The sequence below is a fragment of the Corallococcus aberystwythensis genome (assembly GCF_003612165.1).
Taxonomy (GTDB): domain Bacteria; phylum Myxococcota; class Myxococcia; order Myxococcales; family Myxococcaceae; genus Corallococcus; species Corallococcus aberystwythensis.
In genome coordinates this window covers 1-42,670 of the sequence record NZ_RAWK01000053.1, presented here as the reverse complement: position 1 = coordinate 42,670, position 42,670 = coordinate 1, and the positions used below count along the sequence as shown (strand labels likewise).

Here is a 42,670-nt window from a genome sequence, read left to right as displayed (position 1 = left end):
CCCCTGGGACGCGTGGCGCGTCGAGGCCGCCATCCAGCAGCCGCCCCTCGCCTGGGATGACCCCTGGCTGGCCCCCCCCGAGACGCGGGCCCTCAAGGCGGACGACGTCCACGTCATCGACGACCGCACCCTGGAGGCCAACGTCCAGGTGGACGTCCCGGTGGCGGGCGGCGTGGCCACCCGGAAGGTCCCCGTCCGCGTCCTGCTGCGCTCGGAGACCCGAGGCTCCATCGCCGCCTGGCGGGACTTCATCGTGAAGGAGCTGGAGCGGGCCAGTCCGGCCAACCCCGTGCAGGCCTACCGGCTGCGGCTGCGCGAGGCCCTCGCCACCGCGGGCCGCGGCATCCGCACGCTCCAGGCCCACCGCAACCTCTGCGAGGACTTCAATGAGCCCACCGCCGCCCGCTTCGAGGAGATTGCCCTCTGCGCCGACGTGGACGTCACGCCGGATGCGGACCTGGAGGCCGTGCTGGCCCAGCTCCTGCTCGTCGCGACGCGCCTGCTGGCCCCGCCCGTGCGCTTCCACTCGCTCGCGGAGCTGCTCGCCCGGGGACTGCCGGTGGAGCGGCTTTTCGAAGGGCCCGCGCTGCGCCACGGCTTCCTGCTCGACGAGGATCTCGCCGCCTCTGAGCTGCGCACCGAGGTCCATGGCTCGGACCTGCTGAGCGCTTTCATGGAGGTGGAGGGCGTGGTGGCCGTCCGCTCCTTCACCCTGTCCGCGCATGACGAGGACGGGCGGGTGCTGGTCACGGGCGAGCCTTGGAGGATCGTGCTGGAGCCGGGTGCCTTGCCACGCCTCTCACCGGACCGTTGCCGGTTCGTCTTCTTCAAGCGTGGCATCCCCTTCTCCGCCAACCCGGAGGAGACGCGCCACAAGCTGACGTTCTTCGCCGAAAAGGAGGGCCTGCGCGACGTCACCCGCCCGCGGGGGACGCCGGTGGACCTCGCGCCGCCTCCGGGCACCTGGCAGGGCCTGGATGACTACCGGTCCGTCCAGCATGACCTGCCGCGCGTCTACGGCATCGGTCCCGAGGGCCTGCCGGACTCCGCGGGTTCCCTGCGCCACGCCCAGGCCCGGCAGCTCAAGACCTACCTGCTCTTCTTCGATCAGCTGCTGGCCAACTACCTGGCGCAGCTCGCGCACCTGCGGGAGCGCTTCTCCCTGGACGAAGGCGCGCAGCGCACCCTCTTCTCGGAGCCGCTGCACCTGCGCCCGGAGTTCTCCGAGCTGTTCCAGGAGGGCTACGCCGCCACCCAGGCGCCTCGCGACACGCTGGCGGAGGACGAGGAGGCGTACACGGCGCGCCGCAACCGGATGCTTGACCACCTGCTCGCGCGCTTCAACGAGCGCTTCGCCGAGTACGCGGCGGTGATGGCCACCCTGGACCGCGAGCTGGGGACGGAGCGCGACCTGGCGGCGGAGAAGGCGGCCTTCCTGCGCGCCTACCCCCGGGTGAGCGCCGAGCGCGGCAAGGGCTTCGACACCGGGGACGCCAACAACCTCTGGCCGAGCGACAACGTGTCCGGCCTGGAGCGGCGCCTGTGCGGCCTGCTGGGCATCCACCGCTGCGAGCGCAGGGACCTCGCCAGCCGCCTGGAGCTCCACCAGAAGCAGGACGCGGGCAACGTCACCGGGTACGGCATCCGGCTGCGCGACCCGAACGGGAAGATCCTCCTCAGCGGCAGCACCCGCTACACGGACCTCGCTGCCGCCCGGGCCGGACTGCTCCAGCTGGATGCGTACGCGTCCCAACCGGAGCGCTACGCCCTCCAGCAGGACGCCCAGGGCCGTCACTCCTTCAACCTGCACAACCCGTCCGGCGAGGTGATTGCCCGCCGCATCGAGTCCTTCGCCACGAGCGAGGCCGCCGAGGCCGCCATCGCGCACATCCTCGCGACCCTGGAGGACGTGCGGGAGCGCGAGGGCATGCACCTGGTGGAGCACCTCCTGCTGCGGCCGGTGTCCCCGGCGGCGAAGCTGCTCGCGGTGACGCTGGACCCGGACTGCGAGCCCTGTCCGGAGGACGCGGACCCGTACACCTTCCGCGCCACGCTCGTCCTCCCCGCGTGGCTGGGACGCTTCACCCGGCTCTCCTTCCGCGCCTTCCTGGAGCAGACGGCCCGGCTGGAGGCTCCCGCGCATGTCCACCTGAAGTTCTGCTGGGTCGACCTCGAGCAGATGCGCCGCTTCGAGACCGCGCTGCTGCCCTGGCTGCTGGAGCGGGCCCAGGCCCAGCCCGACCCGGAGCGCCTGGTGCAGCGCCACAACGCCCTGGTGGAAACGCTGGAGTCGCTACGCCCCGTCTACCCGACCGCCACGCTGCACAACTGCCAGGAGGACCTCGGGGAGAACCCCCTGCTCCTCGGACGCACCCAGCTTGGCACCATGCCCCTTGAAGAGGAGTGACCGATGGTCAAGTCCTATCCCCGGTTCTCGCCCAATCAGGTCCTCACGGACGCGCACCTCAATGAAGTCGTGGAGTACCTCGACCGCGAGGACCGCGTCTCGCGCACGCGGCTGCTGGGCGTGGGCATCGTCTGTGGCCTGGAGCCGCGCAGCGACCTGCGCGAGCGCGTGGTGGTGGGCCGGGGCTGTGGAGTGACGACGCAGGGCGAGCTGCTGGTGGTGGAGGAGGACACCGCCTTCACGCACCGCCGCGAGTACACCGACGCCGGCCAGTACTTCACCGGCGCGCGCAAGCTGGACTTCCCACTCTGGGAGCTGGTGGAGACGCCCCAGGCCCCCACTCCCGGCGTCACGCGCATCGGCGATGCGCCCGACTTCCTGCGTGAGCGCGTCGCGGTGCTCTACCTCGAGCGCCAGGAGAAGGACCTGCGCTCGTGCGTGGAGAACGACTGCAACGAGAAGGGGCGCCGACGCTACCTCACGCCCCGGCTGCTGGTGGTGGCACGGCAGGACGCGCTCAAGCTGGCCCTTTCCGAGGACGTCACCTTCACGCCGCCGGCGCCTCCCGTCACGCTCCGGGTGCCCCGGCCCGGCTTCTCCGATCGGGAATACCCCTTCGGCAAGCTGAACTACGCGGACGTGGTGAGCGCCTTCACCGCCAGCGTGGTGGAGGTGGTGAGGCCGTTGAGCGAGGCGCTGGAGAAGTCCATCGAGCGGCTCCAGCCCGCGCTCGGCACGGTGGCCCTCTCCGAGACGGTGGCCGGCCGTCTGAGGGCCGCCCAGCAGATGTTTCTCAAGGACGGCAGGGGTGTGCAGTACCTCTACGACTGGGTGAAGGAGCTATCGGCCGCGTACGCCGAGCTGGCCGAGGTGGCCGCGCGGATGGGCAGCCGCTGCTGCCCGGACGAGGACCTCTTCGCGCAGCACCTGTTGCTGGGCGAGCTGGAGGATAACCTCGCGGCCTCCTACCGGCCGGCCCGGGTGCCCCGGCCGCCTGGACGCCACCGCCACCCCTTCCTGCCCTCGCCCGCCGTGGGCAACCAGGCGGAGCTGCGGGAGCGGGCCGCGTGCCTCCTCCAGCGGCTCATCCTCCAGGTGGAGAAGTTCTCCTGGGCGCCCGGCTCGCGGATCGCCATCACCCCCGACGCGGGGCCCCGCGCGCCGCTCGGGGAGCGCACCCTGCCCCACCACTACTCCCTGGCCGGTGGCTCCCCGTCCCTGTTGGACCACTGGAGCTACGACCTCACCCGCTTCGGCTGGCAGGACACCATGCTCTCGTATTCGGCCGAGCACTACTCGCGCCGCGGCATGGTGGTGGATCCGCTGCGCTACGAGCATGACGGCGCGGCGTTCTTCCGCATCGAGGGCCACCTGGAGCAGCGGGTGGACGATGTCCTCGCGTACCTGGAGGAGCAGCGGCGCGCGTTCGGGCTCCCCTTCCAGGTGGTGGCCGTCGCCTTCGACGACGCCGTCACCCAAGGGGAGCTCGACAAGGACTGCCGCTCCGCCGACCTGGAGGCCGTCTACGACGGGCTGCGCGAGGAGTACCGCTGCCTGCTGGAGCGCGAGAAGCAGTACTTCGAGGAGCTCACACCGCCCCCTACCGAGCGCGGCAAGGTGAAGGGACGCATCACGAAGTCTGCCGATCTGCCCGAAATCCACGACCCGTTGCGCCTCACGGTGCTGGACACGGGGCAGACCGTCACCGCGGACAATGAGGGCCACTTCGAGCTGGAGTTGCCCGAGGGCGCCTACGTCCTCCAGTCCTCCGCCGGAAGCTGGGTCGGCGACCGCATCTTCGTGGAGGTCCAGGCCAACCTTGAGCTGGAACAGGATCTCAACATCCGCCAGGACGCCGCGTCCGGGCCGATGGCGCCCTCCCGGGCCTCGCCCGCCTCAAGGCCGCCCTACCGCTTCGACGTGCCGCGAAAGACCATCAAGGAGTACATCCAGGACTTCATTGGACAGGTCGACCCGAAGGAGGCCCCTGACCGGTTCGACCTGCTGAACCTCGCGAGCATCTGGACCGCGGCTGGCAAGGCCGAGTTCGTCCAGCACATTGGCCTGCCGGCCCGGCTGGCGCTGCTGCTCGGACAGGCGCTCACGATGCTGCCGACGGACCTCGCCGACCTGGACCTGGAGAAGCTGCGCAGGAACCTCACGGAGCTCAAGAAGACGGCCAGCACGCTGGAGTCCAAGCTCCTCTCCAATGAGCCGCTGACGCCCGGGCAGATTCAGCAACTCCAGCACCTGCAGGTGATTCAGGGCCTCTGCCGGGTGGAACTGCTGGCCACGCTGAAGCAGGGCTTCGACGCGCGGCGCGAGGCGCAGAAGCGACGGCTGTTTTTCAGCGCGTTCCTCGACGCGCACCCCTCCCTGGAGCACCTGGGCGGTGTGCCTAGGGGAGGCACCTTCGTCATCGCGTATGAGGACGGCCTGGTGAAGGCGGACTTCGCCCTGTCCTATACCTGCTGCGACCCCTGCGGCCCCATGCTGCTGCGCGTCCAGGACTCGCTGCCGCCCCCGGCGGACCTCTACGAGACGCTGTCCTTCGTGGAGCCGAACAAGACGCTCAGCATTCCCGAGGCCGTCGCGGGCAACGTCTTCGTCCGCGCCATCGTCACGGACCCGGGCGACCTGGCAACCCTCAAGGTGGAGGACCCCGGCGGCAAGCTGCGCATCGAGGCCAGACCCGCGCTCTTCGACCGGCAGGAATACACCTTCGAGTACCTCGTCCAGGCCAGGGGCTCGGAGAAGACGGCGCTCGGGAAGGTGTTCCTCGCGCTCATCAACGACAGCCCGCTCCCGAAGCCGGCGGACATCAGACGGCGGACCGCGGAGGCCAAGGCGGTGCTGATCATCGCTCCGCCCGCGGCCGTGCCCGTCAGCATGGTGGTGGTCTCCGCCGCCGTCACCGAAGAAGCCCTGGGCGTGGCGACGGTGGAGAAGACCGGCAAGGAGATCCGCTTCCAGGCTCGGGCGGGATTCGCCCAGAAGAAGCGCGCGGACATCAGCTACACCCTGCGCAACATCGAGAGCAACCGGACTGTCGACGGGACCATCGTCATCCTGCTCGAGGAGAAGCTCGCGCCCATCGAGCTTCGGGAGGTGACCGTGAAGATCAACCGGCTCCGGCTGGTCTCCACGGCCATCGAGCTCCCGCTCAAGGACATGCCAGACGTCATCGTCGAAACCATCGACCCCATGAGCCGGCCGGAACTCGGAACGCTGACCCTCAATGCCGACCGGGGCCCCATCTACTTCAAGCCGTCGCGCAGCAAATCGCCCAAGTCATCCAAGGAGGAGCACCGCGAAAAAGAGGTCGAGCTCGTCACCTACTCGGTGCGGGACACCGTGACGGGAGCGAAGGGCACGGGCCGCATCGTCCTCGATTTCAGCAGCATCCTCGTGGATCTCTAGCGGTGCTCATGGGCCACCTCATCCACCGCCAGATCGTGGAGCTGGAGCTCCACGGAGGAGGCGAACCCTTCTCCATGCAGAGCGAGGTGAGCCGCGTCTGCCGTGAGGAGCTTCCGCTCATTCTCGAGCGGGTGTTCGACGAACTGGTGCCCGGCGCCGCGCATCTGCGCTGGGAGCGGCTCGTGCTGGACCTGGGAGCACTGCGCGGGCTGGACGTGGAAACGCTCGCCACCCGGCTGCGCGAGGCCCTCCGGGAGGTGCTGCGGCGGGCCAGGACGTCCGTGCCGGCGGCCACTCCCGGAGGCACGGGGGCAACCGCCTCTGGAGCGCGGGACGCGGGACTGGAGGAGCTCTCTCCGGAGGCATCCGATGAGGAGCTGCTGCGGGTGTTCCTGGAGACAGGCATGGTGCCCTGGTGGGCCGAGGGCCTGGACGGCGCGGAGCTCAACGCTCGGCTCCTGGCCCTGCTGAAGCGCCCGTCCGGAGGTGTGGCCCCGTGGCTCCGAGGCCATGACGGGGCCGTGCGCATGGCCCAGCGGGTGTTGGGGCAGCTTCCCGCGTCCACGGCCCTGACGTTGCTGGAGGTGCTGGCGCGCGAGGAGGGGGTGGAGGCCGTCCTCGCCACGGTGCTGGGGACGGCTCCGCCTGGAGTGCCCGTCCTTTCCTGGCGGCGGTTGCTGGTGGAGACGCTGCTGCCGGTGGCGCTCGCGTCGCGGCCGGGCTCGCTGCATGCCGACGCCGTGCTGGAGGTCGCGCAGAGGACCGCCGTTGCGCAGGGCTCCGACCCGCGGACGGTCCGGGCACCCTGGCGCCAACAAGTGCCCTCCGCTCTTGCCCTCGCGGCTCCCGCGCGCGCATCGGAAGCTCCCAGGGAAGCGGACCCTGCCGGGGAGTCATTGGTGGCGGAGGCGCTGCCTCCTCCGAAGGAGTCCCCTGCGGCGCGGGAAGAGCGGGCATCGTCCCCGCCGGGCGCGCCAGCACGCGCGGCCGGGCACGCGGCACCTCACCGGGAGGTGTTGCTCCCGCAGGCCTCGGTGCATGAGGAGCCGAGGCCTCCGGTGACGTTTCAGCCGCCCCGCGTGGAGCGCGGGCAGCAGGCCCACTGGATGGAGCGGCCTCACCCCACCGAGGCCGTCGCGAGGGGCGTGGAGGCGACGCCAGGCCCCCCGGAGACGTCGAGCGAGCTCAGGGCCCCGCCTCCGCTCCCTGGCACCCGGCCGCTCCCGCCAGCGGGGCCGCGCGCCGGCTCGGTCCCCCGCGCGCCCTCCGTTCGCCCGGACCCCACGGCTCTGCCCCGAGCCCACGCGGGCCTCGCCGCGGAGGCACTCCTCCAGCAGGGCCTCCCGGTGGACAACGCCGGGCTCGTCCTGCTCCACCCGTTCCTCAAGACGTTCTTCGATGCCGTGGGCCTCCTCGAGGGCAAGGTGTTCCGCGACTTCGAGGCCCAATGCAGGGCGGTGTGCCTGTCGCAGTGGCTCGTCCACGAAGACGGCGCGGAGGACGAGCACCGCATGCCCCTGAGCAAGGTGCTGTGCGGCATCCCCCTGGAGGAGGTGGTGCCCCGGCTGGGGGGCCCTACCGAAGCAGAGCGCGCCGAGGGCGAGGCGCTGCTTCAGCACGTGGTGTCGCAGTGGACGGTCCTGAAGAACACCTCGACGCGGGGGCTCCGTGACGCCTTCCTCCAACGCAAGGGCCTGCTGCGGCGCGACGAGCGGGGCTGGGTGCTGCGCCTGGAGGCGAAGCCCTACGACATGCTGTTGGAGCGGTTGCCTTGGGGGATTTCCCACATCCGCCTGTCGTGGATGAGGGGGCTGCTTCAGGTGGAGCGATGAGCGAGGAACTCCGAGCCAACGCGGCGGCGCTGGAGGCGGAGCTGGACTGGCTCCAGCGCGTCGTCGACGCGCGCATCCGCCTGCACTGCGGCCAGGAATGCCTCGTCGACTCCCCCGCCGCGCTGCCGCCTCCCGATCCCCGGACGCCCGGATCAGCCTACGCCCGCCTCCTCCAGGAGCACCGCCTCACGCCCTCCGAGCGCATCCTCGTCGCGCTCGCGCTGGCGCCGCACGTCCGGCCCCAGGCCCTGGACGTCTTCCTGAGCCGCAACGCCGTGCTGGAGCGCCCCTTCACCGAGTTCGGCGGAGTGGTGGCCCCCCACGGCGGCTTCCTGCCTACCGCGGAAACGGCGCTCTTCCTCCTCGCGGGCGATGCGCTGCACGCGCGGCTGGTGGCCAGCACGCTGCTCGACAGCGGCCATCCCCTCTTCCAGTCGCACCTGCTGCGCCTGGAGCCCCAGCCCGGGTCCGACACCCTGGGCTCGGCCCGGCTGGCGGCCTCCGTGGAGCTCGTGGACCGGCTCACCCTCGGCCGCGCGCGGCGCCCCTCTTTTGGTCCCGCCTTCCCCGCCCGGCGGCTCACCTGCGAGCTGACCTGGGACGAACTCGTGCTGGAGCCCTACGTGCTCAACCAGGTCGCGGAGGTGCGCGCCTGGATGGACTCCGGGCACACGCTGCTCCACGCGTGGGGACTGGGGCGCAAGCTGGGCCCTGGCTACCGGTGCCTTTTCCACGGGCCGCCTGGGACGGGCAAGACGCTCACAGCGGCGCTGCTCGGCCGGCAGGCGCGGCGGGATGTCTTCCGGGTGGACCTCTCGCTGGTGGTGTCCAAATACATTGGCGAGACGGAGAAGAACCTGGAGAGCGTCTTCCAGCACGCCGAGAAGCAGGAGTGCATCCTCTTCTTCGACGAGGCGGACGCACTCTTCGGCAAGCGCACGGGGCTCTCCAGCGCGCATGACCGCTACGCGAACCAGGAGGTCGCCTACCTCCTCCAGCGCCTGGAGGCGTTCGAGGGGCTCGTCATCCTCGCTTCGAACCTCAAGGCCAACCTGGACGACGCCTTCCTCCGCCGCTTCCAGTCGGTGGTGCACTTCCCCATGCCCAAGCCCGCCGAGCGCCAGCGGCTGTGGCGCAACGCCTTCTCTCCTGTCTGCACCCTCGAGCCCGGCCTCAACCTCCACGAGGTGGCCGAGCGCTACGAGCTCGCGGGGGGCTCCATTCTCAACGTCGTGCGCTACTGCTCGCTCATGGCGCTCCAGCGCCAGAGCCGCGAAATTCTCCTGGCGGATCTCCACGAGGGCGTCCGCCGGGAGTACCAGAAAGAGGGCAAGACGCTATGAGCCGCCGCCCGACGTCACGCCACTTCTTGCTGTCCTGAGGACGCCATGGAGCCTCGCCGGACCCGCACCCTGGCCCGTTCCGCGGCGCAGCCCGCCCGGGCGGCGGCCCCTGCCACGAGGCGGGGCGCCGCGCTGACGCCGGTCCGCGGCACGGCCGCGCTCACCCAGATCATCCGCCACGCCGAGCGGCCCACCGTCCCGCCCACGGCCCGGGCGCTCGTATCCGAGGCGATATCTCCCCGTGGGGCGGAGCGCCCGTCCCGAGCGGCCATGCACCCTCCCGCCGTTTCCGTCTCACCCACGGCGGTGCCGGCAGCTGGCGCCGCCGCGCCTGCCTCTCCGCGCGTTTCGGCTGCTCCAGCGGTCTCCGCTGCGCCTGCCGCGTCGGCCGTCTCCGTAGCGCCTGCCACTCCGGCGGTTTCCGCTGCGCCTGCCGCGTCGGCCGTCTCCGTAGCGCCTGCCACTCCGGCGGTCTCCGCTGCGCCTGCCGCTGCGGTGGTCTCCGTCACTTCCGCCGCTCCGCCCGTCACCGCCCCCTCTGCCGAGAAGCCCGTCTCCGTCGCCCCTGCCAAGCCCTTCGTTTCGATCACGCCCGCCGCGATTCCCGTCACGGCCACGCCCGCCGCGGCTCCTGTCACGGCCACGCCAGCGGAACCCCGCATCCGCTCACCCCTCGTTTCGGCCATTCCTGCCGCTCCGTCCGGCTCCGCCACGCCTGCCGCTCCCCTCATCCCCGCGACTCCTGCGGTCCAGGCCATCGCAGCCTCCACTCCGCCGGGCGTGGCTCCCAAGGCCGGCCCCGCCCAGGCGACCGGGCCTGTACAGGCGTCGACCGCTTCGACGGGTGCCACCACCTCAACAGCGGCCACCGCCACGAGCGCCCCTCCACCGACGCCTCCCAGCCCTCCTGCCGGAGCGCCGCCCAGCACCACCACCGTGAAGGCACCCGGCCCGGCGCGCGGTGGCGGCGGCCGTGCCGCGCGCGAGGTCCCCGATAGTGGAGCCGGTGGCGCCACGAGTGGAGCCGCGCCCACGCGTGCCGGCGCGAGCGGCGAACTGCTGATGCCCGAGCCCCCCGAGGGCCTCTCTCCCGCGGCCCAGGCGCGCATCGCCGCCACCAGCGCGCGAGCCTCATCGGCGGCCTCGGCCCAGGCGAGCCTGCCGCCCGCGGACGCGCAGGTGACGGATGCGCGCCAGGCCGTCACCCCACCGCTGGAGGAGCGCGAGGCCCTGGCCCGGAGCGGCCTCGTGGAGGCCCTGGGCCAGCAGCCCGAGCCCAGCCCGGAAATCGAGCAGCTCTGCGCGCGCATCCACGAGGCCATCACCAGCAGACGGCCCCTCTCGGACGCGCAGCTGGTGGAGGCCCGCCCGGACGAGATGGCGCGGGGGGCCGGCGCCGAGGTCGGCCAGGGTGTGCAGGGCGAGGTCCGCGACGTGGAGAGCGCCTACGCGGGCCTCCAGCAGGATCCGCCACCAGCGTCGGCCCCCACCGGCGAGGCGCTCCCCCCCACGCCCGAGGCAGCCGCGACGCCGCACATCGCCGCGCGGAGCGCCACGCCGGACGCGGTGCCCGCGCAGGACGTCTCGTTGGACGCGGACGTCGCGGTCAACCAGCAGCGCATGGCCGACGCGGGGATGACGAGCGAGCCGGCGCTGCTCGTCCCGGGCGGCCCCGTCGCCGAGGCCCGCGCCGCCCAGAACGAGCTTGAGGAGACCGCGGCCCAGGGCCCCGCGGAGGTGCTCGCCCAGCAGGAGGCCACACTCAACCGCTCGCGCGGTGACATGGTCCAGCTCCAGGAGGCGGCGCTCGAGGCGCTGCGCTCCTCCCGCTCCCACACCACGACGCAGGGCCGCGCGCGGCAGGAGCGGATGGTCGGCTCCGAGGTGCAGCTGCGCGAGCAGGCCAGCACCCGCGCCAATGGCATCTTCACCGACGCCCAGCGCGCCGTGGAGGAACTGCTGCAGCCGCTCACCGACACCGCCATGAGCCGCTGGGAGGCGGGCATCCAGCGGCTGTCCTCCAGCTTCCGCTCGGACCTGCGCGAGGTGGAGCGCTCCCTGGAGGAGCGCCACTCCGGCGTGGGGGGCGCCATCGTATCGCTGTGGGACGACGTCACGGGCATGCCGGACTGGGTCGTCGAGGCGTACAACCGCGCCGAGCGAACCTTCGGGGACGGCGCGTGCGAGCTGGCGCGCGACATCGCCCGCGAGGTCAACGGCGTCATCGCCACCTGTGAAGCCCTCATCGAGCAGGCGCACCGGGACATCGCCAACGTCTTCGCCCAGCTCCCCGCGAGCCTTCAGGAGTGGGCCGCGGGCGAGCAGGCCCGCCTGGACCAGGGCCTGGACGGGCTGCGCGACAGCGCGCGCCAGCAGCGCGACAGGTTCAACCAGCTGCTCGTCCAGCAGGCCACCCAGGCGGTCCAGGAGGTGCAGCGGGAGATTCAGGGCCTGCGGGGGCGGGCGCGGGGTCTCGTCGGCCGCATCGTGGACGCCGTCAACGCGTTCCTGGAGGACCCGGCCCGCGTCATCCTCGAGGGGCTGCTGTCGCGGCTGGGCATCGCGCCCTCCGCCTTCTGGGCGGTGGTGGCGCGCATCCGGGACGTCATCTCCGACATCGGGAAGGACCCGCTGGGCTTCGCGGGCCACCTGCTGCGCGCCGTGGGCGAGGGCTTCCGGCTCTTCTTCGACAACGTCGAAGGCCACCTGCTGCGCGGGCTCCTCGACTGGCTCTTCTCGGGCCTGGCCGGCGTGGGCGTGCAGCTGCCGAGGGACATGTCCCTGGGGAGCATCGTCACTTTCTTCCTCCAGTTGATGGGCATCACCTGGGAGCGCATCCGGCGCCTCATCGCCCGGCGCCTCGGCGAGCGGAACGTGGAGCTCCTGGAGCACGCCTGGACGCTCATCTCCACGTTGATGGAGCAGGGCCCGGCCGGCATCTACGAGATGCTCAAGGACCGCTTCAACCCACGGGAGCTGCTCGACCAGGTGCTCACCGCCGCGCGCGACGCCATCGTGGAAGCGGTCATCACCCGGGTGACGGCCCGCATCCTGATGATGTTCAACCCAGTGGGAGCCATCCTCCAGGCGCTTGAGGCCATCTACCGGGTCCTCAAGTGGATTTTCGAGAACGCGTCCCGCCTCTTCACCCTCGTCGAAACGGTGGTGAACGGGATGGCCGACATCCTGAGCGGCAACACCGCGGGCCTCGCGCGCGCGATCGAGCAGGGGCTGGCGAGGCTCGTCGCCCCGGTCATCGACTTCCTGGCCGGCTACGCCGGGGTGGGCGACCTCCCCGAGCAGATCCGCGGCGTCATCGAGCGCGGGCAGAACTGGATGGAGGGCATCCTCGACCGCGTCATCGGTTGGCTGGCGGACCGGGCCCAGGCGCTGATGCGGGCGATGGGGCTGGGCGGCCCCGCGGGGACACCGCCGGCCGAGGGTGGCGACACCGAGCTGGGCGAGACGGTGACCTTCCGCGCGGGCGGCGAGTCCCACAGGATGTGGGTGGACGTCCGGGGGGAGGAGGCGCCGCTGATGATCGCCAGCACGCCCATGACGCTCGAGCAGCGCCTGGAGGATTGGAACAGTCGCCTGGAGAGCCTGGACGATCGGACCCCGGTCAAACCCCACGGCCTGCCGCTACGCCGCCGCGCCGCGAGCTTGATGACCCAGGCCGGCATGATTCTCCGGCAAGCGAGCACCGCCGCGCGCGGGCTCGCGCGGCAGCGCCGCGACATGGCGCGGAATCCTGGGCAGGCGCCCGCCCGGCCCGTGGACGACAACGCCCTGGAGGCCCAGGAGCGGCAGCTCTCGATCTCCGTCCAGGAGCTCTTCACGCTCTTTGGCGACAAACCGGAAGAGGGCTCGTTGACGGTTCGCTTCCGCCAGCAGCTCGAACAGCTACACCCCTCGGCCAGCGTCCAGGTACACGACGCGCTCCAGGCGCTCAGCAGCGCCAGTCCCAGCAGCGACGAGGGCTCGGCCAGAGCGGCCTCCTTCGCGAGCTGGGAGGACATGAAGACGGCCCTTGGCAGCCACGACAAGGTCAAACACGCCCTCACCACCCCGCTCACCCGGGACCATGATTTCGGGAAGTACGCCGATGAGCGGCAGGCCATTCCGCAGCTCAGCGCGGCCATCCGGGATGCCGAGCCCCGCGCCACCTACCCCGGTGTCGTCACCGCGGAAGGACATGAAGAAGACTGGCTGCCACCGCGCAAGGTGAACCTGAACCGGGCCAATGCGCCCTACACCGAGGCCAAGCGGAAGCTGAACGAGGAGCTCTTCGACAAGTCCGTCGAACCGCGGACCAATGACGCGCTCAAGGCCGCGTTCCTGGAGGCATTCAAGGAGGCCCCTCCTCCGGTGTCCCAGGATCTCAAGGATGCCTTCCCCAGTTCCTCCACCACCGTCGTCAACCTGCTTGCCATCATCCGCGGCAAGAAGGTGGGCAATGTGGACTTGCGGCGGCTCAATGACCTCTGGACCGAGCAGGGTACCGCGCCCTCCAACAGGGCCTTCCTCGCGGGCAGACTCCGTGGAGCGGTCAAGAACCAGCACGAGTGGATTCCCGTGAGCCGCCTGATCGACATGGTCAACCGGGATGCACAGGAGAGTACGGTCGATCCGATGGCCAACCCCTGCCAGTGGATCAAGCTCCAGCACCACCTGCGCATCGACACGTCCTGGGTCATCTTCAAGCCGGGCAAGGTGCAGAGGGAAGCCCGCTACGAAGCGGATAATCAAACCTACGCTGTGCTCCAGGGACACCCCGGCGCCATTCGGCTCGCCGTGGCTGGGGCCAAAGCCTGGGAGCAGGATGGAGAGGGCACCTTCCACCACGAGCTGTTTGAGGTGGTGAAGGAGGCCATGCGGTCCAAGGCCACCATTGAGCAGCTCATCGCGCAGCTCCGGGCAAAGTGCATGGAGTGGGTCTGGAACGGGGAACTCCCTGCCAGAGACCTCCACCCGCGACTGATAAATAGCGGCGGCGTGTTGCTCACGAAGAACATGGGCACCGTCATCAGCCAGCAGCGTGCAAGGCTCACCCAGATGGAGGCTGCCTTTGGCGCCGCCCTGACCGCGGTGGCCAAGATGGCACTGTGAGGGCCCACCCTCGCGCCGCCACAGGAGAACCTGGATATGCCCATCAACCCGTCGGACCCTGGTGTCTCCACGGCGCTCGCCCAAGCGCTTGGTCATCCAGGCCCGTTCTCCGAAGCGGAGTGCGCGGCCCTGGAGGGCCCTCTCGTCCTCCTGCATGCCCGGGACGTCTCGGACCTGCGGCACTGCACCGGGCTGAAACACCTCGATCTCATTGCCTGCGACGTCAGGAGCCTTGGGCCCCTGACGGCCCTCACCGCGCTCCGGCAGCTCACCATCCTCGCCACGCCCATCGAGGACCTGGCTCCGCTCCGCGAGCTTCCGACGCTTGCCTTCTTGACGCTGAACTTCACCTACGTCACGGACGCCCTGCCCCTCGTGGGCCTGCCTGCGCTCGCGCGTGCAGAACTCCTGGGAAACCCCTGGACGGAGGAGAGCTACACCATCGTGGCTCAGCGGATCGCCAGCACATCCTCCGCGAGGCTGGGGACGCCACCCCTCCTGCTCTTGTCCCTTCTGGAGGACTGGCAGGTGACCCGGATGATGTGGGAGTGCGGAATCACCGCAAGCGTGGCCTGCCCGGACTCTCGTGAGTGGTACCTCGTTCGAGCCGGCATCCCTCGGGTCACCCCCGGCCCGTGTGATGCCATGCGCAATGATCCCGTCCTCATCGAGCAGGCCCTGAAAAAGAATCCCACGTTCACGCTCGAGGAGCTCTTCGAGAACTTCCTGAAGAAGCGCGCGGAGCCCCCGCGCGTCGAGCCCTCGCGGCTGATGAGCCGGCGCCCCTGGGGCAGCAGCGTCGAGGCGGCCTCCTGGGTCCAGGCCAGCGCACTGGACGCACAGACGAAGGCCGAGTTGCTCCGGTTCATCGCCCGCTTTCCCACGCTGAGCTTCTACCGGGAGCCCCCCGAGTTCCTCGATGAAGTCGAAGCGGCGTCACAGGTCCGCTTCCCTCCTTGGCTCCGCGAGCTGCGGCAGACGCTGGCCTGGATGCTTCCCGGGGAGCCGGAGCGGGACGTCCAGGTGCGGTTCCACCACTTCGACCTGCCGGGGCACGCGGCCAGCGATCCCGCCTCCCACTGGTACAGCATCGCGCCGGGGGTCCAGAGCGGAGAGAGCCCGCCGGGGTTCATGTCCCTCGGCTTCTCGGAGGACCCGCTCTGGTCTCAGCTCGTCATCCGCAAGGACGCGCCCAAGGACACGGTCATCTACGACTTCGCCGAAGAGATGTTCCGCGACCTCCAGTTGGAGGGCGTCGGAACCCAGGGCACCCTGGGCCCCGCCTTCGCCTCCTACGCGACGATGCTGGCGGCCATCGACGCGGTGCGGGTACGTGACGGCGAGCCCCTCCTCGCGGTCCAGGATCCGAACGCTTCCGCCTGATTCACCCGGCCGCGCTCCAATGCCATTGCCCAGCCCACCACTCCAATCACACGAGCGTTCAATCCACGTCGGCGCGCTCCACCTGAACCAGGTTGGCTCCCGCGCCCTCCGCCAGATAGCTGTTCAATGCGAACGCCACCGGCGACATGCGGTGCAGTGCATCGGGTACGTTGGCGTTGAGGTGAACGCGCCAGTGAACGCCGACGCCGAGCGAGGCGAACCGCGCGTCGAGCTGTCGCACGGCCTTCGCGAACGCGTCGGCCGGTGGCGAGCCGCAGCGCAGCGGAGCCACCGTGGGGTTGGACGAATCGACGCGGAGGAGCGCGAGCAGCAATTCACACGCGTCGCGGAAGGGCGTTCCGAAACGACGGGCGACCTGCTCGCGCTCCTCGTCTGAGGCGATGTCGAGCGGCACGCGCGCCATGAGGTTCTGCAGCGACCGTCGGCACTGGCCGAGGACTTGCGCGACGGCAGCCGGAGTCGCCTCCAGCATCGCGATGAAGCCCGGGTGCCGCCACGCCGCGTTCCCGAGCCCCCGCATGGTGATTCCGGCCAGCGCGCCATCGAACGTGCCGGCGTTCGTGTACCGATGCAGGCGCTCCAAGAGGCGAGCCAGAAGTGGCGCCCGCGACTCCAGGCCGTCACCCACAAGCATGGCCATCATCGTCGCCGTCTTCCGGTACAAGGCGGGGTCATCGGCCGCTTCATCATCGAGTCGCAGAAGCCACCCGGCGATATCCGCGGGCGCGTCCTCGTGGAGAAGAGTCAGGATTTCAAGAGCTCGAGGCACCTGCTGAACACTCAGCGTCGGCGTCCGGTGCAGCGCGCGAAGCAGCCCATCTCGGAAGACGGGGAACGCCTGTTGAACAGCAGGCGGAGCAGTCGCAAGGCTTCGGCCTTGTGCCCAGCACGCCCGGGTCACGGCGAAGAGGAACTTGCCGAACTTCTCGTCGTCGAATCGAGCCAGCGAACGAGCAGCTTCGATGAACTTCGCGGCATCCCCGGCCACCCACGGTGCGGCGTGGAACGCGAGCACCTCCCGTGAGGTAGCAGCGGCGACGGTCTCTCCGCCCCGGATCCACCTGGCTTCGACACGGGTGAATGGCGCGTCCTCTCGCGACACTGGCTCCACGACGAACGCGTAACTGGTGTCCAGCCCGTAACGGTAGGACAGCTTGAGGCGCGCTCGGACGTCATGGTTGAGCGGGAACGCCGGGGACTCGAGACGTGCCTCCCATGCAAGCGGGCGGCGTCCGTGCCGGCCGACAAGCAACGGGAAGGAAAACCACCGGTGCCCGCGCGCCAACGTCAGCGTCTCGGGAACCGTGAACTGCACGGCGTCACCAAGGAATGGATCGACGAATGTCCCACGCTCAAGCAATGGGAACTCGCCGAAATGGCCATCGCGCACGACCTCGAGCGACAACTCAGGCAGCCACTCACGCCATGTGAGAGCGCCAGAATCCAAGCGAAGCAGACATTCGCGTGCACCAGCGGCCAGCGCCTGCGGAGCGACGCACGTGCGCCGTCGCAGCCACTCCGTCAGTCGAGGCACCGCGCTGACACGCTTCGCCTCTGCCCCCCTCTTCCCCCGCCCGATCTCGAACTCCACGAGGTCGTCCGAGCGCGGACGACGCTTGCTCACCCAGGCGTTGGCGCGGAAGTACAACTCATCGCCGCCGCCATCCGGGACGATGAACCCGAATCCCTTGGTCTCGCTGAAGAACTTGATGCGCCCTGTCTGCGCCTCAAGCCTCCCGAACCGCGCGTACGCACACGGGCCGCCGATCAGCAGGACGCGGGCTCTCCCGAGCGTCGCGAGCGCGCTCTTCACGTTGGTGTCGAGCCGCTCGATCCAGCGTCCGACCTCATCATCAAACCATGCGGAATCGTCGAAGAGCTCCACGACCTCGGGCGTCGCGCGCTGATTCGAGGGCACCTGGACGAAGACCGAGCCGCCGCGTTCGACGAGCGACGAAACCTTTCCGCTGCGAAGCAGCTCTTCGACGACACGCCCTCGCAGCTCGGGAGCCAGCGCCTCGAACTCACGCGCAACCAGCATCCGGGCGTACGCACGAAGCACATGAGGCCATCCGAGCATCTCCAACTGCTCGTCAGGAGGCAGCGGTGGCTTGCGCTCCCAGTAGAACCCTCGCGAGGCAGGGTGTGCCCGAGCGAGTTTCTCGTCGTAGCGGGCCGTCAGCAGGGTGAGCGAGACGCCGCCAAACTCCACGTCGACAATGACGACCGACTCGCCCTGGCGAGGGCCCCGCTCGTCCGCGGTAGAGACCCACGCCATCGCGGCGGCGACGCTCCTCCAGACGGGGACCGGGCGGTGGAACGACGCGCCGAACGCGCTCCGCAAGCTCCGTTGCGAGAATTCGTCGACCGCATCAGGGACGGCGTAGGCGACCCGCGCATCGGCAGGTACGGCCAGTTCCAACGCAAGACGGCCCAGCATGCGATCGGCGACAAGCGCGAGCATCCCCGCATCAGCCTGCTCGTCCGCGTCGATGACATCGCCGGTCGCCCACAGCGAACGTCCCTCGGCGCCGAGGACAAGCTCTCGTCCCTCCTGGCCATCGAGCCACTCGAAGCTGCCATCGTCGCCAGACAGGTTGAGAGCCAATGACCACGCGGCGGACGTGAGAGGGATCGCGTGTCCGGCGTTCACGCGGAGCGATGCGTTGCCAAGCTCGATGCCGAGCCGGGCGCCGTCCGCGACGCCAGCGGCAACCCGGTCAGGCCGCTCGGCGTGGGGATTCACGTTGCAGCGTTGAAGAATCTGCCGGGCCACCTGCGTTGCAGGCGGTGCCAGCCCGGCGATGTCGGCGTACGCACGCTCTGCACCACCCAGGGAGAGCTCAAGACCGTCGATGGCGATCCCGATCCCTCGTTGGGCCTGGAGGCGCTCCGACGTCGCCCGGACCTCGAAGGCGATCGTCGACCCCCGCTCCTCGCCGGCGAGCCCCCTCTCGCCCAGGGGCACGATGCGCACCAGGATGAACTCGCCCTCCAGCGACAGGCGGATACGGAACGCCGCATCGTCGGGGCCCGCGGGCAACACGAGGAAGTGAAGAGGCGGGTTGAGGTGCCAGTCGGTCCCGAGGACCTCGGCGCCGAGCACCTCCACTCCGAGCCTCGGGTCGTCGTCCCGGCCAGTAGGGACACGACCCAGCGTCTCCGCGATGACCACTCGCTCCCGGTTCGCGAGCTGCGCGGCCACCATCCAGCACAGCAGGACGCGGGCGCGCTGGAGAGCGTCCCTCCATGAGCCGCGCAGCGACTCCTCGTCATCGCGGAGCCACTTCCACGCGCGGAACACCCGCGAGTAGTGCGGGTCGCTCAGCAGAACGTTGTTGGGCTGCATCCGCGTGAGCAGCGGAACGTCCGCGAGTTCGGATCGGCGCATCCGCTCATCACAGAGGCGCACGCAGTCCCCCATGCGACTCACGCGCTCGGCGTCAGCCGGTGTCCCATCGTACGCGTCGGTGAACGCCAGGCGACTCCTCGCACGCTGCACGAAGAGCTTCGCGAAAGAGCGGAGCATTCGGTTCTCGGTCGTGTCCGCAGAGACGTCGCGCTTGACGCCCAACGCGTGGGTACGTCCGGAGAGCTTCTCGCGGATGTTCCTTCCCGGCTGACGGGCGAGCCACGCCATCGAGCGGGTGTCGACCTCCCGAAGCTGATGGAAGGGGAGATTCTCGTGAACCCTGACAATCCGATGGCGATGCCGGTCGAGGAGATACTTGAGCGACTCGGACGCAAACTCGGCTGCGCCAAGCAAGCGATCGCGCGGGAACGGCCGGCTTCCCGTGGCGGTCGCACGGCGGATGTCGCGCAGGATCTCCGTTAGCGGCCGAGGGAGTGGGTCGCCGGTACGGGGGTCGCCGTGCGCGATCGTCGAGAAGACGTGCTCCGAGACCTGGTAGGTGATCCACCACGCCGACTCCACCGTCGGCGTGTCGGTCGCTGCGAGGGCGTCCAATTCCTCGAACGGCGGCAGTGGCGGCGGCAGCGCCGCCTGTCTGGGAGCACCGCGGTCGCGCGCCGTGCGAGCCTTCTTCATTCAGCGTTCTCCAGATACCTCGCGCTGTTCCAGACGAACGCGCCATGCCCGACTCGGCACGCGATCTCGAAGTCGTCGGAGAGCCCGAGCCCGAAGTTCGCGCTCTCGAGCTGCTTGCGGATGGGATCCAGGCAGTTCCGCCTCGACTCTCCAGTGGTCTCGATGCCCCGGAGCTTCGGCATCACCTTGAGCACGAGCTGATCCTCGAACGCCCGTCGCATCGTCCGCTGCAGCGCCTCCTGATCATTGCGCGCCCGTGCGTCGCTCACCTCGGGGTGGTTCGCCATGTAGTACTCAACGGACTGCCAGACGCGGTGACCCAGCGCGCGCCCCACATACTCGAGCCGCTGGTTGATCTCCTCGAGTCCCTGCCGGAATGGCTCAAGCTCGCTCGGGGTAAATGGCGAGCGAAGCTGGAGCCATTCGCGCCACGCGCTCTCGGCGAGCAACGGCGACTCCGCGGCGAGCGTCACCTTCGCGCGACTGTGAAGGGTTCGAGGGCGCGGGAAGTACAAGAGGTTCGAGCGGTCGATGACCTTGTCAGAGAGCGTCTTCGTCGTCTCGTCCTCGTTCATCGTACCGACCCACAGGACATTCCGGCCAAGGCTCAGGGGATACGGTGGCATACCCGCGCCGAGGTCGATGTCCAGGGTGACGCCCCGGCTCTCTCCACGACGCTGCTCGAGGCGGCTGAGGAGGTCGCTGAAGTACTGCTCGACGTGCGCGAGGTTCATCTCGTCAAGCAACACCAGCAGGAGCCGGTCCGCGAGGCCATGTTTGTAGGTCTCGTGGTCCGGGGAGTGCTGCGCCTGCACCATCGCCCGCAGCACGGTCGTCGCATTGAAGCGGTTGTCGACGGAGTTGAAGAACCCGAACAGCGACTGGGGGCTGTCCCAGTTCGGCTGAACGGCGAGCGACAGGAAGCCGAGTCCACCGAAACGTGAGTACAGGCGGGGCAACTCCGACTTGCCCGTTCCGCTCACGCCGGCGAGCACGGTGAGCGGCGAGAGCTCGGCAGCCTTGAGCGAAGTGTGGAAGGCGTGGACCAGGCGCTTCGGGAAGCGCATGCCGCTGCTCTCGCATGCCGTGGCGATCCCATTCAGCCAGTCGAGTTCCTTTGGGGCGGCACCCTCGGCGCGCTTGAAGTCCGTCCTCCACGGCTCTTCGAGCGCTCCGACGCGAGCAGCGCGCTCCTCGGGACGCTCGTACAGCGCCCTCATCCGATCGACCTCCGCACGGTACTTCTCCATCTCGCCGGCCAGCACGTCGAGGCGTCGTTCCGCGACCTCTCGGCGTTCGCGCTGTTGCTCGAGGTCCGCGACGCCGGTCAGCCAGCGGCTCTGTTCTGCCTTGAGCTGCGTGCTCTCGCGGACCAGCCGTTCCCTCTCGGCCGCCCAGACGCGCTCCTTCTCCTGCAGGGTGACGAGCAACTCCTTGTCGCTCGCGCTCGGGCGCATGAGCAACTCCTTCTCAAGCGCGCCGATCTTCTGCATCTGCTGGGCGATGCGACGTTCAATCTCAGCCGGGTTGTCACCAAAGCGCGCCAACAGCGCCTGTGCAGCCGACAACTGCAACTCGAGCGAGATGACCAGCTCGCGGTCCCGTCGATGGTCGTCGCGCAACGCCTCCAACTGACGCTCCAGCGACGACACCTGGTCTCGCGCCCGCTCCTCGATCGAGCGCTCGATGCCAGCTCGCACGCCCGCGAGGTCCTCTTCCTTCCACCGAAGTTCACCGAGCCCCCGGTGAAGTTCGGCAGCTTTTTCCTGCAATTGCGCGCGCTGCCGGTTCAAGTCCTCGAGAGCGGCGCGCTGCTCCTCGACGAATCGAGCGCGCATTTCCGCGAGCGCGGCGTCGTGGGCGGCGCCCTCCGCCGACAGCTTCACGTGATGACGGGTCCGGTCCGCCTGAAGCTCCGCGTCGAGCGCGGCGGTGCGGGCCCGGCGCTCCTCGGCCAGCCTCGTCTCGAGGCTCTCGATGCCCCTCAGTCGTGCCGCGTCCAGGTCGGCCTGGAGACGCTCGACCTCGGCACGAAGCGAGGCATGAGCCTTCATGAGCTCGGCGAGCGACTCGCGGTTCTTCGCGGCGAACCCCGCGCTCGCCTCGACCTCACGCTGGGCCACGTCCCTCGCGCGCGCCTCGACGGAACTATCTGCCTCCGCCACCTGCCGCTGGCTGCTTGCGACGTCGGCCAAGGCGCGCTGGAGCTTGGACTGCGCGACCTCGAGCTCGGTCTCCCGGTCCATGAGCTCCTCGGCATGGCGCTGGGACTGACGTTCGCGCTCCTTCAGGGATCGCTCTCGCGAGTCCAGCGCTTGCTCTCGAGCATCGGGTTGCGTGAGGAGGGCCGTGGCATCAGCATCGAGCACGGGGGGCGTGCTCGCCGGGCTGACGTCGGCGGTGATGGCTTCTTCGTTTCGGCCGCTCATGGCTTCGGTTTCTCCTCAATCAATCGCTTCGAGCACTGCCCGAACGTCGTTGGCAACCATCGTCTCGAGCCCGGCGACTTCGGCAGCCGTGACGACGACATCGTCTCCGTGGCCGCGGGCCTCTACTAGGCGGCCCACGTCCAGGAGCAGCCGGGGAGCCCTCTTCGCCACCTCAAGTAGAGGGTGTTCCGACTGCTGGTAGGCTGCGAGCACCTGCGCCGCGACGCGGGCGGACAATGTCTCCCCCTGGCCCTGCGCCGCGCGCCGGATGCGGTGCGCTTTGGCATGAGTGAGGGACTTCGGGAGCTGCCCTGTCGCTTCGAGGGCAAAGCCTAGCGCGGAGGCAGCCATCGCGAGCTGCGCCGCGTTCTGCTCCCGGTCGTTCGAGACCGCTTCCGTCACCGACGCGGGGGTGGGCACATCCCGCTCTATCTCCGCGAAGACTGCCTCCATCGCGATCGTGATTGCGACCACGGCGTCCCGGAGGCGCGTGTTCAAGGTCTCAGGGACGGTCGCGTCAGAACGAGCGAGCAGCTTCACCAGCAACGACGCATCGTGCATCTCGATGACGCGCGTGCGCACATTCGGACGCTCGGCGAGCCCCGCATAGCCCTCGGCAACTTGCTCGGCCCGTGCCCGGACGCGGAGAAGCAGGTCCGCGCCCCAAGACTGCTCGAAATTCCCAGCTTCAACATTCGCAGGGCCAACTCCCACGAGCGCCCGGAGAAGTGCGAACAATCGCTCTCGCATCTCGCTCGCGGCCTCGGCGCTCGGAACAGAGGACGTGTCGTGAGAGGCGGCGATCCGGAGCTTTCCCATCTCCGCCAGGAACTCGAGCGCGCCCGGTTCGCGTGTGGCGACGGTTGCGAGTGGATGGTTGCTATTGCGCTGTGCTTCGAGCAACGCCGCCGCCAGTCGCCCCGGCAGCGTCTTGTTGCCGAAGCAGATCGCTCCCTTCACGATGCCACGGGTCACTCTCAGGAGTGGCAGGATACCCGGCGATACGTTGAACCCGATCCGTTCGGCGATCCGCTGGAGCAGGAGCGCGTTCTCGGGCGCCGCATGCCCCAGCGCGGAGAACAGGCTCGGGTCAGGGTAGAGCGACACCAGCCAACCGAACACGCTCTCGAGAGCGGCATAGGCATTCCCAAGGAAGTCCTCGATGGGCTTCGCCGTCCGGGCCCCCTCCAGGCGCACATCGGCATCCGCGAGCCGCCCCAGCACCTCGGGAGGGAGCAGCTTCGCGGCCTCACCAAGGCGCTGCGCGACGCGCTCCCTGGCGGCCTTCGTCGCCTCTGCGAAGTAGACCGCGAGATCTCCCTCGTCGACGTGCCACGCTTGCCCTGCGACCTCCTCAAGGAGCTTCGCGACATTGAACTTGCCCTCCTTGGCGAGCTTCGTCACGCCGGGGCGAAGCACGTCGCTGACGCCGAGCCCGCAGGGATCGGTCACGAGCCAGGAACGCTGCCGCGCGTCTTTTGGAAGGAACAGATACGCCGCGACGAAGATTGGCTCTGGGTCAGTGCCGAGGACGCGCAACCCTTTGAACTTCAGTCCTTCGAGGACATCGTCGCCTTCGCGAACGCGTGATGATTCGCGTCGGAACGCGCGAATGCGGCGAGCGTGATGGCGAGCCGCCTTCTGCACCTCATACGCGGTGGGTGCGCCTGGGCGCGCGCCCTGCGTTGGCCAGAACAAGGTCGCGGACACCGTCTCCGGCCTGCCTTCCGGTCCCCGCTGGAACCTGGCCTTCCCTTGCTCCAGATCCGCATCCACGATCGGCAGGCTGCCTCGGTGGACACGCGGCCAGATGCGCAGGCTGTGCCCATCGACGATGACGTAGCCCGCGGCCTCCGCCTCGGCGGGCTCGTCGTCCTCGTTCATCAGCCTCAGGGCACGGGATGTCGGCGCACGCGCGTCATCCAGTGCGTCCATTCCAAGAAGTTGCTCGAGAATGAAGCCAACGAGATCCATGGGGAGCGCGAGGCGCCGGGCGACCTCCTCGGTGTCCCGGACGCCCGCTCTGCACATGTCGAGCGTGGCTCGTTGGAACACGTTGAACGGCGGATTGCCACGCGCCGGCAGGAGCACCTTGTACGCGAACGCCGGCCACAGGAACCACTTCCGCGTGTCCCACTTGATCGGAGACGAGGTCACGCCGAAGTCGACGATGGGCGTGGTGCGATCAAACAAGAGCGGCATCGCGCACCTCGCTCAACTTTCGGAACTCAACCAGGGGGCTGATGGCCTTTGGGGCGTTGGGCGCACGAAGCATCCCATCGTCGCCTGCCACAATGAGGAGCCGCTTCTGGCGGCTCATGGCGACGCAGAGGCGGTTGGGCGAGGTGACGTGACCGAAGGTGCCTCGCGGGTTGCTGCGGACCATCGAGAGGAACACGACGTCGAACTCCATTCCCTGAAAAGCATCGACGGTACCGAAACGAAGGCGCTCGGCGACGCGTCCATTGGGAAGTTGTAGCTCGCGGTACGGTTCGACGATCTCAGTCGAGTCGTCTTCAGCGCGAACGACGACCCCAGCGCGCTCAAGCTCATCCTCGATCGTGTTGACCTGTTCCTTGTAGAAGGAGATCACGCCAAAGGTCAGCTCACGCCCCTCCCGCGAGTCCATGAGCCGCTTCAACTCCGTGACGAGCGCCTGCGCCTCCACCGGCCGTGATTTGCTCTGTCCATGGCGCTCCTCGCCGAGCTTGCGCGGAACGCTCAGCCACGCAGCCGGGCCGCTGTAGCCTGGCAACGAGTGCGCGAACTCCGACGCCGGGCGAGGAGAACGGAAGGCCTCGCCATGCGGCGCATAGAACTGGTCGCTGACGAAGCGACCGAGCACCGGGTGCATTCGGTACTGCTCGTCGAGCGTCACGGTGCGACGGAAGCCATCCCTTTGCTCCCGCTCCTTCAGATTCTTGAAGAGGCGTTCGAAGAGGCTCTCGTTCAGCAGCTCGCTCGTGCGTCGCTCAGCTTCGCTCTCACTTGAGGACAGCGCCTCCTCGAGTTCACGCTCCAGCTCGCGATCGAGGATGTGAGGAAGTTGCCGATGATCACCGACGAGGACGATCCGGCGCCGGGCTCGCGCCAACGGGATGAAGAGGTCGAGCGGGTTCGCGCGTGCGGCCTCGTCCACGACGACCGTGTCGTAGCCCTCGGAGCCCTTCATCTCCGCGAGTTCTTTTCGCGCCGACTGCTGGCAGGTTGCCGCGAACACCGACGTGTAAGAAATGACGGCGCGCTTGACCGCCTCGGGTTCTTCCTCGAGCGCCGCGAGGAAATTCCACGTCGCCTCATCAGCAGCGTCGCGCGGCATGCTCTGGCGCTGCTCAAGGTGGTCGCGGACTTCGCCCAGGAGCTCCAAGACGTCCGTCCTCACGCGAGGAGTCGTGTCCTCGGTCCGGTCCGCAGGGAGCCATTCCAGCAGGAGCCTCCGACGCAGTGCCCGGAGGCCGTCAAGGAACGGCGGCGGTTCGCGACTGGACCAGCAGGCGGCGGCATCGAGGAGCTTGCGTGACGGCTCGTTCTGACGTCCGACGCGAGAGAGCTCTCGAGCGAGTCGATCCGCGTTGCGCGGGCCATCGTCCGCGAAGGATCGCGCTTCGCAGCGCAGCGCGCGCACGTAGCGCACCACTCGCTCCTGATCGGGATCCCCCCGACGCGCGATGCGAGCTCGCTCAGACAGTTCGCGGCCAAGGGCAATCAGGTGGTCGGTGAGCGCTGCGGGCACCGCGCCCTGGACTCGACTCGTAACGCGTTGGAGTAGGGACGCCGTCTGTTCAAGGGTTCCCGGCGCCAAGACGTAGCCCTGTGTCAGCCCGGAAATCTCCTTCTGCTGCGCCGAGGCCGGCCGAGGCGGCAGGTTCTTGCGGATCTCCGCACTCCGCTCACCGCACCACCTATTAATGGTCGCATCGACACGATCGGCGTCTTCGCGGCTGTTCGGTCGCCCCCCGAACTTGATGGGTGGGAGCCCATTCACGGTCATTCGCTGGATCGCGTTCTCGACGGCATCGTGCTGGAAGCCGCTCAGCAGCAAGCGCCCCTGCACCCCGTCCTGCGTGTCCCAGACCTCTTGCAGGCGTTCGACGAGCGCAACGATGATTGTCGTCTTGCCGGTTCCAGGTGGGCCCTGGATCAAGGCGATGTCAGGCGTGTTCAACGCGACCCGCAGCGCGTCCTCTTGCGTCGGCGTCGGACTTCGAGCGCCGAACACCTTGCGTTTCACACTGGAAGTGAGTGGTGCGATGCCCCCATAACGCGAAGGTTCGACAGGCCACTCCTCGAGCAGATGCCTGAGTTGCGGCATCGGACAGCGAGCCTCGCGGATGGCACGCTGTGCCTCCTCTCTGCGTTTCAGCCTCGTCTTGTCACCTTGGAGCGAGACAATCAGGACGCCGGTATCCGGTGGAGCGACTTCCTCGTCCCGTCGTTGGGTCAAGGTGACGGCGCGCTCCCGTCGATGAACCTCCACCCGCGCATCAAACGTAGCGGGCGAGGTCGCGTCTGCCGGGCGAGGCTGGGCCTCGTACTCGGCCCAGGACATCTCGCGCTCGAGCACCTCAGGGACCTCTTCGACCGCTTCGACGCTGAGCCCCTGCTCTTCCGTGAGCGTCCGCCTGAACAGCTCAGCGTCGTCGAGCGCGCAATCGTTGGCCAAGGAGAAGCGGTAGCGACCATCGGGGAGCGACTCGACGTGGTCGTACTTCAGCCACCGCGCCTTCCTCGCTTTGCGCAGCGCGGCTTCGTTCTCGATCGCGCCGTAGCGACTCCATATCTCCAGGAAACCCGAACCGGACGTGACCAGCGACGAGAGCTGTGCAGCCGCGTCAGCACGGAGCTTCCCTGCGACGGTGGCATCAACGAACCGAACGTCCCCCGAGAGCAACGCAAGTTGTTCTCCGCCTTGGCCCCGCCCGCGAGCGATCTTGTCGACGAGGAGCGCTTCGGACTGGTCCGCGCGCTTCACCCTGCGAATGAAGGCGCGCACCGTTCGGCCGAAGAGCGCGAATGCACCGCCCTTGGAAACGGAGTCGACCGTAGCGAACCCGCGCTTGCCATTCGCACCTTCAAGCAGGAACTGCTCGCCCAACCACTCCAGTGCTCGCTCGGGAGCACCAAGCTTCCGGTCCACGCGCTTGAGCGCATCGAGGATCTTCTCGTCGACTCCGAGCTCGATTGGCGGCATCGGGAGGGCGTGCAGGAAGGTATGTGCTTGGATCGTGAGAGCATGTTGACCGACATCCGCCACCCACGCGATCCGGGGAAGGTGCCGCGTGCAGATGTCCGCGAGAAGCACGTCGTGCTTTCGCCCATCGCCCTTGATGCCCAGAACGTCCTCCCCGACCCGGAGCATCGACTGCGACTCACGCTCGGAGAACTGCAGCAGTACCTCGGCGCCGGGCACGACAGAGCTGGGCAGGGCGCCAGTCGCCGACGTCCATCGGAGGCGAAGGCTCTCGATCTGGCCGTAGGGAACCTGGTCGACCTTCACACACCCTCCCAGAGACGAAGGACCGCCATTCGGTGGGGCCGGTCCAACGGGCCGAAGTGGAGGTACGCCTCGTTTCCTGCCTTCGGCAGTGGCAGCTTGATCTCGCTCCCAACGCGCTGCAGGCGACCGCCAAGAACCACATGGACTTCGTGGTTCGAGAGGGGCTCGATGGCAACACCGCTCCTGAGCACGCGAACGCGGAGGACCGCCGCATCTTCGGCGTCGGCGAGGACCGGCTCGACGACATGCCGGAGGACGGTGCTGTCTTTCGTCACGTCGAGCATCTTGTGCCAGACCGCTCGAGAGCTGACCGCGGACGCGCCGGTGTCGTCGAACTCGGGGTCCCAGCGGTTCACCTGCATATGGATGAACGTCGGACGCGGACTCGCCGTACAGAACTGGCAATTCCCAGCGGTCACGTCGAAGGTGGACCCGCAGCCCTTGCAGGACACGACGCGGTCGGCCGCGCGGCGCAGGACTTCGGTCCACTCGGCCATGCTCGGGCGGGCCGTACGATCCTTGCGGCCGGCTTCGAAGGCTCGCCGAAACAGATCGCGAATGGGCTTCGAAAGGACGAGGTGCCGCGCGATGCCCTGGGCCGTGCGGTTGGAATCGTCGCCGGTGTCTTCAATCCAAGGGAGCGCTCCACGAAAGGCGAGCTGCTCGCGGTCCTCTTCGCCGTCGTCGTCCCAGCCGCCTTCTTCGACGTAGTCGCCGAGGAACGGGTGAACCTGGGTGAGCACCCAGAATGCCAGGACGGCGAAGGAGAAGGAGTCCGAGAGCGTCGAGACGCCCGCGCGCCCGGTCACGACCTCGGGGGCACCGAAGCCCGGCGTGAAGATGCCCGGCGCGTCGGCGGAGAGGTAGTCGAGGTTGTCGAGATCGATGAACCAGACCTCGCTCGCGTCGACCGTCGCGGAGACGAAAACGTTGTTCGGCGAGACGTCGGCATAGACGAGCGGCACCGCGTGAATGCGTGCGAGCAAGCCCGCCGTGTTCGCGAGCAGTTCGAGGCGCCGACCGACGCCGCCGGTCGATTGGTAGAACTCGGCGAGCTTCGGCTCGCCGGGCTCGGCGATGAGGCTGCGCATCGGCACCATGCCCGTGAGCAGTCGCATCGTGTAGCCGAGATGATCGCGGAGCATCGCCAGAGGCTGCGCGAGGTGAAGTCGGGGGAGCGGCAGCGCGCGGACGTCCTCCAGCCGCCTTCGAAGCGCCGCGTGCTTCTGCGCGTCGGGCGCTTGCACGATGCCCGGTGCATGGGTGAGCCGGTTCCACAGCTTCTGCGCAGAGCGGGCATCGGGATCCGCTGTGGGTGTTTCAGGCACGGAGCCAATGAGCTTCACGGCGATGTGCGGGCTGCGCGTGCGGAGCACGACGCCCTGCCCACCTCGCCCGAGCGGCTGCTTCAGCAGGTGGTGGACGTTGCCGCCGTCATCAACGACGGTGCTGGGGAAGTTGCTCATGGGGATGCCTCCGTCGTCGTGTCGTTCCAGAGCACGGCCACCGTCTTGTCGTCGCGATGCCGAGGTGTGGGCCACTCACGAAGTTCCTTCGCGATGGCACGGGCCCTCGCCGTAGCGGGGCGGGGGCCGTACTGCGTGACGAGGAAGCTCAGGAAGTCGGCTCGCTTCTCCAACACGAGATCATCGGCCACGCCGTCGGTGGCGAGCAGGATCGACGCGGCTCCCGTGAAGTTCCGCTCGAGGTGGAGCCTCCACTCGCGAACATCCGACGCGACTCCCAACCCGGTCGTCGCAGTTCCGAAGCGCTCATCCGGGGGCTCAAGCGTCGTCGTCCCCTTGGGCGTCTTCAGCATCACCAGGCCATCGCCGAGTTGCGCGAGCAGCAGGCGTCCGTCCTTCGTCACGACCGCGAACAAGCAGGTCGTCGCGCTCTCGTCGCGTCCGGTGTGATGCACGCGCACGTTCCACAGCGCGTGAATGAGCCGCAGCAGGAGTTCGGGCGGCACGACAGGGCCATTGGCCCAGTGGCGAACAGCGTCGGCGACGGCGTGGCAGGCCGCCCGCGAGCCGGCCGCAGAATGCGGGCGACTCCCCAGACCATCGCAGACGACCGCGAGGGCGGTGCCGCGCGCGAGGCGACTCAACCAGGCATCCTGGTTGGGCCGACCGTCTCCGCGATGCTCTGGACCTCGAACGCTTGCCCCCATTGCGCTCCACATTCCCGTGATCCTTAGAGGTGATCGATGTCGAACGGGTTCTGCATCCGCGGAACATCGTTTGGATTCGCGCTCCGCGACCTTGCGGTGACCGACAGCGTGACGAACTGGAAGAAGTCCTTGATACGGCGCGCGTCGGCCACGACGAAGACCTGCTTCTTCTCGTCGTTGAGGAAGCGTCGCAGCATGTCGACATCGGCGTCGCCTCCAATCGCGAGCGCCATGCGGTCCGCCTTCTGCGCGCGCCCCTGCCTGGTCACGCGCTCAAGACCGGCCTGCCAAGAGTCGGTGGGCTGGCCGTCCGAGATGAGGACGATGGTGGGACGATAGGCGCGCACCGGGAGTTTCTCGCGGTCGTCGACGAGGTCCGCGGCCAACGTCATCGCCTGCCCCATCGGCGTGCCTCCCTCGGCGACCAGGTCACTCCACTTCACCGCGCTCGCGGGCTGGAGCGACGTGTGAACCCGGGCCTCACCACCGAAGGTGATGACGGCGACGTGGATCTCGGCGCGGAGATCATCGGTCGAAGTGAACGTTGAGAGCATTTCGCGGACGGACTGGTTGAGAGCATCGATCTTTCCTTCTGCCGCCATGCTTCCGCTGACGTCGGCGAGGAGGATGACGGGCAGCGGGCGCGCGGCCGACGAGGTGAACTCCTTGAGTGGTGAGGTCATGGTTTTCTCCGGTTGACCGAGGGGGACGGGCTATGCAGCGAGAGCGAGACGGCTGCGGCGTGAGTTGCGGCGGTCGCGCAGCCCATTGAAGGAGCGGTTGCGGTACACGGTGAGGATGTAGCCAGGGGACGTGACGACGACCTGGACGCCATCGCACGCGGCGAGGTCGATGCCCTCCTCCGCGTAGCGCGCGATCTCCTTCCGACCGATCGCGTAGACATATGCGCCACGGACATAGACGACGCGCCCGTAGGCGAGCGCTGCGGCAACGGCGTCGGCGCGGAGACCGCGCGTCGCCATGCGCTCCTGGGCGTGCTGGGTGAGGGTGAAGCGGCCTTCATTACAGCGCGTTTCGAAGCAGTTGTCGTTGACGTGCATGCAGCGCCTCCTGGCCCAACGACAACCTCCCGTGATTGCCGTTGGTAGAGACCGCATGAGCAGCCGTCGTGCCAACACTCGATGTGCGCGGAGAAGGTCACGCACCGACCCCATACTTCCTCAGCCAGTTCGAGAGCGTCTGGTAGCTGGGCGCGCCAACCAGCTTCGCGGCGCGCGTCTTGTTGCCAGCCGCTTCATTGAGCGCGCGACCGAGATAGTGCTGCGCCACTTCCTTCAATATTTTCTGCAGGTTGAGGCCGCCACCGAGAGGGCGACCAAGGACGTCCCGCCGTTGCGCATGCGGCACCGCGAGGAGGGATTCGCGAACATCTTCGGCGGAGATGGTGGCCCCGTCGCTCCAGATGGCGGCGCGTTTCACGGTGAGCAGCAATTCGCGAACATTTCCGGGCCAGGGATGCGCGAGGATAAGATTCCTTGCGCCAGTGGAAAACTTCTTGGGCACGTAACCGGGCTCGGTTGCGGCCTCCTGGTTCACCACCTTCAGCAGTTCGTCGACCAGAAGGCCGGTGTCGCCCGGCCGATCACGGAGCGGCGGGAGCTTCAGCACGGCGACGGCGAGCCGATAGAAAAGGTCCTCGCGAAACCGCCCGGCTTCAACCTCCTCGACGACGGTGCGGTTCGTCGCGGCGATGACCCGCACGTCGATTGGCTTCGGCTCACGCGCTCCGAGTGGTGTGACCTCACGCTCCTGCAGCACGCGGAGAAGCTTCACCTGCACCGGCAGGGGCAGCTCGCCCAGTTCGTCGAGGAAGAGCGTCCCGCCGTCCGCCGACTCGAAGAAGCCCTTTCGCGCATCGACTCCGGTACCCACTCCCTTGAGCACGCCGAAGAGCTCCGCCTCGACCAGGCTCTCTGGAATCGCCCCACAATTCACCGGGATGAACGGCTTGCCGCGACGTGGGCTGGCGCGGTGGATGGCCTTGGCAAGCAGTTCCTTTCCCGTACCGGACTCGCCCTCGATGAGAACGGGTACGTTCCGAAGCGCCACCCGACGCGCCCGCTGGATGAGCCGCGCCATCACCTGGCTTCGGTGGATGATGTCCTTGAACTCCGGGGCGGGTGGAGAATCCGCCGTGCTCTGGCTACGGAGTCGCTCGTCGGGTGCTCGTAGCAGGTCGGGCAGGAACTCGGCTGCGATGTCGAACGGAACGTTCGCCGTCCTCACGCCCTGCTCGCGCGAGGACTCGATCAGCTCGGCGCGGAAGATCGTCTTCCCCAGGAGCATCCACACTGCGGCCATCGGCGGTGAGCCGGGGCTCAGGTGGAAAGTGAGCGCTGCGTCCTTCTCCCGTGCGAGGACGTCTTGGCAAGCGCGGCGTGCGGCCTCGTAAATCCCACCGAAGTCGGTGGGCCCAGCGAGCGTTTCGGGGCGTTCGACGACCTCCGCCTTCGTCCGCCCGCGCAGCCACGTGACATAAGGCTGAAGCATGTTCTGGTGCTCGGGCTTGCTGAAGCTCTCGAGCAAGACCACCCGATCGAACGTGCGGACATCGAGTGCCTGCGCGATAGGGCCAACGTCACCAGCTGCCGCCTTCGAAGGGCCGTACAGGTCGGAGGTGCCAACCCACGCGATGAGGACTCGCAGCATCCCGCCACGCTATAAGTTTTATTTCCTTACAACAATAAACCTTGTGGACCTCGCGTGAAGGCGCTCGGAAATGGCGGAGTCTCCAAGCGGCCCGACGCCTGACCGATGGTGGCACGACTCATGCTCAGTACGCGCTCGCTGCCTATCGCAGCCACGACGGAGATGAAGACTCCCATGCCGACCAAAGCCAGCACCGCCACCCTGACGACGAACCAGAAGGTCCACGGGATCGTTCACACCGCGGCCACCGCTGCTGCGGCAGTCGGGGCGGGCCTTGCGCAGCTCCCCGGCTCGGATGCGCCGGTGCTCGCGGGCATCCAGACGACAATGATCGTCGCCATCGCTCACGAGCACGGGGCGGCGATTACGAAGGCCTCCGCCGCCGACCTGCTCCTGACGTTCACAGCCACGCACGTCGGGCGCGGCATCAGCCAGTGGCTTGTCGGCTGGGTGCCGGGCTGGGGCAACGCCATCAATGCCTCTACGGCGGCGGCGTTGACGGAAGCGGTTGGTTGGGCGGCGGACTCATACTTCGGCGAGGAGCGGGCTGCGACTTAAGAAAGCAGCACGGGGAGCCTGCGTGCCTCCCTTGTCGAACCGCTCCCCGCCCCGCGCAGCCCATCGGACGTCAGCGCCGCATCCGCCAGCAGCCCCAGCCGGTTCTCCGGCCGTCCAGTTCGGAACCCCTTGACCCCAAAAACGAAAAAGGCCGGCTGCCACAGGGGCAACCGGCCTTCCTCTTCTTGGAGCCGACATCCGGATTTGAACCGGAGACCTACTGATTACGAATCAGTTGCTCTACCAACTGAGCTATGTCGGCGCACCGAAAGCGGCGCGTAAGTACCATCCGTATCCGGACCCGGCAAGGAGTTTTTCCGCGCTTCTTCAGGCCCCCGGCCCCACGCCCGCTTCTAACCCCCAGAAGCCGTGACATCCATGACACGGTGCATCCGGCCGGGTGACACACCGCGTCGCCTAAGTCCGCGTCTTTTCTCCATTATTTGGAGAAATGGCCCCCTGCCAGAGCGGTTGAACTCGCGTGGCGCCTGTGCTCATAAGGGCGCCGCTTTCCCCAGTGGCCCCCATCCGGGTGGGCCCTCAAGGAGCACGTTCCATCATGGCCAGCGAAGAGACTTTCATGCGCGCCCCGGCCCCTACGCCCAAGCGCACCATCTACACGGAGGCGATGGAGATCTTCCACTTCGCGGCGGATCTCATCGGCCTGGACAAGCGCGTGCGTCTGGAGCTCGAAGAGCCCGACTACGAGCACATCTTCTACGTCACCGCGAAGCTCAAGGACCGCCTGGTCCCCCTCCTCCCGGAGGAGGCCAAGTCCTTCTCCGACCTGTCCGTCACCCAGGTGCGCAACACGGAAGGCCTGGAGCGCCTGGCCAACGGCAACATCATCCTCAACGGCCGCGCCCTGCTGGGCTCCGACGTCGCCATCCGCCACGGCCACCTGCGCCTGCCGGACGGGCTCGTCTACCAGCTGGTCCCCGGTGAGTCGCAGCGCTTCAAGGCCTACCGCGTCCAGCACAACCAGGCCCGTGGCCCCTACAAGGGCGGCCTGCGCTACCACCGCGAAGTGTCCCTGGATCTCTTCAAGGCGCTCGCCGCGGAGATGACCTGGAAGACCGCCATCGCGGAGGTCCCGTTCGGCGGCGGCAAGGGCGGCATCCAGCTGGATCCGCGCGAGTACGGCCGCGAGGAGATCGAGGCCATCACCCTGCGCTTCATGTACCGGCTCAAGAGCCTCATCGGGCCGAACATCGACATCCCGGCGCCGGACGTGGGCACCAACCCGGAGATCATGGCGCTGCTGTACCGCCAGTTCTCCGACGGTGAGCGCGAGCGCCACAACCTGCGCGGCATCGTCACCGGCAAGGACGTGCGCATCGGCGGTTCGGAAGGCCGCGGCAAGGCCACCGGCCAGGGCGTCGCGTTCTGCATCGAGGACTACTACGCCGACCGCGGCGAGAGCGTGAAGGGCAAGACCTTCGTCCTCCAGGGCTTCGGCAACGTGGGCAGCCACGCCGCCATCATCCTGGGGAACATGGGCGCGCGCCTGCTCGCGGTGAACGACGCCGACGGCTCCATCTTCAACGGCGACGGCATCGACGTGAACGCGCTGGCCGCCTACGTGGCGGACCCCAAGAACCTCAAGCGCTCCGTCATCGGGTTCCCCGGCGCCCAGCGCATCGAGAAGAAGGACCTCTGGGACGTGCAGGCGGACATCCTCGTCCCCGCCGCCCTGGGTGGCGAGATCACCGCGGACGTCGCGGAGCGCCTCAAGGTCAAGCTCATCGCCGAGGGCGCCAACGGCCCCACCACCCCGGAGGCCGACCGCGTCCTGCAGAAGCGCGGCATCGAGCTCATCCCGGACATCATCGCCAACGCCGGCGGCGTGACGGTGTCCTACTACGAGTGGATCCAGAACAAGCGCATGGAGCGCTGGAGCGAGGCGGAAGTCGACCAGCGCCTCGAGCGCGCCATGAAGCGCAACTACCGCATCATCCGGGACATCTCGCGCAACCAGCCGCGCAAGACGGAGATGCACGACAGCCGCCCGTACTGCATCGGCAAGACGGTGGACAGCCGCTGCGCCGCGATGATCCTCGCGCTCAAGCGCATTGAAGCCCACTACCTGCTGGAAGGCTTCTCGCAGTAACCGGCCCGTCGAAGGCCTCCCTGCGTCGCCCCCCGGGGCACGGTGTCTTCCCTCTCAACACGGGAAGGGCCGTGCCCCGCGGTGTTTCAGTGCATCACCCGCTCGCGGTCCACCAGGAGCAGCGGCGCGTCATCCAGGGTCTCGTAGGCCACGATGCGCAGGCCCACGCCGCGGCTGTTGCCGGGGCGCCCGTCCTTGCGGCCGAAGGCCAGCGCCACCTGGTAGCGGACCTCGCACAGGCACGTCATCTCCGTGCCGTCCTCGCCCGCGAACGTCACCTTCAGCTTCTCGCCCAGCCCCAGCGAGTCGCGCACCTCGATGAACATGCCCCGCGCGCTGATGTTGCGGCCAATGCCCCGCATCATCCCGTCCTGCGTGGACAGGTACACGGTGAAGATCTTGTCGAAGCGCAGGTTGGAGCGGCGTTCCTGGGGCTGCGTGTTCATTCGGGGAGGGCTCCGAGACAGGTGGGGACAGGGGCAAACTACACGGTAGCCAGATGTAGGCAAATAATCACCTGCATCCACCCTGACGCACCCTGACGCACCATGTCCCGTTTCACGGGAAAGCGCTGCCCCCGGCGCGGCGGGAGTGGCAGCATCCCTGGGCCGTCCTTCCCCCCTTTTTCGGGAGTTCCCCGCCGTGAATCGCTTCCTGGCCGCCGCCTTTGCCCTCCTTGTGCCCACGCTCGCCCTGGCCGACGTGGACTCGCGCTTCGCGAAGCTTCGCGACGAGTCCGAGCCCCTGGGTGGGCTGGGGGCCTTCCTGGAGAAGTACGTGGGCGAGTGTGACGGGGCGCTCGTGGATCCGCAGTGCAAGCAGCAGGCGGAGGCCTTCCGCAAGAAGTACACGGGCAAGCGCCTGTACATGATCGTCACCGAGGACGACGCGGGCATGCTGTCCGCGGGCGACTTCAACCCCGGCACCAACGAGTACACCATCAACATCACGCCCTTCTTCGCGGGCGGGAAGTACGGGCTCTCCCACGGCGCGCCGAAGAAGACGGACGCGCAGGGCAACCCGGTGATGAACTACCTCGTGGTGAGCGGCACGGCGCCGGACATGTGGAACGGCGGCACCTTCCAGCGCGTCTTCAGCACCCGGGGCGTGCGCGCGCAGGTCGTCTTCACGCCGCAGTCGGTGTGGACGCTGCCCAAGAAGGGCGGCGGGAAGATCTACGGCGTCAACGCCCGCATCGAGGCCGTCCTCGTCACCGAGGGCCGCACTGGCAACCAGATGGGGCTGTGGCTCAACGGCAAGGACGCGGGCGCGAAGTAGCGCGCGCCCCCAGGGCCCTCTTTCAGCGGGCGATGGCGATGTACTGGAGCGCGTCGCCCCGCTGGACGCGCAGGAGGATGCTGGCCCCGGCGCTGCCCCGCTCCAGGGCGGCCTTCACCGCGGCGGAGTCCTTCACCCGGCGGCGGTTCACCTCCATGACGACGTCGCCCGCGCGCAGTCCGGCCTGTTCCGCCGGGCTGCGCGGCAGCACCCCGGACACGAGCGCGCCCAGGAAGGCCTCGTAGCCCAGCGGCGCGGCCACCTCCGGCGTCAAATCCCTCAGCACCAGCCCCAGGTCATTCGCGGAGCTGCCGCCCCGGCTGGACAGCCCCTCCGTGGCCTCCTGCGCGGGCCTGGCGACGAGCCGCACCGCCACCTCCTGGGTGCCGCCGTCGCGCAGGAGCGTCAGCTTCGCCTCCGTGCCCGGCGCCAGGAGCGCCACCTTGCGCAACAGCTGCAGGTAGCTGCCAATGGGCCGGCCGTTCACCGCCACCAGCCGGTCCCCGGGGCGGATCCGCGCCTGGGCGGCGGGGCTGCCCCGGTAGACGTCCTTCACCACCGGCGCCGTGGCGGTGGCGTCCGCGCCGTCCTCGTTGATGACGACGCCCAGCCAGCCGCGCTCCAGCTTCCCGTTCTCCCGCAGGTTGGGCAGCAGGTCCTTCACCAGGTTGATGGGCACCGCGAAGCCAATGCCCTGCCCCTCGCTGATGATGGCGGTGTTCACGCCAATCACCTCGCCCTTCATGTTGAAGAGGGGCCCGCCGGAGTTGCCGGGGTTGATGAGCGCGTCCGTCTGGATGAAGTCGTCGAACTGGCCCACCCCCAGCACGCGCTCCTTCGCCGAAATCATCCCGTGCGCCACCGAGTGGTCCAGGCCGAACGGGTTGCCGATGGCCACCACCCAGTCCCCCACCTCCAGCGCGTCGGAGTCTCCCAGGAACACCGCCGGCAGCGTCCCCAGCCCGGCACCATTGAGCCGCAGCAGCGCCACGTCCGTGGACGCGTCGCGGCCCACCACGTCCGCGGGGAACTCGCGGCCGTCCGCCAGCCGCACGGACACCTGCTGCACCGGCACCTCGCGGGGGCCGTCCTTGCCGGGCGTGACGCCGGATCCGGACGGGTACACCGACGGGCCCTGCGCGTTGGCCACCACGTGGTTGTTGGTGACGACCAGCCCTTCGGGCGTGAGCACGAAGCCGGAGCCGGTGGAGCGCTTCACCCCGCCCGCCACCGCGCCGGGCCCCACCGTGGTGATGTTCACCACGCCCGCCTCCACCGCGCGGATCAGCGGGGCCAGCGACGTGGGGGGCGTGAAGCGGGGCAGGCCCGTGTAGCCCGCGGGGCGCTCTCGCCACAGCGAGGACACGCCCGGGGTGGCCGGGGTGTCCACCGTCGCGGGCGGCGGGGAGGCGAACCAGGCGATGTGCTCGCGCACCCGGGCCTGGAGCCAGGGCGTGAGCGGATCCCCGGCGGCCCCCGCTACCGGGGCGAGCGCCACCACGAGAAGGACGCTGAGCAGTCGAACGGACACGGGGCGGCAGCTTACACGGCGGGCCATGGCGTCAGGGCCCAACAGACCATTGCCCCCTGCCCTTCCCGGCCCGCGCCCCGCTTGCAGGGGCACGGGCGCCAGGAGGACTTCAGGCCTGGGCCGGGGCCACGTACCGGGCCACCTTCACCCGGGCGGGGCGGATGATGCGGTCCTTCAGGCGGTAGCCCGCGCGGAACTCGGCGACGACCTTCTGGTCGTCACCCTCCACCGGCGTCACCTCCATGTCCGCCGCCTCGGCGATGTTCGGATCATACGGACGCCCCACCACCTGGAGGCGCTCGATGCCGGTGGCCTGGGCCTTGGACAACAGGCTGTCGCGGATCATCCGCACGCCCTGGACCAGCGGCGAGGTGTCCTGCTGGCTGTTGGCCAGGACCAGGTCCAGCTCGTCGATGGCCTCCAGGAGCGTGCGGGCCACGTTGCCGCGCTCCACGTCGAGCATCCGCTCGCGCTCGCGGGTGAGGCGCTGCTTGAACTCCTCCCGGTCCTTGGTGAGGTCCTGAAGCCCCCGTGCCAGCTCGTTCACCCGGCGGCGCGCCGCCTCCAGCTCCGCCTGGAGCCGCGCCACCTCGCCATCCTGGGCGGCCTCGGCCTGCATGTCGGAGTCACCGGCTTCCGCCTGGGTGTCGGCGGGGGCCTGCGTCTCCGGGGTCTCGTCGCTGCGGGGATTGCCGTCCATTGTCGAACCTGCGCCAGGGGTTGGAAGAAGCGGACCTCGATGAGCGGCGCGAACGTAACCGCGAGGGCGGCCCTGTCAACGCACCTAGTGGTTGGACGGGGCCGCGGGCGGCGCTTCCGCCATGAAGCCGTGGTCCACCTGCCCGGTCACCTCGTCGATGATCTCCACCTGGGCGGCGCGAAGGGAGTAGTAGAGGAGCCACCGCTCGGCGGCCGTCAACGTCCCCGGGGGCAGCGCCTCCTCGATCTCCTGCACCGTGAGCCGGCCGTCCTTCAGGCCCTTGGCGAACAATGCCTTCCTCGCGATGTAGCTCTTTCCAATCCGGTTCTCCACGGCGACGCCTCCTTGTCGTTGGAAAGTAATTTCGCCCACCGGCCACCGCAGGCTGGCGGTGGATCCGGTGGGCGAAGGGCTGCCCGGAGGGCAGGCAGGCAAAGGCTCAGGAGTCGAGCTTGCCTTCAGCGTGCTGCGTGGGCGGCACGACCGGCTCGGACTCCGCCCCTCCCACGGGATGCGCGGAGATGACCGTGCGGGCCTCCGGGTGGAGCAGGCCACGCTGCGCCTGCACCTTGGGCCCCAGGATGGTGATCATCGCCTCCTCCTCGATGACCTCCGTCGCCAGCAGGCGCGCGGCCAGGGCCTCCACCTTGTCGCGGTTCGTGTGCAGGACCTCCCGGGCGCGGTCGAGCGCCTCGGAGACCATCTTGCGGACCTCTTCATCAATCATCCGCGCCGTCTGCTCGGAGTAGCTGCGCGACTCCGGCAGGCCCGCGGACCGCAAGAAGCCCGGCCCCTGCTCACTGCCCAGCGCCACCGGCCCCAGCGAGCTCATGCCGTAGTCGCGGACCATCATCTTGGCGATCTCCGTCGCCTGCTTGATGTCGTTGGACGCGCCGGTGGACACCTCGCCGATGAAGATCTCCTCCGCCGCGCGGCCGCCCATCATGCCCGCCATCTTGTCGCGCAGCTCGTCCAGCGACATGAGGTAGCGGTCCTCCAGGGGCAGCGACATGGTGTAGCCCAGCGCCGCCAGGCCTCGCGGGATGATGGACACCTTCGTCACCCGCTCCGCGTAGGGCAGCATCCAGCCCACCACCGCGTGACCCGCCTCGTGGTGCGCGACGATCTCCTTCTCGCGCTCGTTCATGGTGCGGTTCTTCTTCTCCAGACCCGCCACCACGCGCTCGATGGCCTCCTCGAAGTCCGCCCGCATCACCGCGTCGCGGTTCTTGCGCGCGGCCAGCAGCGCCGCCTCGTTGACCACGTTGGCCAGGTCCGCGCCGGCGAAGCCCGGGGTGCGGGAGGCGATCTGCTTCAGGTCCACGTCCGTGCCCAGCTTCACGCCCTTGGCGTGGATCTCCAGCACGCGCTCACGGCCGCGCTTGTCCGGACGGTCCACCAGCACCTGCCGGTCGAAGCGGCCCGGGCGCATCAGCGCGCTGTCCAGAATCTCCGGGCGGTTCGTCGCCGCCAGGATGATGAGGCCCGCGCGGCTGTCGAAGCCGTCCATCTCCGCGAGCAGCTGGTTGAGCGTCTGCTCGCGCTCGTCATGGCCGCCGGCCACGCCCGAGTTGCGGCTCTTGCCGATGGCGTCCAGCTCGTCGATGAAGATGATGCACGGCGCCTTCGCGGTGGCCTGGGCGAAGAGGTCGCGGACACGGGCCGCGCCCACGCCCACGAACATCTCCACGAACTCCGAACCGGAGAGGTTGAAGAAGGGCACGCCCGCTTCACCCGCCACGGCCCGCGCCAGCAGCGTCTTGCCCGTGCCCGGAGGGCCCACGAGCAGCACGCCCTTGGGGATGCGGCCACCCAGACGGCGGAACTTCTCCGGCGTCTTGAGGAACTCGACGATTTCGCGCAGCTCGTCCACGGCCTCGTCCACGCCGGCCACGTCCTTGAAGCCCACGCCGGTGTCGGCCTCCGCCTGCACCTTCGCGCGCGTCTTGCCAAAGGACATGACGCTCTGCGGACCCTGGCCCATGCCGCCGGACATCCGGCGCATCATGAAGCTCCAGAAGAGGATGAGGAGGCCCATCGGGATGAGCCAGATCCACAACACTTCGCTGAAGCTCGACTGCGGGACGGCCTCGAACTGGATGCCCTTCTGCTCCAGCAGGGGCACCAGGCCTTCGTCACCGGGGACGCGGTAGGCCATCCACGGCAGGGCGCTGGGCTCGCTGCGAAGCGTGCCGCGCTCACCCGGAGGGGGCTGGGCGTTGTCCTTGAGGAAGCCCTTCACCCATTCGTTTGAAATCTGGACGCGGCTGAACTGGCCGTTCTCCACCGCGTCGCGAAGTTGGCTGTACGACACCCGGCGCACGCCCGCGTCCTGAAACACGTTCCGGAACAGCAGGAACCCCAGGACGAGCAGGAGGATGTAGCCCAGTGGTGAGCCGAACTTGAACCCACCTTTCGTGGGTGTTGGCTTGTCGCTCTTCTTTCCGCGCGGGCCCATCCCCGGCGGCAGGTCCTGTGGCTTCATCGTCGGCACGCTCGCCCTCCCCCTCCCCCGTACACACGACACCATGTCGTATGACGGTTCCCTCAGCCGGCCAAAGATGGTCACCCCCGCCAAGCCGTCAACCGCCGGGCGTGATCGGACGACGACGAACGGGGTCAGGACTGTCCGATCAGCGGCAGTCGACGCGGACCAGGGGCTCGCCCACGAACTCACTGCCCAACAGGTAGCCGCGGCCGTCCTGGAGGAACGTCACGGCCTCCGCCTGGGCCTGGCTGGCGCCGGGCACCTCCACCACCTGCGCCTGGACGAAGTCCTCCAGCCGCTTCGCGTCCGGCCGGCGCAGCTCCCACAGGCGGGTGTACGTGCGCACCAGCAGGCGCTCGCCGGAGGGGTGCAGGGCGGCGGCGGTGGACAGGCGGTCCACGTCATCCGGCACGCGCAGGGTGCCCAGCTTGCGCGCCTTGCCGGTGGCGCCGGGCTTCAGGCCCTCCACCGCGTACAGGTCGCCCAGCGACACGCGCGTCTTGGTGAGGATGCCCACCTGGCCGGAGCGCGCGTCGACGATGAGGGACTCCGCGTCGTGGGCGCCGTCCTCGTAGGTGAAGGGCAGCGGCTCCACCGGGACGGAGGTGTTCTCCACGGTCGCGGGCTCGGCCAGCCGGAACAGGCGCACCTCCTTGCGCCGCTCGAAGTTGTCGCCGGTGTCCGCCAGGAAGATGCAGGTGTCCTTGCCGCCCGGCGTGCACGGGCCCACGGCGACGTCTTCAATGTCGCGGGGGTCCGCGCCGGTGAGCGTCAGCGTGGCCTTCACCGCGCCTGACTCATCCAGGGCGAACAGCTCGAAGGCGTTGTTGGAGTCGTTGTGTCCCCAGAAGATGCCCGGGTGCCGCTGGCTGGCGGCCAGCCCTGACAGCTCCGGGACCTGGCGGGGCACGGTGCCCGTCTGCCGGCCGTCCGCGTAGAGCAGGCAGCCCTCCATCCCCGTCGCGGGCACCTGCTGCAGGCCGGCGTCCGGGGCGTTGGCGCCGGTGGGGGCGGGACGGGAGCTGGAGCAGGCGGCGGACAGCAGCAGGCCCGCCGTGGCGAGCAGGCGCGTGGAGGGGCGCACGGTCAGTGGTCCAGGTCCAGCAGGCGGGCCAGCGTCTTCGCGTCCGCGTCCGGGAAGCGGTACTGGCCCATCTCCTCCAGCGCGACCCAGCGGTGGTCATGCACGCGCAGGTGGTGGATCTCCGCGTCCGGGTGGCTCAGGCGGCAGCGGAACACGCGGAAGTCGATGTCGTAGGTCGGGTACTCGTGATGCGTGTGCATGACCTGCTCGAGCACCTCGATGCGGACCCCCATCTCCTCCTGGAGCTCGCGGGCGAGCGCCACCGCGTCGTGCTCCCCCTCCTCCACCCGGCCGCCCGGGAACTCCCACAACAGGGGCAGCGACGCGGTGGGAGGACGCTGGGTGATGAGGTAGCGACCCATCTCGTTCTGGAGCATCGCGCCGACGACGCGCACGTGACGACGGGTCATTCACTTCTCCTCGATTGGAGTCCCAAAGATGGAAGTCGGGGTGCGGCGGCGTAACACAGCCCCTGCCCGGCGCCAATGCGCAAGGCCCCTCCTCAGGCAGCAGCGTGCACACGGCCGGGACGCGTCGCCACCCCACTCGGCCCCGTCCGGAAAGGGCTCGCCACAGCCCTGGTACGGGA

Annotated in this window: 25 protein-coding genes and 1 tRNA gene; 9 read left to right on the top strand and 17 right to left on the bottom strand. The window is 68.8% G+C overall.

From position 1 onward, the window contains the following. From D7W81_RS42315 to D7W81_RS11085, 6 genes are all read left to right on the top strand, one after another. Positions 1–2,407: baseplate wedge protein (locus tag D7W81_RS42315; protein ID WP_120555328.1), on the top strand; the 2,407-nt coding region annotated here is incomplete at its 5' end. 3 nt (positions 2,408–2,410) lie between these two features. Next, a complete protein-coding gene (locus tag D7W81_RS11120; protein ID WP_120555327.1) occupies positions 2,411–5,827 on the top strand; it encodes a hypothetical protein in 3,417 nt (1,138 codons plus the stop codon). A gap of 8 nt (positions 5,828–5,835) precedes the next feature. Continuing rightward, positions 5,836–7,659, top strand: coding sequence for a contractile injection system tape measure protein (locus D7W81_RS11115; protein ID WP_244227137.1), 1,824 nt, complete (start codon positions 5,836–5,838; stop codon positions 7,657–7,659). Next, the gene (locus D7W81_RS11110; RefSeq protein ID WP_120555325.1) at positions 7,656–9,002 is read left to right on the top strand and encodes an ATP-binding protein; all 1,347 of its coding nucleotides are present in this window, start codon (positions 7,656–7,658) and stop codon (positions 9,000–9,002) included. Before D7W81_RS11115 ends, D7W81_RS11110 begins: the two co-directional genes overlap by 4 nt. A 1,062-nt stretch (positions 9,003–10,064) precedes the next feature. After that, positions 10,065–14,111, top strand: coding sequence for a hypothetical protein (locus tag D7W81_RS11090; RefSeq protein ID WP_147445433.1), 4,047 nt, complete (start codon positions 10,065–10,067; stop codon positions 14,109–14,111). 36 nt (positions 14,112–14,147) lie between these two features. Beyond that, complete coding sequence (locus D7W81_RS11085) at positions 14,148–15,494, top strand: leucine-rich repeat domain-containing protein (protein WP_120555320.1); 1,347 nt, start codon at positions 14,148–14,150, stop codon at positions 15,492–15,494. A gap of 58 nt (positions 15,495–15,552) precedes the next feature. Here the strand turns inward: D7W81_RS11085 and D7W81_RS11080 are convergent, their stop codons facing one another. The 9 genes from D7W81_RS11080 to D7W81_RS11040 all read right to left on the bottom strand — a co-directional run bounded on the left by D7W81_RS11080 (position 15,553) and on the right by D7W81_RS11040 (position 32,332). Beyond that, complete coding sequence (locus tag D7W81_RS11080) at positions 15,553–19,563, bottom strand: cold shock domain-containing protein (protein ID WP_120555319.1); 4,011 nt, start codon at positions 19,561–19,563, stop codon at positions 15,553–15,555. Next, positions 19,560–21,992 carry a DUF8727 domain-containing protein gene (locus D7W81_RS11075; protein ID WP_120555318.1) on the bottom strand — a complete coding sequence of 811 codons (2,433 nt, stop codon included), beginning with the start codon at positions 21,990–21,992 and terminating at the stop codon, positions 19,560–19,562. The genes D7W81_RS11080 and D7W81_RS11075 overlap by 4 nt, the downstream gene beginning before the upstream one ends. Positions 21,993–22,007: 15 nt before the next feature. After that, positions 22,008–24,194, bottom strand: coding sequence for a hypothetical protein (locus tag D7W81_RS11070; protein WP_120555317.1), 2,187 nt, complete (start codon positions 24,192–24,194; stop codon positions 22,008–22,010). After that, positions 24,178–27,489, bottom strand: coding sequence for a DEAD/DEAH box helicase (locus D7W81_RS11065; protein WP_120555316.1), 3,312 nt, complete (start codon positions 27,487–27,489; stop codon positions 24,178–24,180). Before D7W81_RS11065 ends, D7W81_RS11070 begins: the two co-directional genes overlap by 17 nt. Beyond that, on the bottom strand, positions 27,486–28,955 hold the full coding sequence (locus tag D7W81_RS11060; protein WP_120555315.1) for a protein kinase family protein: 1,470 nt from the start codon (positions 28,953–28,955) through the stop codon (positions 27,486–27,488). The genes D7W81_RS11065 and D7W81_RS11060 overlap by 4 nt, the downstream gene beginning before the upstream one ends. Further along, positions 28,952–29,662: a PP2C family serine/threonine-protein phosphatase gene (locus D7W81_RS11055; RefSeq protein ID WP_279637810.1), complete on the bottom strand. Its 711-nt coding sequence runs from the start codon at positions 29,660–29,662 to the stop codon at positions 28,952–28,954. The genes D7W81_RS11060 and D7W81_RS11055 overlap by 4 nt, the downstream gene beginning before the upstream one ends. A gap of 23 nt (positions 29,663–29,685) precedes the next feature. After that, positions 29,686–30,345: a vWA domain-containing protein gene (locus D7W81_RS11050; protein ID WP_120555313.1), complete on the bottom strand. Its 660-nt coding sequence runs from the start codon at positions 30,343–30,345 to the stop codon at positions 29,686–29,688. 30 nt (positions 30,346–30,375) lie between these two features. Further along, positions 30,376–30,723, bottom strand: a complete 348-nt coding sequence (locus tag D7W81_RS11045; protein ID WP_120555312.1) for a DUF4258 domain-containing protein — start codon at positions 30,721–30,723, stop codon at positions 30,376–30,378. Positions 30,724–30,820: 97 nt separating this feature from the next. Then, entirely contained in the window at positions 30,821–32,332 is a 1,512-nt protein-coding gene (locus D7W81_RS11040) for a sigma-54 interaction domain-containing protein (RefSeq protein ID WP_120555311.1), read from the bottom strand. 174 nt (positions 32,333–32,506) lie between these two features. Here D7W81_RS11040 and D7W81_RS11035 point away from each other — a divergent pair, with 174 nt between their 5' ends. Beyond that, positions 32,507–32,890, top strand: a complete 384-nt coding sequence (locus D7W81_RS11035) for a hypothetical protein (RefSeq protein WP_120555330.1) — start codon at positions 32,507–32,509, stop codon at positions 32,888–32,890. Positions 32,891–33,076: 186 nt separating this feature from the next. Here the strand turns inward: D7W81_RS11035 and D7W81_RS11030 are convergent. Next, positions 33,077–33,152 (bottom strand) — tRNA-Thr (locus D7W81_RS11030). A 297-nt stretch (positions 33,153–33,449) separates the two neighbouring features. Between D7W81_RS11030 and D7W81_RS11025 the strand changes: the two genes are divergently transcribed. Further along, entirely contained in the window at positions 33,450–35,000 is a 1,551-nt protein-coding gene (locus D7W81_RS11025) for a Glu/Leu/Phe/Val family dehydrogenase (protein ID WP_120555310.1), read from the top strand. An 86-nt stretch (positions 35,001–35,086) separates the two neighbouring features. On the opposite strand, the gene D7W81_RS11020 is transcribed toward D7W81_RS11025, so the two are convergent. After that, the gene (locus D7W81_RS11020) at positions 35,087–35,446 is read right to left on the bottom strand and encodes a PilZ domain-containing protein (protein WP_120555309.1); all 360 of its coding nucleotides are present in this window, start codon (positions 35,444–35,446) and stop codon (positions 35,087–35,089) included. 196 nt (positions 35,447–35,642) lie between these two features. Between D7W81_RS11020 and D7W81_RS11015 the strand changes: the two genes are divergently transcribed. After that, positions 35,643–36,278: a DUF6066 family protein gene (locus tag D7W81_RS11015; RefSeq protein ID WP_120555308.1), complete on the top strand. Its 636-nt coding sequence runs from the start codon at positions 35,643–35,645 to the stop codon at positions 36,276–36,278. Positions 36,279–36,300: 22 nt separating this feature from the next. Here the strand turns inward: D7W81_RS11015 and D7W81_RS11010 are convergent, their stop codons facing one another. The 6 genes from D7W81_RS11010 to D7W81_RS10985 all read right to left on the bottom strand — a co-directional run bounded on the left by D7W81_RS11010 (position 36,301) and on the right by D7W81_RS10985 (position 42,491). Further along, entirely contained in the window at positions 36,301–37,836 is a 1,536-nt protein-coding gene (locus tag D7W81_RS11010) for a trypsin-like peptidase domain-containing protein (RefSeq protein ID WP_120555307.1), read from the bottom strand. An 82-nt stretch (positions 37,837–37,918) separates the two neighbouring features. Next, positions 37,919–38,509, bottom strand: coding sequence for a nucleotide exchange factor GrpE (locus tag D7W81_RS11005; RefSeq protein WP_120555306.1), 591 nt, complete (start codon positions 38,507–38,509; stop codon positions 37,919–37,921). Positions 38,510–38,593: 84 nt separating this feature from the next. Next, positions 38,594–38,842 (bottom strand): RNA polymerase sigma factor region1.1 domain-containing protein, encoded by a 249-nt coding sequence (locus tag D7W81_RS11000; RefSeq protein WP_120555305.1) that lies wholly within the window; start codon positions 38,840–38,842, stop codon positions 38,594–38,596. 106 nt (positions 38,843–38,948) lie between these two features. After that, positions 38,949–40,994 carry an ATP-dependent zinc metalloprotease FtsH gene (gene ftsH, locus D7W81_RS10995; protein WP_438503357.1) on the bottom strand — a complete coding sequence of 682 codons (2,046 nt, stop codon included), beginning with the start codon at positions 40,992–40,994 and terminating at the stop codon, positions 38,949–38,951. A 148-nt stretch (positions 40,995–41,142) separates the two neighbouring features. Next, positions 41,143–42,081: a hypothetical protein gene (locus D7W81_RS10990; RefSeq protein ID WP_208721258.1), complete on the bottom strand. Its 939-nt coding sequence runs from the start codon at positions 42,079–42,081 to the stop codon at positions 41,143–41,145. A 2-nt stretch (positions 42,082–42,083) separates the two neighbouring features. Then, positions 42,084–42,491 (bottom strand): (deoxy)nucleoside triphosphate pyrophosphohydrolase, encoded by a 408-nt coding sequence (locus tag D7W81_RS10985; protein WP_120555303.1) that lies wholly within the window; start codon positions 42,489–42,491, stop codon positions 42,084–42,086. Positions 42,492–42,670 lie beyond the last annotated feature (179 nt).

Excerpts from the sequence above, each read along its gene's own strand:
- D7W81_RS11120 (WP_120555327.1), top strand. The coding sequence starts at position 2,411 with ATGGTCAAGTCCTATCCCCGGTTCTCGCCCAATCAGGTCCTCACGGAC.
- D7W81_RS11115 (WP_244227137.1), top strand. The coding sequence starts at position 5,836 with ATGGGCCACCTCATCCACCGCCAGATCGTGGAGCTGGAGCTCCACGGA.
- D7W81_RS11110 (WP_120555325.1), top strand. The coding sequence starts at position 7,656 with ATGAGCGAGGAACTCCGAGCCAACGCGGCGGCGCTGGAGGCGGAGCTG.
- D7W81_RS11090 (WP_147445433.1), top strand. The coding sequence starts at position 10,065 with ATGCCCGAGCCCCCCGAGGGCCTCTCTCCCGCGGCCCAGGCGCGCATC.
- D7W81_RS11085 (WP_120555320.1), top strand. The coding sequence starts at position 14,148 with ATGCCCATCAACCCGTCGGACCCTGGTGTCTCCACGGCGCTCGCCCAA.
- D7W81_RS11080 (WP_120555319.1), bottom strand. The coding sequence starts at position 19,563 with ATGAAGAAGGCTCGCACGGCGCGCGACCGCGGTGCTCCCAGACAGGCG.
- D7W81_RS11075 (WP_120555318.1), bottom strand. The coding sequence starts at position 21,992 with ATGAGCGGCCGAAACGAAGAAGCCATCACCGCCGACGTCAGCCCGGCG.
- D7W81_RS11070 (WP_120555317.1), bottom strand. The coding sequence starts at position 24,194 with ATGCCGCTCTTGTTTGATCGCACCACGCCCATCGTCGACTTCGGCGTG.
- D7W81_RS11060 (WP_120555315.1), bottom strand. The coding sequence starts at position 28,955 with ATGAGCAACTTCCCCAGCACCGTCGTTGATGACGGCGGCAACGTCCAC.
- D7W81_RS11055 (WP_279637810.1), bottom strand. The coding sequence starts at position 29,662 with ATGGGGGCAAGCGTTCGAGGTCCAGAGCATCGCGGAGACGGTCGGCCC.
- D7W81_RS11050 (WP_120555313.1), bottom strand. The coding sequence starts at position 30,345 with ATGACCTCACCACTCAAGGAGTTCACCTCGTCGGCCGCGCGCCCGCTG.
- D7W81_RS11045 (WP_120555312.1), bottom strand. The coding sequence starts at position 30,723 with ATGCACGTCAACGACAACTGCTTCGAAACGCGCTGTAATGAAGGCCGC.
- D7W81_RS11040 (WP_120555311.1), bottom strand. The coding sequence starts at position 32,332 with ATGCTGCGAGTCCTCATCGCGTGGGTTGGCACCTCCGACCTGTACGGC.
- D7W81_RS11035 (WP_120555330.1), top strand. The coding sequence starts at position 32,507 with ATGCCGACCAAAGCCAGCACCGCCACCCTGACGACGAACCAGAAGGTC.
- D7W81_RS11025 (WP_120555310.1), top strand. The coding sequence starts at position 33,450 with ATGGCCAGCGAAGAGACTTTCATGCGCGCCCCGGCCCCTACGCCCAAG.
- D7W81_RS11020 (WP_120555309.1), bottom strand. The coding sequence starts at position 35,446 with ATGAACACGCAGCCCCAGGAACGCCGCTCCAACCTGCGCTTCGACAAG.
- D7W81_RS11010 (WP_120555307.1), bottom strand. The coding sequence starts at position 37,836 with ATGGCCCGCCGTGTAAGCTGCCGCCCCGTGTCCGTTCGACTGCTCAGC.
- D7W81_RS11005 (WP_120555306.1), bottom strand. The coding sequence starts at position 38,509 with ATGGACGGCAATCCCCGCAGCGACGAGACCCCGGAGACGCAGGCCCCC.
- ftsH (WP_438503357.1), bottom strand. The coding sequence starts at position 40,994 with ATGAAGCCACAGGACCTGCCGCCGGGGATGGGCCCGCGCGGAAAGAAG.
- D7W81_RS10985 (WP_120555303.1), bottom strand. The coding sequence starts at position 42,491 with ATGACCCGTCGTCACGTGCGCGTCGTCGGCGCGATGCTCCAGAACGAG.